This window comes from Pseudomonas sp. RIT-PI-q (assembly GCF_001297125.1).
Lineage (GTDB): Bacteria > Pseudomonadota > Gammaproteobacteria > Pseudomonadales > Pseudomonadaceae > Aquipseudomonas.
In genome coordinates this window covers 172,163-229,833 of the sequence record NZ_LHPC01000034.1, presented here as the reverse complement: position 1 = coordinate 229,833, position 57,671 = coordinate 172,163, and the positions used below count along the sequence as shown (strand labels likewise).

General features: G+C 51.7%; 49 protein-coding genes and 1 pseudogene (2 of these 50 running past the window's edge). 23 read left to right on the top strand and 27 right to left on the bottom strand.

Annotated features, from left to right (window positions below; translation table 11 throughout):
* The 4 genes from AEQ67_RS36595 to AEQ67_RS18535 all read left to right on the top strand — a co-directional run.
* Positions 1-524: the 3' portion of an amino acid ABC transporter permease/ATP-binding protein gene (locus tag AEQ67_RS36595; RefSeq protein WP_059405282.1), read on the top strand. 985 nt of this gene lie to the left of the window's left edge; only the last 524 of its 1,509 coding nucleotides appear in the window; its start codon lies off the left edge, out of view; the stop codon is at positions 522-524.
* 17 nt (positions 525-541) lie between these two features.
* Positions 542-1,207 (top strand): GntR family transcriptional regulator, encoded by a 666-nt coding sequence (locus tag AEQ67_RS18545; RefSeq protein WP_059405281.1) that lies wholly within the window; start codon positions 542-544, stop codon positions 1,205-1,207.
* Positions 1,208-1,223: 16 nt separating this feature from the next.
* Positions 1,224-2,075 carry an urea carboxylase-associated family protein gene (locus tag AEQ67_RS18540; protein WP_059405280.1) on the top strand — a complete coding sequence of 284 codons (852 nt, stop codon included), beginning with the start codon at positions 1,224-1,226 and terminating at the stop codon, positions 2,073-2,075.
* A 1,053-nt stretch (positions 2,076-3,128) separates the two neighbouring features.
* Complete coding sequence (locus AEQ67_RS18535; RefSeq protein ID WP_059405279.1) at positions 3,129-3,407, top strand: hypothetical protein; 279 nt, start codon at positions 3,129-3,131, stop codon at positions 3,405-3,407.
* A gap of 377 nt (positions 3,408-3,784) precedes the next feature.
* On the opposite strand, the gene AEQ67_RS18530 is transcribed toward AEQ67_RS18535, so the two are convergent.
* From AEQ67_RS18530 to AEQ67_RS18495, 8 genes and pseudogenes are all read right to left on the bottom strand, one after another.
* Positions 3,785-5,146 carry an OprD family porin gene (locus AEQ67_RS18530; RefSeq protein WP_059405278.1) on the bottom strand — a complete coding sequence of 454 codons (1,362 nt, stop codon included), beginning with the start codon at positions 5,144-5,146 and terminating at the stop codon, positions 3,785-3,787.
* 368 nt (positions 5,147-5,514) lie between these two features.
* Positions 5,515-6,270: a molybdate ABC transporter substrate-binding protein gene (gene modA / locus AEQ67_RS18525; protein WP_059405277.1), complete on the bottom strand. Its 756-nt coding sequence runs from the start codon at positions 6,268-6,270 to the stop codon at positions 5,515-5,517.
* Between the two features lie 401 nt (positions 6,271-6,671).
* Positions 6,672-7,589, bottom strand: coding sequence for a formate dehydrogenase accessory protein FdhE (gene fdhE, locus AEQ67_RS18520; protein WP_059405276.1), 918 nt, complete (start codon positions 7,587-7,589; stop codon positions 6,672-6,674).
* The gene (locus AEQ67_RS18515) at positions 7,586-8,233 is read right to left on the bottom strand and encodes a formate dehydrogenase subunit gamma (RefSeq protein WP_059405275.1); all 648 of its coding nucleotides are present in this window, start codon (positions 8,231-8,233) and stop codon (positions 7,586-7,588) included. Before AEQ67_RS18515 ends, fdhE begins: the two co-directional genes overlap by 4 nt.
* A gap of 245 nt (positions 8,234-8,478) precedes the next feature.
* A pseudogene (fdxH, locus tag AEQ67_RS18510) lies at positions 8,479-9,357 on the bottom strand (formate dehydrogenase subunit beta); the annotation flags it as partial.
* An 18-nt stretch (positions 9,358-9,375) separates the two neighbouring features.
* Positions 9,376-12,426 (bottom strand): formate dehydrogenase-N subunit alpha, encoded by a 3,051-nt coding sequence (gene fdnG / locus AEQ67_RS18505; RefSeq protein ID WP_082377885.1) that lies wholly within the window; start codon positions 12,424-12,426, stop codon positions 9,376-9,378.
* Between the two features lie 1,087 nt (positions 12,427-13,513).
* Entirely contained in the window at positions 13,514-13,987 is a 474-nt protein-coding gene (locus AEQ67_RS18500; RefSeq protein ID WP_152974871.1) for a hypothetical protein, read from the bottom strand.
* A gap of 380 nt (positions 13,988-14,367) precedes the next feature.
* Complete coding sequence (locus AEQ67_RS18495; protein WP_059405273.1) at positions 14,368-14,727, bottom strand: hypothetical protein; 360 nt, start codon at positions 14,725-14,727, stop codon at positions 14,368-14,370.
* Positions 14,728-15,188: 461 nt separating this feature from the next.
* Here AEQ67_RS18495 and AEQ67_RS33940 point away from each other — a divergent pair, with 461 nt between their 5' ends.
* Entirely contained in the window at positions 15,189-15,671 is a 483-nt protein-coding gene (locus AEQ67_RS33940) for a hypothetical protein (RefSeq protein WP_236710368.1), read from the top strand.
* A 292-nt stretch (positions 15,672-15,963) separates the two neighbouring features.
* Here AEQ67_RS33940 and AEQ67_RS18490 read toward each other — a convergent pair whose 3' ends face one another.
* The 4 genes from AEQ67_RS18490 to AEQ67_RS18475 form a co-directional block, all read right to left on the bottom strand.
* The gene (locus AEQ67_RS18490; protein WP_152974870.1) at positions 15,964-16,947 is read right to left on the bottom strand and encodes a hypothetical protein; all 984 of its coding nucleotides are present in this window, start codon (positions 16,945-16,947) and stop codon (positions 15,964-15,966) included.
* Positions 16,948-17,095: 148 nt separating this feature from the next.
* A complete protein-coding gene (locus AEQ67_RS18485) occupies positions 17,096-19,222 on the bottom strand; it encodes a TonB-dependent receptor family protein (RefSeq protein WP_059405271.1) in 2,127 nt (708 codons plus the stop codon).
* Between the two features lie 663 nt (positions 19,223-19,885).
* On the bottom strand, positions 19,886-21,403 hold the full coding sequence (locus AEQ67_RS18480; protein WP_059405270.1) for a phosphorylase family protein: 1,518 nt from the start codon (positions 21,401-21,403) through the stop codon (positions 19,886-19,888).
* Between the two features lie 70 nt (positions 21,404-21,473).
* Positions 21,474-22,292, bottom strand: a complete 819-nt coding sequence (locus tag AEQ67_RS18475) for a helix-turn-helix transcriptional regulator (protein WP_236710366.1) — start codon at positions 22,290-22,292, stop codon at positions 21,474-21,476.
* A 334-nt stretch (positions 22,293-22,626) separates the two neighbouring features.
* Between AEQ67_RS18475 and AEQ67_RS18470 the strand changes: the two genes are divergently transcribed.
* The 4 genes from AEQ67_RS18470 to AEQ67_RS18455 all read left to right on the top strand — a co-directional run bounded on the left by AEQ67_RS18470 (position 22,627) and on the right by AEQ67_RS18455 (position 25,632).
* Complete coding sequence (locus tag AEQ67_RS18470; RefSeq protein ID WP_059405268.1) at positions 22,627-23,571, top strand: CBASS oligonucleotide cyclase; 945 nt, start codon at positions 22,627-22,629, stop codon at positions 23,569-23,571.
* Positions 23,568-24,059: an HORMA-1 domain-containing protein gene (locus tag AEQ67_RS18465; RefSeq protein WP_059405267.1), complete on the top strand. Its 492-nt coding sequence runs from the start codon at positions 23,568-23,570 to the stop codon at positions 24,057-24,059. The genes AEQ67_RS18470 and AEQ67_RS18465 overlap by 4 nt, the downstream gene beginning before the upstream one ends.
* Positions 24,056-24,952, top strand: a complete 897-nt coding sequence (locus AEQ67_RS18460) for an AAA family ATPase (RefSeq protein WP_059405266.1) — start codon at positions 24,056-24,058, stop codon at positions 24,950-24,952. Before AEQ67_RS18465 ends, AEQ67_RS18460 begins: the two co-directional genes overlap by 4 nt.
* Before the next feature lie 128 nt (positions 24,953-25,080).
* Positions 25,081-25,632, top strand: coding sequence for a 3'-5' exonuclease (locus AEQ67_RS18455; protein WP_059405265.1), 552 nt, complete (start codon positions 25,081-25,083; stop codon positions 25,630-25,632).
* Between the two features lie 44 nt (positions 25,633-25,676).
* On the opposite strand, the gene AEQ67_RS18450 is transcribed toward AEQ67_RS18455, so the two are convergent.
* From AEQ67_RS18450 to moaA, 3 genes are all read right to left on the bottom strand, one after another.
* Positions 25,677-26,426: a DUF6710 family protein gene (locus tag AEQ67_RS18450; protein ID WP_059405264.1), complete on the bottom strand. Its 750-nt coding sequence runs from the start codon at positions 26,424-26,426 to the stop codon at positions 25,677-25,679.
* A 172-nt stretch (positions 26,427-26,598) separates the two neighbouring features.
* Positions 26,599-27,498 (bottom strand): bestrophin family protein, encoded by a 900-nt coding sequence (locus AEQ67_RS18445; RefSeq protein ID WP_059405263.1) that lies wholly within the window; start codon positions 27,496-27,498, stop codon positions 26,599-26,601.
* Between the two features lie 5 nt (positions 27,499-27,503).
* Positions 27,504-28,502, bottom strand: a complete 999-nt coding sequence (gene moaA, locus AEQ67_RS18440) for a GTP 3',8-cyclase MoaA (RefSeq protein WP_059405262.1) — start codon at positions 28,500-28,502, stop codon at positions 27,504-27,506.
* Positions 28,503-29,089: 587 nt separating this feature from the next.
* Here moaA and AEQ67_RS18435 point away from each other — a divergent pair.
* Together AEQ67_RS18435 and AEQ67_RS18430 are read left to right on the top strand one after the other, a co-directional pair.
* Positions 29,090-30,652, top strand: a complete 1,563-nt coding sequence (locus tag AEQ67_RS18435; RefSeq protein ID WP_059405261.1) for an ATP-dependent nuclease — start codon at positions 29,090-29,092, stop codon at positions 30,650-30,652.
* Positions 30,637-31,671, top strand: coding sequence for an AAA family ATPase (locus AEQ67_RS18430; protein ID WP_059405260.1), 1,035 nt, complete (start codon positions 30,637-30,639; stop codon positions 31,669-31,671). The genes AEQ67_RS18435 and AEQ67_RS18430 overlap by 16 nt, the downstream gene beginning before the upstream one ends.
* Before the next feature lie 501 nt (positions 31,672-32,172).
* Here AEQ67_RS18430 and AEQ67_RS18420 read toward each other — a convergent pair.
* On the bottom strand, positions 32,173-32,901 hold the full coding sequence (locus AEQ67_RS18420; RefSeq protein ID WP_059405258.1) for a metallophosphoesterase: 729 nt from the start codon (positions 32,899-32,901) through the stop codon (positions 32,173-32,175).
* A gap of 97 nt (positions 32,902-32,998) precedes the next feature.
* Positions 32,999-33,478 (bottom strand): DUF6957 family protein, encoded by a 480-nt coding sequence (locus AEQ67_RS18415; RefSeq protein WP_236710365.1) that lies wholly within the window; start codon positions 33,476-33,478, stop codon positions 32,999-33,001.
* Between the two features lie 196 nt (positions 33,479-33,674).
* On the opposite strand from AEQ67_RS18415, the gene AEQ67_RS18410 reads away from it, so the two are divergent.
* Positions 33,675-34,136, top strand: a complete 462-nt coding sequence (locus AEQ67_RS18410; RefSeq protein ID WP_059405257.1) for a helix-turn-helix domain-containing protein — start codon at positions 33,675-33,677, stop codon at positions 34,134-34,136.
* Positions 34,137-34,458: 322 nt separating this feature from the next.
* On the opposite strand, the gene AEQ67_RS35260 is transcribed toward AEQ67_RS18410, so the two are convergent.
* Positions 34,459-35,727: a hypothetical protein gene (locus AEQ67_RS35260; RefSeq protein ID WP_152974869.1), complete on the bottom strand. Its 1,269-nt coding sequence runs from the start codon at positions 35,725-35,727 to the stop codon at positions 34,459-34,461.
* Between the two features lie 239 nt (positions 35,728-35,966).
* On the bottom strand, positions 35,967-36,383 hold the full coding sequence (locus AEQ67_RS18400) for a hypothetical protein (RefSeq protein ID WP_059405255.1): 417 nt from the start codon (positions 36,381-36,383) through the stop codon (positions 35,967-35,969).
* 295 nt (positions 36,384-36,678) lie between these two features.
* Between AEQ67_RS18400 and AEQ67_RS36060 the strand changes: the two genes are divergently transcribed.
* The 4 genes from AEQ67_RS36060 (at position 36,679) to AEQ67_RS18385 (ending at position 38,374) form a co-directional block, all read left to right on the top strand.
* Positions 36,679-36,834, top strand: a complete 156-nt coding sequence (locus tag AEQ67_RS36060) for a hypothetical protein (protein ID WP_201782084.1) — start codon at positions 36,679-36,681, stop codon at positions 36,832-36,834.
* On the top strand, positions 36,831-37,292 hold the full coding sequence (locus tag AEQ67_RS18395) for a LysE family translocator (RefSeq protein ID WP_201782083.1): 462 nt from the start codon (positions 36,831-36,833) through the stop codon (positions 37,290-37,292). Before AEQ67_RS36060 ends, AEQ67_RS18395 begins: the two co-directional genes overlap by 4 nt.
* Positions 37,293-37,426: 134 nt before the next feature.
* Positions 37,427-37,651: a hypothetical protein gene (locus AEQ67_RS18390; RefSeq protein ID WP_059405254.1), complete on the top strand. Its 225-nt coding sequence runs from the start codon at positions 37,427-37,429 to the stop codon at positions 37,649-37,651.
* Between the two features lie 102 nt (positions 37,652-37,753).
* Positions 37,754-38,374: a hypothetical protein gene (locus AEQ67_RS18385; protein ID WP_059405253.1), complete on the top strand. Its 621-nt coding sequence runs from the start codon at positions 37,754-37,756 to the stop codon at positions 38,372-38,374.
* A gap of 394 nt (positions 38,375-38,768) precedes the next feature.
* On the opposite strand, the gene AEQ67_RS18380 is transcribed toward AEQ67_RS18385, so the two are convergent.
* Positions 38,769-39,134 carry a histone-like nucleoid-structuring protein, MvaT/MvaU family gene (locus AEQ67_RS18380; protein WP_059405252.1) on the bottom strand — a complete coding sequence of 122 codons (366 nt, stop codon included), beginning with the start codon at positions 39,132-39,134 and terminating at the stop codon, positions 38,769-38,771.
* 298 nt (positions 39,135-39,432) lie between these two features.
* Positions 39,433-39,702, bottom strand: a complete 270-nt coding sequence (locus tag AEQ67_RS35255; RefSeq protein WP_152974868.1) for a hypothetical protein — start codon at positions 39,700-39,702, stop codon at positions 39,433-39,435.
* Positions 39,703-40,088: 386 nt separating this feature from the next.
* On the opposite strand from AEQ67_RS35255, the gene AEQ67_RS18375 reads away from it, so the two are divergent.
* The 4 genes from AEQ67_RS18375 to AEQ67_RS18360 all read left to right on the top strand — a co-directional run bounded on the left by AEQ67_RS18375 (position 40,089) and on the right by AEQ67_RS18360 (position 47,385).
* On the top strand, positions 40,089-42,521 hold the full coding sequence (locus AEQ67_RS18375) for a tellurite resistance TerB family protein (protein WP_059405251.1): 2,433 nt from the start codon (positions 40,089-40,091) through the stop codon (positions 42,519-42,521).
* On the top strand, positions 42,518-43,813 hold the full coding sequence (locus AEQ67_RS18370; protein WP_059405250.1) for an ATP-binding protein: 1,296 nt from the start codon (positions 42,518-42,520) through the stop codon (positions 43,811-43,813). The genes AEQ67_RS18375 and AEQ67_RS18370 overlap by 4 nt, the downstream gene beginning before the upstream one ends.
* Before the next feature lie 43 nt (positions 43,814-43,856).
* A complete protein-coding gene (locus tag AEQ67_RS18365; protein ID WP_059405391.1) occupies positions 43,857-46,031 on the top strand; it encodes a DEAD/DEAH box helicase in 2,175 nt (724 codons plus the stop codon).
* A 130-nt stretch (positions 46,032-46,161) separates the two neighbouring features.
* Positions 46,162-47,385 carry a PD-(D/E)XK nuclease family protein gene (locus tag AEQ67_RS18360; RefSeq protein ID WP_059405249.1) on the top strand — a complete coding sequence of 408 codons (1,224 nt, stop codon included), beginning with the start codon at positions 46,162-46,164 and terminating at the stop codon, positions 47,383-47,385.
* Positions 47,386-47,510: 125 nt separating this feature from the next.
* Here AEQ67_RS18360 and AEQ67_RS36255 read toward each other — a convergent pair whose 3' ends face one another.
* From AEQ67_RS36255 to AEQ67_RS18335, 6 genes are all read right to left on the bottom strand, one after another.
* Positions 47,511-47,996, bottom strand: a complete 486-nt coding sequence (locus AEQ67_RS36255; protein ID WP_236710363.1) for a hypothetical protein — start codon at positions 47,994-47,996, stop codon at positions 47,511-47,513.
* A gap of 94 nt (positions 47,997-48,090) precedes the next feature.
* Entirely contained in the window at positions 48,091-48,798 is a 708-nt protein-coding gene (locus AEQ67_RS36250; protein ID WP_236710361.1) for a hypothetical protein, read from the bottom strand.
* A gap of 173 nt (positions 48,799-48,971) precedes the next feature.
* A complete protein-coding gene (locus AEQ67_RS18350; protein ID WP_059405248.1) occupies positions 48,972-50,135 on the bottom strand; it encodes a Wadjet anti-phage system protein JetD domain-containing protein in 1,164 nt (387 codons plus the stop codon).
* 6 nt (positions 50,136-50,141) lie between these two features.
* Positions 50,142-53,453 (bottom strand): ATP-binding protein, encoded by a 3,312-nt coding sequence (locus AEQ67_RS18345; RefSeq protein WP_082377883.1) that lies wholly within the window; start codon positions 53,451-53,453, stop codon positions 50,142-50,144.
* Positions 53,450-54,196 carry a DUF4194 domain-containing protein gene (locus AEQ67_RS18340; protein ID WP_082377882.1) on the bottom strand — a complete coding sequence of 249 codons (747 nt, stop codon included), beginning with the start codon at positions 54,194-54,196 and terminating at the stop codon, positions 53,450-53,452. Before AEQ67_RS18340 ends, AEQ67_RS18345 begins: the two co-directional genes overlap by 4 nt.
* Before the next feature lie 2 nt (positions 54,197-54,198).
* Positions 54,199-55,698, bottom strand: a complete 1,500-nt coding sequence (locus AEQ67_RS18335; RefSeq protein ID WP_082377881.1) for a DUF3375 domain-containing protein — start codon at positions 55,696-55,698, stop codon at positions 54,199-54,201.
* 261 nt (positions 55,699-55,959) lie between these two features.
* Between AEQ67_RS18335 and AEQ67_RS18330 the strand changes: the two genes are divergently transcribed.
* From AEQ67_RS18330 to AEQ67_RS18320, 3 genes are all read left to right on the top strand, one after another.
* The gene (locus AEQ67_RS18330; protein ID WP_059405247.1) at positions 55,960-56,928 is read left to right on the top strand and encodes an endonuclease; all 969 of its coding nucleotides are present in this window, start codon (positions 55,960-55,962) and stop codon (positions 56,926-56,928) included.
* A 195-nt stretch (positions 56,929-57,123) separates the two neighbouring features.
* Positions 57,124-57,402 (top strand): hypothetical protein, encoded by a 279-nt coding sequence (locus AEQ67_RS18325; protein ID WP_063854458.1) that lies wholly within the window; start codon positions 57,124-57,126, stop codon positions 57,400-57,402.
* Positions 57,403-57,481: 79 nt separating this feature from the next.
* On the top strand, positions 57,482-57,671 hold the 5' portion of the coding sequence (locus tag AEQ67_RS18320) for an AbrB/MazE/SpoVT family DNA-binding domain-containing protein (protein WP_442965647.1). 32 nt of this gene lie beyond the right edge of the window; 190 of the gene's 222 nt are visible here — the first part of the coding sequence; its start codon is at positions 57,482-57,484; the stop codon falls past the right edge of the window.

Here is a 57,671-nt window from a genome sequence, read left to right as displayed (position 1 = left end):
GTAATAAGACGCATATGCAAGGCATCGTGCATGTGGGAATGGTCTTCCAAGGTTTCAATTTATTCCCACACAAGACCGCGCTAGAGAACGTGATGCTGGCGCCCGTCTATCACGGTCATGGCGGCAACGATGAAATGCGCTTGCTGAGTCTGGCCCTGCTACGCAAGGTGGGAATGCTGGAACACGCGGGGAAATATCCACATCAGCTTTCTGGCGGACAGCAGCAACGTGTCGCGATTGCGCGGGCTTTGGCGATGCGACCATCAGTCATGTTGTTCGACGAGCCAACATCAGCCCTCGATCCGGAACTGGTTGGTGATGTGCTGGCAGTAATTGAAGAGTTGGCTCGTGAGGGAATGACGATGGTGATCGTCACCCATGAAATGAATTTCGCTTTCAAACTCTCCGACCGTGTGGTGTTTATGGAAGGTGGCGAGATTATTCAGAACGCTGCTCCGCGTGAAATGCTGGAACAGCGAAGTGAGCGCATGACCAAGTTCCTCAAAGACGTACAACTAGCCTGAGTCGAGGAAGCGCTACCGTGAATTACCCCAAGGAACAAAGCTTGTCGCTGGCAGATCAGGTCGCCGTCGAATTACGCGAGGATATCATCGGCGGGCGTCTGTTGCCGGGTATGCCTCTGGTGGAAGGAGAGCTGGTCAATACCTACAACGCATCACGCAACACCGTGCGCGAGGCACTGCATCAGCTGGGGCGAGAAGGACTTACCAGCTACGTTCGTAACAAAGGCGTGATGGTACGCAGATTGGGTGTCGATGAAGTGCGCGATATCTTCAAGGTTCGCCGCCTCTTCGAACTTCAAGCGATTTGCGCAAGTAAACCGCTGCGCGATGAGCAATCGGACTTGATGCTCGATGCCATCGAGGCCGCGCAACTGGCCCAAGACCGGGAAAATTGGCAATCCTTTGGCACCCACAGCCTGCGCTTCCATCAACATATCGTGGGTCTATTGCGCAGCCCGCTACTCGATGAATTCTTCACACATGTTGCAGCTCAGATGCGGTTGGTTTTCTCCAATGCGCCCAGCGAAGAAACCTTCCAGAAGCCATGGCTCGAACGCGACCGACATATCCATGACCTATTGGTTGACGGACACAAAAAAGAAGCCGAAGAAGCCATGGCCGCCTATCTAAACGACTCAGAAATGATCCTGCTCGAGATTATGAACGGCATACCCAAACACTGAAAACAGAGGATCCACTATGTACAAGGATTATCCAGCGGCCTATCAAGTCAACAAAGGCGCCGCATTGCTGGTGAACAAACCATTTTACGATCGTGTGCGTGAATCGAAAGAAGGGCGCACGTTGATCGAGCAATTTGAAGTGCCGATACGAACTGGTCGTGCGTGGAAGGTGCCTGCAGGTCATGTATTCCGTGTAACCACGCCGGTTGGCCCGCAAGTCGGCGACTTCAATGTCTGGAGCGCCAACGATCCTCGTGAGCGCATGTGGGCAGCTCGTACCCGTCAGCTGCAAGGCGCACACGTCACCACCTATGACCGCCTTTGGTCAAACCTACCCTTCTTGCGCCCAATGGTCACTATCACTGACGACAGTTTGGCTGGCTACGGCGTCGACGAACATGGAGGTCGTTTGCACGACTTACTGGGCACTCGATGTGATCCGTATGTGAACAAGATGCTCTCCGGGGAGGATTTCCATCATCATTGCCACTCCAACCTAACCCGCGCCGTGCTGCCCCATGGCCTGACCGAGTTCGACGTGCATGATGTACTGAACATCTTCCAATGCACCGGTCTTAATCATGATGACATGTACTTCATGAAAGCATGCCCAGCGAAAAAAGGGGACTACCTGGAATTCTTTGCTGAAATCGATCTGTTATGCGCCCTTTCCACCTGCCCGGGAGGCGACTTGTCATTGCCGATGTGGGGCCCCGATGCGCAAGATCCACTAAAGGTCTGCCGCCCTCTGGGCGTCGAAGTTTATCGACTCGATGATTCGCTGTTAAACGGCTGGAAGCAGTCCGAGCGTGCGACCTATAACGGCAACCACGGATTGCTGATCCCCAAAGCGGAGTGGGAAAAATAGTCAATTCGCCTCTTGATGTCCCGGAGCGCCATTTGCTCCGGACATCTGAACCACGTTGTTGTACAGTCTGAAGGGCTTTCGATGCATGACAAGAACAAAGTTCAGGAGCAGAAGATTTAACCTGGATGATCGTAAATCTGTACTCCCCTCCGCCGATACAGTGCACGAGACAAGCCGTCAAAGGCCAATGCTAGAGTGACGATAAGCAAAAGCATAGCCATAAGCTCTAAACGGCCAGTCCGCCATGGTTGCCCAAGGTGAAGTAATGCGACCCCTGATTTACACCGATCATTCCCAAGGGGAAAGCCAAGTAATAGGTTATCGCTCAGCAGCCGCCCCTCACATGCAACTCCCCGGGCCATGAGCCGTTAGCTCTGAGCAGGTTGATGCCTCCCGCTTCGACTGTCTCGACTCAAAGAATATCAAATTTATTTAAATTCAATAAAAGCAGAGAATTAACAACATATTGCTTTCTTTGAGTGCCACTCCACAATAGCTACAGTTAACCCAGCGGAGTCGGGAAATAAGTTTTCAAGAAAGAGATAAAGCACTACGCGAAGAGATCCTGTCGTCCTTGGCGGAGCGTCTCACAATCAACATGAACCGGGAGACTGGAGTTGCCCATCTGTCACCTGACCACGAGGATCAAGTGAATCCCTCGGTCAAGATCACTGCTCAAGAGATCACGAGGAAGATCCTGATCTGGCCGAGCCATACTTTTGATCGACGACAGCCCACTGTCGACCGAACCACTTCACCAAAATTGGCTAAAATCATTCTGCCGATACATCAGCGTTCGAACCATCACGCAGCCACCGTCGCTGACTGCGGCTTTGATTTGAAAATAAAAATGATAGAAATCAGAAAGAAAATAAAAAAGCATATCAGTTTAAGACTGCGAGTTATGTGTCAATTTATTTCTTGGCTGACAAGGAGAACACAAGGAACATCGCCTGCAGTTAGGAATAAAATTCACGCTGAATGTATTTGACTTCAAAATGCCACCGCATGAACATGGCAATGCGAGGGGCAAATAAACATCAAGGATCTACCATGACTGACTTTTACGTTTCAGGAATTCGCAAAGACAAAGCAACCGGTCACATCCAGCAAGTTCAGGTTATAAAAAACGGAAGTTCGAAAAGACTCACAACCGATCGAGAGTTTGTAGCAAATTTGATTACAATAGGTCGAACCACCTTCCAGACTATTTTCTGGGACAAAGACCAGTGGAGATATGGTGCCATGATTCATGTGATTGACGATCTGTTCATATCTACCGATGCAAATGCCCTGGTGCAAGACAACCTTGACAGCCTACCGCACTTCTAAAATTTAAATAACAAACTAGCCATTATTGCCCCTCGCGTCCATCCGTGAATCCTCTTGTCACAAAAGCTGCATCCATTTCTTATCATTCAACACGCTACTAATATGTATGTTTACTGACAACACCGAGTTTGACAAACCATGAGCACACAAATTTTTATGATGTTTCTGAAGTGAATTTTTGGGTTCTAGAACATCGAAAACAAACACAAATATTGTGTATTCATCAACAAAAATGGCCATCAATGGGCCAGTTTTAAATAAAAAAAATATCATATTTATCGTCACTCGGCTCCTTAGATCGAAAAACCAGTGACAAAGCAAAGCGTGCAGACTTATTTGCTGCCTAGCAATCTCGCAGGCAGCAAACATTACTGAAGTTACAACAGAGGGATTGAGTAGCTGAGAATCAAACGATTTTCATCCTGATCGCGCTGAGCCGGAATATCGTTACGCCAAGTAGCGTTTTTCCACAGGAAGCCAACGTTTTTGAGCGCGCCTGACTGAACGACATATCCAACTGTCAGATCACGCTCCCACTCTGAGCGGCCCGAGCCGTTTTCACGGCCATTGGCTCCGACGGTGTCGATGTTGTCGCCACTCAGGTAGACCACGCCTGCGGTCAGACCCGGCAGCCCGACTTTGGCGAAGTCATACGAGTAGCGCGCCTGCCAAGTGCGTTCGCCAGCACGACTGAATTTCTGGAGTTGCATGTCAGTGATGGTGTAGTTTGACGCGCCGTCGCCCTGGTTCAGCCACGGGAAGTCACTGGTGCCATTACTAACCTGGTAACCGCCACCGAAGGTGTGACCAGCGACGGTGTAAAGAAACAGGCCGCTGTAAAGGTTGTTGTCGACCTTGGTGCGACCGTTAGCGAATCCGGTGTCATTGCCGGAGCTGTAATACGCCGGGGTATTGCTATTGGCGCCGTCATCGGAGCTGTTGAAGTAACGTAGGTCAGACTTCAGGACACCCAGGCCGATTGCCCAGTTGTGAACGAACCCCAGAAAGTGTTGCTTGTAGAAATCTTCCAGGTTGCCGTAGTAGTACTGGGCAGTCAGGTCTTTGGTGATTTTGTAGTCACCACCTGCATAAATGAACTTGTTGCTGTCACGCCCGCTAACGGTTGGACTGTTGGCTCCACCAATCGACAGTTGTTCGTTGTTGCTGGAGTTACGGCCTTTAACCGCTTCAATCTGACCGCCAACCAGTGTCAGGTCTTTGATGTCGCCGGAAGTAACCTGGCCACCCTGCCAGGTTTGTGGCAGCAGACGACCATCGTTGGTCACGATAACCGGGTTCTTAGGTTGCAAGGTACCCAGTTTCAATTCGGTCTGGTAGATCTTGGCTTTGGCAGTGAGCCCCAAGCTAGAGAAGTTATCAACCGCCTCGCCATTGGATTTGGTTGGGAATACAGTGCCACCGTAAGACGTTGGAGTGGCGCCGTTGGTGCCGCCGCCCGAGTCCAGCTTCACGCCTAGCAAGCCGATCGCATCAATACCAAAGCCTACCGTGCCTTGGGTATAACCAGAGATGAAACGCAGATCGAAGCCTTGACCCCATTCTTCGTTCTTACTTTGAACGCCGGAAGCCGTACTGGCAGCATGATCACGATTGTCCGTATTGATATAGAAGTTACGCAACCCCAAGGTGGCTTTACTGTCATCGATAAAACCAGCGGCATTGACCTGTTGCGCGAGCACGCCTGTAGCAATTGCAAGGGCCAAAGTGGATTTGTACATCAGTAATGCTCCAATTTTTAGTTTTTGTTAGTTATTCGCCAGAGCACCACAGCCCCATTAAATATAAATCTCGGTTTACATGAGATGAATCGAATACCGGAGCATAGCTCCGCATCAGATTTTGGATCTAGATACCTTACTATTTGAACCTGAACTTAGAATTCAGACCAGCCTCATTAATAATAAGTAGAACCGTCGTCATTCAACTGCACGACAGAACAAAAGAGAGCCATTTCAACGTCATGAATCACTTCCATATTATTACATCAAGATATTTTCTAATGTGACTACGACCTGGGTTAGCGAATATCGTTAAACGACACCTACCAAAGATTCAGCGATGCCGGTTTTAAGGCAACTATCTACACTTAAAGCTGATATCCGTAAGACCGGATGAAAGGGGCAGATGTTGGGCCCTTCAAATAGGCGACCAACGCCTTTGCGACAACGTTATTTTTCTCCCTATTTAATATAACGGCGTCTTGTTTGATCGGCTCATGCATCTCTGCCGGCACAATCCACGCCGAACCGCTGGTAACTTTACCGTACTTGTAGATTTGCGATAAGGCAACGAAGCCCAGTTCCGCATTTCCGGGGGACACAAATTGATAGGCTTGAGTAATGTTCTGCCCTTCAACGATCTTGTCTTTGACGTTATCGGTTAGACCCTGCTTAACCAATACCTGAGTAGCAGCCAAACCATACAGAGCAGCTTTAGGATTGGCGATAGCCAGATGCTGGTATTGATTTTTCATTAACACCTCGCCCTTAGCATCGACGTACCCTTCTTTAACCGACCATAGGGCCAGGGTGCCGACAGCGTAAGTAAAACGCGTACCCTTTACCGTATCACCTTCTTTTTCAAGTTTTTCAGGTGTGGTGTCGTCTGCCGAAAGGAACACATCAAATGGTGCACCGTTCTTGATCTGGGTATAGAACTGACCGGTCGCACCGAAAGAAGCCACCAACTTATGTCCAGTATCTTTTTCAAAATCGGTAGCTATCGCTTGAATGGGTGCAGTGAAGTTGACCGCAACAGCAACCTGAACCTCATCTGCCATTGCGCTTAACATCGTGGTGCTGGCTAACAGTGCAACTACCAAGCGAGATAGACGATAAATCATGGACTGCCCTCTTTTTTGTGAAGCGTTGAGTACCATACATGCGCACTGACAGATGCAGCGCTGTGAGTATGCGTATGCCCGCAAACTCGGTAAGTGCGGGTAGCACATCGGCTCCTTTAATGTGGCGCCCCTAATCTCCAACACCCCAGCTGTGATAAAGCCCGTGGCGTAATTCCAAATGCCTCTCAAAAAAAAAGCGCCTTCAACATCGCCATATAATTTAGTATATAGCGATTGATGTTAAATCACCATCACGGTGGATGCGCGTCAGTATTCTGCCCACTCAATAAGGTCATTCAAAAAACTATGGATTCGTAATCGCTATCCCACCTAGAGGATCAGCTACATCAGCTACTACCCTGACGAGCTTCCCCTCTATTTATGTATTCAGACTTTGATGTTCACGCGTTACCCGGAAAAAGGAATGGACTAATGCCACTTCGCGCGAATCCTTCACGTTCCATTTCCGCATCCATCGTCAGCGATGCGATGTCATCCGCAACAAGATCCAAATCCTGATCGTATTCGGGGTATACGACCTTCAGATAGGTACTGCAATCACCACAGCTTTCAGCCTTAATGGCTACCTTAGTTTCAGCGACCGACCAATAATCAATCCGACCGGTTTCTTCGCAGTTGGTGCATTTAATCCTGACCATATGCCACTGACTTTCACACAATCCGCACTGCAAATAACGCAATCCAGATTGGGCACCGATCATTATGACACTTCCAACTGGTGTACTCGCACAGACCGGACAAAGTTGGCGCTCTTCACCCAAGCTTGCTTTGCCGCCTGCAGGCAAATTGGAGGCAAGCTGCCTGAAATACACCGACAACGCTGCCCAGATGAACAAGGATTGGCCACTGTCGATTTCTCCAAAAGTCCCAGCTAGAAGTGATCGCGCAATCGTTGCTAATTTGTCTTCGTCATAATCGCGCAACTGATCAAAGGTATTACGGATAGCGATGCTCGCGTCTGCATACAGCTTGTCGATCAATTGCGTCAGCAGATGCTGCCAATGTCGATTTGTCACAAAAATGTCATTACTCAGCGGAGCACGGCCGGTACCAACATTTTCACCCAGCATCGCAATGAGCTCATCGGTCAGCGGTGAGTCTTCATGTAGAGACTGTTGCGACTCCACGACTTGGGCAATGAACTCCAAGTACTCAGCCATTAGGTGATCAACAGCAAGCTGCCGTAAACGCACCGCACGAGACTTATAAATGCTGTCCAAACTTGGCAATATCACCGCAGGAATTTCTGAAATTCCAGATGTCCGCTCTTCGACAGGTGTTATTTGAATGCTGTTCATTTTTCACCTGTGGTCTTGGTTTGTTTTGTCGTTACCTTCTTATACCAACGATCATGGTGAGTCTTTGCCCAGAGTTTGCTGACATACCCAGTAATCATGCTATCAATAGAGCCCTTAACCCAAAAGCCCATGTACGCATGACCCATAATTAGCAGGATGAGGCAGATACCCGCAAAAGAATGGAGCAACAGACCAATACGAATCACCGGGATCGGAAAGTACTCCGCAAAATAGGCCCGCCAGACCACAAGGCCACTGATCAAAAGGAGTGAAATCAGCGACATAATCCCCCAAAACAGTAGCTTTTGCCCGGCGTTATACTTGCCAATCTGCAGGCCTTTCATGTGCTTACCCTGCAGCACACTCTTGATGTTGGCGATCCAGATAAGGTCTTCCCGTTCTGGCAGGTTATATTTCACCAATCGCACGAACAAAAACATCAATGCCAGGAAGACTACAATTCCTAAGATGGGATGAAGGATACGAGCCATCTGGGGCGTACCCAGCACACCGTTAAGCCAGTTCATGGTGGGAAAAAACCACGACAGCCCCGAAAGCGCTACAAGGAGGAAGCAAATCACCATAAACCAGTGACAGATCCTATCGGCAAAATGGGTACGTAAAATCGCGTCACGCTTTTTCACACCGACTCCTCCTCATCATTGTTTGGCTCTGGCTCTACTTTCACTACAGGTGCCTTGACCGCCGACTGAGCCTTTACTTCCACTACTACGGGTGCTTTGACCACTGACGTCGCCGCTACTTCTACAACTACAGGCGCTTTAATCGTCGCCACTGGCGTTACCTCCACCACTCCAGACGCCGTGGCCCCTGACGTTGCTTCTACTTCAACCACTACGGGTGCGTTGCTCCCCGATACCTTCACTACTTTTGATGACCCATCGTCCTCTTCGTCGTCAGTGGTCAAAGGCCCCACTCCGACATAGTGGAAAATCGTTCCCGCCAACGTGGCGAAGAACGCTGCTGCTGCAACCGGCTTCATCCAGCTCTTCCAGCCATAGACAGCCTTACTGATGCGTGGATCAGTGGGCAGTTTGTGATAGAGGTTGGGTTTGTCAGCATGCTGCAGTACATACATAACGTGCGTACCACCCACCCCTTGAGGGTCATACACGCCAGCTCCGGCGAAACCACGGCCTTGGAGTTCCACCACCCGTTCGTTAGCCAGGTGAAGCATGTCCTCTTTGCTGCCAAAGCTGATGGCACCGGTAGGGCATGTTTTTACACAGGCCGGTTCCTGACCGACCGCAATACGGTCTGCGCACAGAGTGCATTTGTAAGCCTTGTTGTCCTTTTTACTGATCCTCGGAACATCAAAAGGACATCCCGCGACACAGTACCCACAACCAATACACTGGTCAGACACGAAGTCGACGATACCGTTAGCGTATTGAATGATCGCCCCGGGCTGCGGGCAGGCGGTAAGGCATCCAGGCTCTGCACAATGCATGCAGCCATCCTTGCGGATTAGCCACTCCAGCTTGTCATCTTCAGTCTCGACCTCATCGAATCGCATAAGCGTCCAGGTATCAGGACTGAGATCTGCCGGGTTGTCGTACACGCCTACGTTGTGACCTACCTCGTCACGCAGGTCATTCCATTCATTACACGCCACCTGACAGGCTTTGCAGCCGATACAGGTGCTGACATCAATAAGTTTGGCTACTTCAGCTTTGTGGTCACGTACACGTGGAGCGGGCGTCAAGGAGCTGGTGCCCGAGCGCCAAATGATGTCTTGAGATTGCATGGACATGATGGCGCTCCGCTAGACCTTCTCTATGTTGACAAGAAACGCTTTGTACTCAGGCGTATGTGTGTTGGACTCACCGATGCCTGGAGTTAGCGTATTCGCGAGGAAACCTTTGCGTGTAGAGCCTTCATAGCCCCAATGGCAAGGTATACCGATGGTGTCGACTTCTTGTCCGTTGATGGCCAAACGCCGAATGCGCTTAGTAACAACGGCCTTGGCTTTGATGTAGCCACGCTTGGTTGTCAACTTTACTGTGTCTCCTTGAACGATGCCTTTTTCGGCGGCCAGCTTTTCACCGATTTCGATGAACTGTTCGGGCTGGACGATCGCGTTAATGCGCGAGTGCTTAGTCCAATGACGGAAAAGCTCGGTGATCGAATAGGTCGTCGCCACATAAGGAAATTCATCACGTGTACCCATCCGAATTCGGTCGCTTTCGTACAACCGTGCGGTCGGGCTATACGTAACGTTAGGGTGCAATGGATTACTCACCAAGGGACTTTCAATAGGTTCGTAATGCTCTGGAAACGGCCCGTCATTCATCTCAGCGCAGGAAAACAAGCGTCCAAGCCCTTCCGGAAGCATGATGAACGGATTGACGTTGCCGCCGGGTGGCTCGTGGATAGGGTAATCAGGTACGTCAATACCACTCCAGCGCTCACCGTCCCAACTGATTACCTTGCGCTTGGGATCCCAAGGTTTTCCTTGAGGATCTGCGGAAGCACGGTTGTAGAGAATCCGTCGATTCTGCGGCCATGACCAAGCCCAGCCAGGGGTACAGCCTAAACCAGTATCGGTGTTATCTCGGCGCGCCATTTGGTTGCCCTGTTCCGTCCAGGAACCGCAAAACACCCAGTTGAAACACGCAGTCGTACCGTCGTCCTTAAGCTGGGAAAAATCGTCTAACAATTGCCCCTTACGACGAGTCAGGTTGCCGTGCTCGTCGTGGAGGTCTGCCAACGCATAGCCATTGAACTCCTTAGCCACCTCTTCCGGCTGCGGCTCCAATGGATCACTATAGTTCCACGCCATGTTGAGAACAGGTGTTGGGTTTGCCCCACCTTCTTTCTCATAGAGTTCGCGGATTTTCATGAACAATTCACCGAGAATCCGCCCGTCTTGCCAAGCCTCGCCTGGAGGAGCGGCGCCCGCCCAGTGCCATTGCAACCATCGTCCAGAATTGACGATCGACCCATTCTCTTCAGCAAAACAAGACGATGGGAGACGGAACACTTCTGTTTGGATTGACGCGGTGTCGACGTCGTTAAACTCTCCGTGGTTCTTCCAGAAGCTCGAGGTCTCGGTCGCCAGAGGATCGATAATCACCAAGAACTTCAATTTGGCTAACGCGGCGCTGGCTTTGTTTTTGTCCGGGAAGGCGGCGATGGGGTTGAAGCCTTGAGCGATGTAACCATTGACCTTGCCTTCGAACATGCGGTTGCTGAAGTTGAGAACGTCATAGCTTTCATCCCACTTCGGCAGCCAATCAAAGCCCCAGTCGTTTTCTTTGGTTGCGTGATCGCCCCAAAGACTTTTCATTAGGCTTACAAAGAACTTTGGCATGTTCTTGTAGTAATTGACCTGGTCAGGCAACTGCGCAGCGGGCGTGATTTCTTTAAGGTACGTATGGATATCTGTCTGTGTGTCCGACGGCAGATTCATGTACCCAGGTAGACGCAGTGAAAGCAGCCCTAAGTCGGTGTAGCCCTGAATATTTGCATGGCCACGCAATGCGTTGACTCCGCCCCCTGCCATACCAATATTACCTAGTAACATTTGGATCATGCCCGACCCACGAATCATCTGCGCACCGTTTGTGTGGTGCGTCCAGCCGAGAGCATAGAGGAAGGTGGCGGTTTTATTGGGAGCGCTTGTTTCGCCGAGAATTTCGGCGATTTTAAGGAAATCGGCAGTCGGTGTGCCGCAAACGTTAGTCACCATTTCGGGCGTATAACGGCTGACATGCTTCTTGAGCAGATTCCACACGCAACGCGGATGGCTCAACGTCAAATCGCGTTTAGCAAAGCCGTGTTCATCCAGCTCATACGTCCAGGAGCTGCGGTCGTAGGCGTGTTTCGTCGCGTCGTAACCACTGAACAACCCATCATCAAAGGAGTAGCTTTCCTTCACGATTAGGCTGGCGTTCGTATAGGCTCGTACATATTCGTGCTGAATCTTGTCGTGGGTGATGAGATAATTGACTACCCCCATCAGGAAGGTCACGTCGGAGCCCGCACGAATCGGCGAGTAGATGTCTGCAACGGCAGCACTACGATTGAAACGGGGATCGACCACGATGACTTTGGCACCATTGTGGATTTTAGCTTCAATCACCCACTTGAAACCAACCGGATGGGCTTCGGCAGGATTCCCTCCCATGATGAGGACAACGTTGGCGTTTTTGATGTCCACCCAGTTGTTGGACATCGCACCTCGACCGAACGTAGGCCCGAGAGCCGCCACCGTTGGCGCATGACACACCCGCGCCTGGCTGTCAGTGCCCAGCATTCCCAAGGCACGAGTGAAGCGTTGATCGAGAGAACCTGTTTCGCTACTGGCTGCAGAAGAGCACAGCATTCCGGTGGTCAACCAGCGGTTGACCAAGGTGCCTTTCGCATTGCGTTCAATGAAGTTGGCGTCACGATCATCCTTCATTAAACGCGCGATGCGCTCAATGGCGTGTTCCCAACTGATTCGCTGCCACTGATCCGAACCGGGAGCTCGATATTCAGGGTATTGTAGACGTTGCTCGCTGTGGATGTAATCGATGAGGCCTGCGCCTTTAGGGCACAGAGAACCACGGCTTACGGGATGATCAGGATCACCTTCGATGTGGAAAATACGTGCTTTGGCATTTTTTGCGCCGTCACCGAGGCTGTACATCAATAGCCCACATCCGACCGAGCAATATGTACAGTTATTTCGAGTTTCTTTAGCTCGAAGTAACTTGTATTGCCTGGACTCGGTGGCTAATGCCACACCCGAAGCAAACCCTAAAGAAGCCGCCGCCGCTGTCGCGACCCCGACGGTGCAAATTTTGAAAAATTGTCGCCGACCAACTTGCATAATCTTTCCTCAACACCCACTAGCCTCACCGAGAAAGAAGAATCGAACACGTTTAGAAAATAAACTTATGATTCATTTTAACGGTTGTTTCTCAGTGACACGCTTTATGTGCGCGTTATTATGTTGTGCAGAGCTAAATCCGATACACGGCTAGGATCTTAGATAGGTTTTCTACCTATAAAACATGTCTTTTCGGCACCTTTGGTAGCAACAAAGACGTCTCTCCGGCCTTTATGTTTTAGGCGTCAAATCGGTTTTAGTACATCCGTTTGAATTGTGGGTACTCCGAGTACGCAAATGCTACCACCTGCTAAAAACCAACAAAAGGTGCAGTTCCTGCTAGAAACTGATCCGGTTTTTTGAATTTCGTGAAGATGAACAGCGCAGGAAGACATAAGTCTACGATTTTGATAGAAAAACACCTTAGACCTTGCGATAATTTTCATCGGCGCGAGACGAAAATTGAATAATTTTCCGTTTGTTCCGCCCAACTGAGCTCTTGTTAAAAGGAAAAGCCAATCACTTGATGGCTCCTTTCGATCAAACAATGAAACGGTTCTGGGAGGAGCCTTCAAAGTTTTCATGCCAAGTGACTGTATTTGGAGAAATTATGCCTTCCTACAAGATTCACTTACGGACTACCTAAAATCTGTTAAATCTATATCGGCCAAACTGAGCAACAAGCACTTGCAATTGCACGCAAACTCTTTAACCAATGGCCAAAATATGCCACGCCACCTGATAAGTGCATTGCCAACCTATTAAAGTTAAACCATCTAGAGTTTGACTTGACCCTCAATGCCCCATGGCCAAAGAAAAGCTTCAATCCAGAAGAACTCATAAGTCCCTATGAGTCTCTGCCAAACAAATGAGCTCATTTTGCGCCCCCCCTTAGGTGAGAGACTGATGCCGCACGTCCATCACCATGATCAATTGACGCATCCAAAACCGCACATCTATATTTGGGTGAGATATGCATCTAGGATTGCCACAATGATTAGGCGATGGACGTAAGTTACTATACAAAAAATTCTTTAATCAAGATTACAAATCCTTTCATGCATGCAACAAGCCAACGGCGCCCACCTTATAAATCAGCACCATAAGACGTTTTACTTTTTACCTTCCAATAATTTTTAGGGATTTCGCGATTCGCCAAGCGATGCTCGACTATCTTTTGTTCCCGAAGCTTAAAAAACTCCATGAAATTAAAAATAATAAATCCCTTATCCAACGCATCAAGTCGATCAACGGGTACGCGCGAACCGAATGCATACATGTCATTTAGTTCAAACGGAAAAACCACTTCGTTTCCTTTGAGAGAAACCTCTACCCGAAAAACGGATTTTCTGATCTCTTTTTCGTTGAATCGTAAATTTGCTTTGTATGCGTACCGCTTTATGTGCACCGAATTTACAAACTGCGAGAGGATCGTTTTGATATCCTCAAAAGCTGGCAGTACAACGTTTGAATAAAAGCGGTCAATCTCATCCCGTTCATAACCCTGCTCAATCATGCCCTTCTTACGATAATGCTCTTGCAACTCTCTTTCCCAACTCATTAAAATCAGCCCTAGCTCTACGTAATTTTGCGTCGAGCTTCAATCACTCGACGCTGCTTGCGCCTTTGGTCAAGCGATTTCAAGACATCTACCCACGATATTCGACCTACAGAGACATTAAAATACTCAGGTGCACCCTATTCTTGATCCGTTTTATACATCGCAGGATCTGTGGACAGAACCAACGGGCGTTACATGGCATATTCATGCCATGTTTGTCGCATTAAGGCGCTGCAGCGCTGCCCACTCCTATGCTCAGGATAAACTTTGAGCATTGCAGCTCATCGCTCATCAATTTCAAGCGAAAAGCATGAGATCACGAATTTGAATTTCAATGACTGGTTGGATCGCGCGCAATGGCCAAAAACGTGCTGTACGCGTTACAGCCCTAAATCTCTATCAAGCTGATCGGCCTGCATCTCGTCATTCGCCTTGCCGTGTTCAATGAGATACCGCTGCAACTCAAAACGAATATGGTCTTTGAGGCGGCGCCTCAGCGCTACGAGGCCGGAAACATCAGCCGTCAATTTGATATGAAAATCTCGGCGACACAGCGCATCACGCAAAACCTGGATCCCTGACAGTCCGATATCTGACTCATGCAATCGCACTAGCGGGTCGAGTCCAGGGGATCTGATGAAGCTGTCCACTGCCAACTGAACCAAGCCTTCAAACGTTTTGGCGTCACTTGACTGCTGCACCAATCGCCAGACCTGTGTTTCTAGCAGCTCATTGTGCATTCCTACTCCAGCGATCGTGTGCTTTCAGTCCTATCCAGATATTGTCCGGAACGGGTATTTCTTCAAAAACTGGTGAACAGGTTTTTGATATCAAACCGGAAAGCAGTGGCTTTCAGCCACAAAGGTGAGCGACTTTCCCATGCCCCATGGGCCGCCTTACGTCGGCGTTCATCCAGATAATTCGCAAGAAAAAGCGCAAAACAAATGCAACAGCCACGGTAAAACCTACATCGCTTCTCAAACGGGATCGCAAAAAGGAGGGTCTTCGAGATCGCTGCTTTTCTGTTGCCCTCAAATATAAAGATCCGTCGCGTCAAATTTTTTTCAAGGGGAGTCATGAAAATATATTTTCACGGGGCTGTTTCGTGGGCCTCGTTCCTTGTCGATCAGCAGATGAAAACACGCTTGGAAATGCCGCGATCTTCTGTGTCAATGCAAGTGAGTAATCCGTTTGCGTTGATATGTTCCGCGCAAACTATGCAGCTTCTAAAGATGATCAATGGAAAAAACCTAACGTGACCGGAACACTGATGGATACTCGCCTCGAAAGCCTCTGGCATCGCGAGCGCGCACGACGGGAAGCCCTATGGTGCCTGGAGAACTTACGACCCGGCGCTGAAGCAGCTCAAGCACAACTGGTTGTGCTCAAAGACATCGATGTTCAAGATCGAGAGCATCCGATTGGCGAGGCCTGTGCAATGACGATTGAGGAGCTGCGCGAACATGTGCCAGTAACTCCGTTTGAAGGAAGCGATGGTTATCCATTTGTGATCGTACTTGACCAGCACGTTCCCGAACCCTGGAGGATGCGATTTGGAGCAGCGACCGTGGGTTCGACTCGTCTACGTGAGGGCGGTTATGCCAGCGATTGGCGTCGTTTTCTAAGGCTATGGGAGCGTGAAATCCAGCACGTGATGGAACACAGGAAGGCTTGGCAAAATTGAGTTTAATTGAACAAATGATCACGTAATCTCGCCGCGACACTGTGAGTGTTTTATGCGGATGAACGATGACCCGAGTGGCACCCTCCAAGAGGCACTGATCAATCACCTCGGCGCGTCCACTCGATAAAAATCTCCACCGACCCCGAGCGACGATTTGTTGCTGCCGCTTGTAGAACAGCGTACCAAGATTTACTGCAATTCCCGCCGCTAATCAGCCGCACGAGAACCACGGGGAAAACATCTGTGCGTGCTATCAATCGTAGAAAGCTGTCCATCAAACAACGATTAAACGTTAGGAACAACGCTCGAGCAGTTCCTCTATCCGTTCGTTTATTTTTGAAAAAGACATCAAGGCATCCTTGCCCGCAAAGGCATCGGAGAGTTTGTCTTGAAGACGTCTATCCACACGGTCAAGACTAGCATAGCGTCTCATCCCCTCGTTCTCGTCGAGCAACAGCAAGGCGAGCATCAAGGAAATTCCTCGAAAAACCTCGCTGAAGTAATACGCTTGATTTTCGCAAAATGCCGCGTGAGTGCTTTGCAACATATCAATCGACATGCTGCGCAATGGCTCGGCTGCTGCTCCGGAGGCTTCATAGTGATCGAAATCTTTGGTGCCAGAAGCTTGAATGGATAACGCGTAACTCGCCGTGGTCAGTTGTCCTAATGCAATCAGTAGGTGATCCCGTGAAAGCCTTTCTACGATGTAATGGTACTGACAATAATGGGATATCAATTCCACTGTGCTGTCGGCGGTAAAGAAAAATGGGTATTCCCCATTCTGTCGTTGCTTGATGGCATGAGCCGCATGCCCAAATTCATGAACCAAGACCTCTATCGCAGAGGCAACGTATGACGGCATCACAATCAGATGCTGGTCGAGACCTGCTTTGAAGTGAATTCCCTCAGCGCCTGAATCCCCCCATTTTGAATTTGGTACGACTTCGACCATTACTGTGGAGAGGTCAACATCCATTAGCGACGAAACGTATTCTCTAGCCTCCTCGATACCTGCAGCCGTCACTGGTTGCTCAGCAAGGGCTCTTTGAGCTGCCCGCGTCCCGTATGCACTGCCGATCATTCGGTAAATTTTTGCTGAAACGGCTGCGGTTATAAACTCACCAGGAATCTCCAAGGCCCCTTCCGGCATTGGAGGCAGCGTGGGCATCGCGATCCCCTGCATAGACATTGCATCTCTTTCCCGAAGCGACCCTTTCGCGTTCAAAAAAGCTTCGCGTCGTGTCAATTCACTCTTAATCAAAACTTCAATGCCCATCTACGCGGCCCACCAAACTATAAATTCAACGACAAACCAACATGACGAACTGCCATGAAGGAGCTGGAACAACGTTACTGTGTTGATGCGTGAGAGAGCATTAGTAACGCCGCATCAACGAAACCTCTTTTGGCTATACGCCAAGGACTCAGAGCAGACTCCACGACACGCCGACATACATCGCTATTCCCTCCCCTGGCGTAGAGCGTGCCGCGTCCAATCCCTTGTCGTCGTAACCCGGCGTGACGGTGGCGGCATAGTGCTTGTTGGTCAGGTTGCGCATGTCGAGCCACGTCTGCCAGTCACCCTTGGGCGCGTTGTAGCCCAACGTTGCGCCGAACAACGCGTAAGGATAGGCGTAGTAGCTGTTGGCGTAATCGACTGCCACCTTGGACACTAACTGCGTGTTGAACGCAGCGAAGAAACCCTGAGACCAGTCATAACGCAGTTCGCCTTGGTAGTAGTGCATTGGCAGACCCGGCAGGCGGTTGTCGCCGAAGTGGTCGTCATCGCGGTAATGGAAGTCACTGAAGGTATAGCTTTGGCGCAAGCTCAATTGACCGCCGTTGGCCGGCGACCATAGGTTGGTTTCCAAGCTGGCTTCCACCCCTTGGTGGACGGTCGGGCTGGCGTTGAGTTCATACGGCGTGATGGCGTTGGCATCCGGCAACACCGACAGCAATTCGTGGCGTACCTGGGCGAAATACCAGGCCAGGCTCCAGTGCCCTATCGCGCTTTCCCCACGTCCGCCGATTTCAAGAGTGGTGGCTGTCTGGTTTTGCAGCTTGATCGGATCACTCTGAGAGCCTGTGGCTGCGCCACTGCCGGCCGGGAATCGAATGTGGGAGCTATAGCTCAGAGACCAGGGGTGTGGTGCCTCGACCGAGCGGCTGACGCTGCCGAACAGTTGCAGTTCAGGATTCACTTGATAACGCAGGGCCAGTCGAGGAGCGTAGTCCCAGTCGCTGAGGCTAGTCTTTCCACCTCCCTCTGGATAGGTCACGGCATTTTCACGACGGGTGTAAATGGCGGCGATGCCAGTCGTCAGCCACAGGTCATCGGCGATCTCCAGATCATTGCCCACATGCAGGACAGTGTCCGAACCCTGGTACGTGAAGTTGCGCATGTGTGTGCCGGGCGTGTAGCCGGCAGTGTTACCGGTAGGGATGCGCACGAGCTCGCTGGCGCCATCGTTCGGAAGATGCTTGGTCACACGAAGGCCGATGGTGCTCTGGCTTTCCAGGCCCCAAACGGTGTCGCGACGCTTGTAGTCAAATGTGCCACTGACATCGGTGTACGCAACCTTCAGACGGTTGTGCCCCTCACGTAAGTCCATGGGGTAGTCGTGATAGACAAGGCCCGTCTGGATGCTCGAATCATCATCGATGTAGTAAGTGGTCTTGTTGCCGACAAACGTGCTGCCTGGCTGTTTACGACTGTCGTCTCGCGATACGTATGCGGGGTTGGCCGCTCGTGGATGATGCTCGATGGAGTCCTTGGTTACCCGCCCAGCGAATTCGTTGTCGGTCTGGCGGTAGCGTATGTAAAAGCGTGTTTCCAGATTCGGATTAAAGCGATAACCGAAGTTAGCGATGACGCCTTGGCTTTCGCTGGCTGTGTGATCCTGATAGCCATCGGATTGTGCGTCGGTCGTGGCCACGTAATAGTCGAAGTTGCCCAGCACCTGTCCAGAGCTCACCTGACGCTGCTGATAACCGTGGCTGCCCATCCCGTAACGCACCTGCAACTTGGGTGCGTCGTATCCCGTGTGGCTGATGTAATCAATCGCCCCGCCCAACGCCAGGCCGCCCCTGTCGAAACCGTTGGCGCCGCGCAGCACTTCCACGTGGTCGAGCCACAGCGGTTCTAGCAATTCGTAGGGCGTGCCGCCAGGGCCAGTCAGAGGCAGACCGTCGAGCATGGCGTAAAGCCCCGAAGCATGCGCGCCCGGCGCACGGTTGATCCCTGAGCCTCGGATCGAAATCTTCACACCTTCATTCCCCGCAGACTGGGCATAGATGCCCGGCTGATAGGCCAGCACATCCTGGTTGCTGGCTACACGGCCCTGTAGGGGACGACGCATATCAACCACATTGGTACCGCCAGGTACCTGGCCAAGCCGGGCCTCAGCATCTTCGATCGACGCGTCTTCACCGCTCTGATCCTCAGCGCCGATCAGCACCAGCCCCAGCTCCATACTCTGGGCCTCTACAACGGCCGGGCAAGCAAGGGCCAGGCTCAGCAATGCAGTGGGCAGGGATTTGGACAAAGGCATCGATAAAACTCCAGACGTAAAAAAGAACTCGCAGCGCAAGGTGCGACGTATGAAAGAACGAATGAACGATATGGCAAATTGGCTTTTAGCCCGTTGAGCGGGTATCGCTTACCGCCAGAGCGTCAACGATAGAGCTGGAGGTAGTTGTCTGTTGGTCACGCCTCCCACTGAGATTCCAGGCGGCGGCTTGGGCTAGCTTTTGCGTGGGGGAAGACCCATTGCGCAACCGATGGCTATTGTCTTAAGCGCAATGACACGACAAGGTACGAGCGTCGCTTAGCCTGACAATCTCTGCAGGAAACTAGTCGTTGACCAAACATAAAACGTTGCGTGAATGATGACCGTAAACATCCATGCCCTGGTCTTGATGGCGGGTATTCTTGCTCAATGTTGAGAAGGCGTTCTGGCTGCTAGAGCAGCTGTGTATCGCGGGATATCTTGCGGCTCAAATTAAGAAAGCGGCCGAGTATAGTTCAACGGACAGGGGGAAAAAATGAGAAAGGTCAGCTTATTTTGAACTGAGATGAAAGGCTGGGTTTTGCCCACCCAAGATTGAACATGTGAGACGGACTGCTACGCGTATTCAATTGCATCGATCACGCCCTGGTGGATCATCAGGGCGCTTACGGCGTCAGCGGTGCAGAGCAAATTTTCTATCTCGTTTTACGTGCGACTCCACCCATGAGTTATGTAGTCAATGGCAACGATGGCAGCGGCCTCCGAAGCCACTTTGTGAAAGGTGTTGTCTTTGGAGCTGTCTCCAAAGTCGCTGATGCCACGGATGACCAAGGCGGGCACATTTTGCTTTTCGCAGGCATCGACCACGCCATAGGCTTCCATCTCAGCAACGCAGACCTTGTCATGTTGCGACCTGAGGCTAGCAAATAGTTCAGGGTCACGAATGAGCTTCTCGCCGGATGCAATCGTCGCGGGTGAAACTTTAAGCTTGGAAGCTACTTCGCCGGCAGGAGACTCGACCGGCATGGTAAATCCGAGAGTCGTCGCTCGCTCCTGAAGGCGCTCGGACAATAACCCTCCCGAGAAGTAGGTGCTGAGATCCTGTTGTATGGACATCCCGGGCTTTTGCATCTCCGGGCGTGCAGCTAAAACGCCATCCGCCAGTGCGGCAGCACCTTCGTAGTAGACAACGCGCTCAGAAATAACGACCTCCCCCAACACCGTCTTTGTCCGCATGCCGGCCGCGATGCCCATCATCAACACCATTTTTGGCTTCAACTCTGACAGGAGCTGGGTGGTGATTGATGCGGCGTTCACATTACCGGCGCTGCCGAGTGAAGCGACAGCACAAGAAACAGGGCCACCCGGCTTTTCAACGACCGTAGTCCAGAAGTGAATGCTGTTTGCGGAGCGACGGTGCGGGGTTCCATCCTGAATGCCGAATGCGAGTCTGGCGGCAGCGAGTTCAACGGATAGTGCTGTGAGGATCAACACATCAGGCGTACGCGAAGCCTGCTCGGCCTCCCGCTCCGCCTGGAAGAGACTGACAGACCGCTCCGCCAGTTCGTTCAACCCAAATATGGGTTCCTGCAGCGACAGGACATCCAGCTCTCTTTTCACCTGCTCACCTGTGACGGGGAACATTGATAGAGGATCCCTCAGAAAGTTTCCACGCAAGCCAAGGGCACCTTGGCCGTCGTCGCTGAAACCGCCTAACTGCAGATCAAACGGCAGAATAGGAAGCTTTCTTTTGGACATCTTGCGTGCGCGATCTGAGACGCCCTTACCCCCACCCAGAGCGATCATGGCGGTGGCGACTTCTACTTGCTCATCCCCAATGTTGCCACCGGTGATGAGGTCATCCTCCACATAGATGATTTCCGCAAACTTCAGCGCCCCAAGGCGGCGGATCAGCTTTCGTTTCTCCTCGGTCATTTTCTCTCGCATAGCAAGATCAGAGGTGATGATCTTCAGCTGGCGAGCCGGTACGTAGTTTGCCGACAGTTTTTCGGCCTCATACACAACTGTCCAGTCGAAGGTCAGCGGGTCTCCGCTTTCATTGAGAGGCTCTCCAGCAAGGTAGACAACCAATCCACCCTCAGCATCCAGGATGCTCTTGGTTAGTGCGCGAGTGAAGTTGTGCGCTCGATCAACGAAGGCCTTTTCTGTCTTTTTGTAGATGCTGCCTGCAATCAGAATGAATTCATTTTCGAGATTTGCCATCGTGACAATTCCAGTTGCTGAGTGGTGAATGGTGGGTGGTGGGTGGTGGGTGGTGGCTGATGTGGAACCGTTATGGCTGAAGCAGGGAAAGAATCTCATCCCGATTTTTTAACGCTAGCTGCAAGGCCTCGGGCCGTTGCCCAGCCTGAGCATCTGTCAGATTCAGCTGGAAAAGCATGTAATGCAGCAACGCCTGCCGGCACGCCACGTGTATCTCTCCATTCATCATTGCGTAGTCACTTTCAATGAGACGACGCTGAGCGGGACGCAGATCCGGGTGGGCGATGATGACGACCTCGACCGTTCTGTTCCATGCAATATCCATAGAGCTACGCTCTTGATCTGGGCCAGCATTTTGAGCGTTTCTAATACGCGATAAAGAGAAGTCCCTGAAATCCTCGCGTTTGTGGCAGTACGCTCTCACGTGCCAACGATAGCCGTCGTGCACCAAGGCATGAGGGGTCAGTTTGCGCTCACCGCCTTCGGGATCACTCATGGATTGATAGGTGACTTCAACTGATCCGCACTCGCGAATGGCTCGCAGTATCTCTCCCACAATGTTTGCATCAAGCCGACGCCCAAGCCTCGGAACGCCAGCGACGGGAGAATGCCATCCCAGGAAACTTCCGTACGGTACTTCTGGTTGAACGGCGACGCGTAAAAGGTCTTCGAGATAGCGCTCCAACGAGCTGGCCTCAAAGACTGAATGGAATGAACCTGTCGCCCGGTACACCCGCGCTCGCATGTCGTATTCCAAGTTGCCAGGAGCCAGCTGCGCGTACTCGGTCAGATCCAGCGAAGCCTGCGGCACCGAAATACCGAAGAAGTCAGTGAGACTGCTGCGGTTGATTTGCCCATCCCACCGCAACCGATAGTCGATGAATTCCAAGCGGCGCTCCTGCCCCCAACGTGCTCCCTGCCGTCCCTTGCTAGCGGGTTGGTCGTCCGTGGGTTTGGAGTCGTTTGTCATGTCGAACCTCGATAGCGTATAAAAACTAGACTACATATAAAAACTATGCGTATATTAATAATACGCTAGCCAGCTGTTTGGCGCAATTTCACCCTGTCACCCGTTGCGGTGCCTTGTAAGGAGTGCGGAAGGATCCGTTGAATGATGCGTACCAGGGGGTACGAATTGTTCGCCCTCTATCCGTCGGCACGGGTTTAGCTGCTGGTAAGAAGGCTGTTGCATTTATCTCAACTATTTCTAGGGGGAGCGGCAGATGCCACTTACCAATACGCAGGTCAGGTATTACGACAGCAACGTTCTGCGGCTGCCGAAGGATAAACGTGAAACTTACAACGCTCAGGTCAACCGTCTCATCGCCGCTTTGCGTGAAAAGCTGAAGGAGCAGGACAAGATCAGCATCAAGCGCGTGGTGAAGGCTGGTTCTTTCGCCAAGCATACGATCCTTCGCAAGACGTCAGAGGATTCTGTTGATGTCGATGTAGTGTTCTACATCAGCGGTAAAAAGGTGGACGAAGAATCCTTCTCAAGCCTGAGTGAAAAGATCCACGAGGCCCTGATCAAGCTGTATCCGACCAAGGCGGTCGAGGACTTCAAGATTCAGCGCAAGGCTGCGACCGTGACCTTCGTGGGTACCGGTTTGGACGTCGACATCGTGCCAGTCATTGAGAACCCAGATAAACCCAATTACGGCTGGCAGTTCGACCGTTTTGACGGCTCGAAAACCGAGACCTGCGCACCGTGCCAGGTCAATTTCGTGAAGGATCGCAAGAATATCGATCCCGACTTCCGCACCTTGGTGCGCCTGGCCAAACGTTGGCGTACCAAGGTCGAGTGCCCGCTCAAGTCCTTCCACATCGAACTGATCATGGCCCATGTGCTGGAGGTGAATGGGAAAGAGGGTTCGCTGGAAAAACGGTTTCGCGATTTCCTGCTGTATATCGTCGAGTCCGGGCTGAAGGAAGTCATCACGTTTGCGGAGAACGGAAAGGTATCCGCTTTCACAGATCCTGTTGTGATCCTTGACCCAGTCTGCGACACGAACAACGTGGCAAGCCGCATTACTGAGGACGAGCGCAAGGAAATCGTACGGCTCGCGGAGGAGTCTTGGGAGACCGCGCATTTCGCGTCTGTTGAGGACGACTTCGAGATCTGGAAGGAGTTGTTTGGCCGTTCCTTCAAGGTGGAGGATGCAGCATGAGCCAGACCGTCACGCAAACCTCAACCTACACCACCACGGACGTCGAGGCAGTCGTGCGGCGCCTCACTGCCGACCTTGTAATGATCGCTTCCAGCAGCGGCGCCGAAACCGAAGCTCGCGCCCTGGAGTGGGCCCATGACATCGAGCTGTTAGCCAAGCATGGCTACCTGGACTGCGTCGATCTGACCCTCATCAGCAACGGCATCGAGCAGAAGGCAACGCGGTTTTATGTCAATGAGTCAGGGTCGCTAGCCAATGATCGCCCGGGCAATGCACGGTGGCCAAAAATCGAGGGAGCTCACCTTCGCATCGTACTCACGCCTCAAAAGGCCTACGACCAAACGGCGCGAGAGAAGATGGCTGGCAAAATGAAAGCTTCGTGGTCTCCATCCAACGACGATATCAGTCACCCCACCCTGAATCAGAGCGGTGGTCGTGAATACTCCAGTAACGGTTACGGTATGCAGCGCAAGGACTACAACCCATGAGCAAAGACAGCGTATTCGATGCAGCGATCGACCTGCCTCAACGCCAGCTGACCGAGCGCGAGCAGGTCTTGCTGGGCTTTGAGGGTCGATATGAACGCATCCACAATCAACTCCGTTTACTGCTGAACCAAGGCCAACTGTCGGAGTGGAGCAACACTCATCACAACACCGTTTTGCCGATCTGCAACCTCGTCGGCGATCAGTATCCGCTCGTGATTTTTCATGGTGATGTGGGTACAGGCAAGACGGCGACAGCAGAGTGCATTGCTAACCGCATCGTTCGTGAATCGCGCACCGAAGACTCCGTCCTGTTCAAGCTGAGCAACCGTGTTCGCGGCTCCGGCAAGGTCGGTGAAATGGGTACATTGCTGACCCAGGCGTGGGAAGAAGTGACAGCGGCTGCCGGAAAAAATCGTCGCGCAATCCTGATCATCGATGAGGGGGATTCGATCGCAGCTTCCCGTTCGCAAAGTCAAAGTCACCACGAAGACAAAGTGGCTGTGAATACCCTGATCCAAGGGGTGGATGAGCTTCGCAAGTACGGCGGCCGAGTCGTGGTCATCCTCTGCACCAACCGGCTCTCTGTTCTGGATCCTGCCTTGCGCCGGCGTGCAGCAATTGTGGAGGAGTTCACCCGCCCCGATGCCGCCGAGCGTAAAACACTTTTCAACATGGATCTTGCGGGATTGGGCCTTTCGGATAAGCAGCTCACTGAGCTTGCTGCTGCCACTGGGGAGCGCAATGGTCAACCGGCCTGGACATACTCCGACATTCGAACCCGTCTCTATCCTGCTGCAATGGCTAAGGCTTTCCCTGATCGTGCGCTGAGCTTCAGGGATTTAACAGAGTCACTGCTGGCGATGCGGCCGTCTCCCGTCATGGAAGATAAATGACATCGCAACCGCTGGTTTAGTCTCGCAGGGCGGTGAGTGGAGGTCTCTGCTCACCGTTTTCCTATTGAGCGTTTCTGACTCATGCGCTGTCTGCTATCTACGAAAGCCTTAGTTCAATTGGAGAGTGTATGAAAATCGATAAAGAAATTTTCGTTTCGGTCGACGTGGAGGCGTCAGGCCCGATTCCTGGCAAATACAGCATGCTGTCTATAGGCGCCTGCGTCGTATCTGCCCCCTCCCAACAGTTTTCTTGCTACCTGAAACCCATTTCCGATGAGTTTGTCCCCGCAGCAATGGAGGTCACCGGCTTATCCTTAGAGAAGCTACGCGAAGAGGGACTTGAGCCGGTAAAGGCGATGACCCAGTTTAAAGCTTGGGTTGATTCGTTGACGGGCGAAGGTGAAACGGTCGTGTTCGTAGGGCTCAACGCGTCTTTCGACTGGGGGTTCGTCAATTACTACTTCCATCAATTCCTGCAAGAGAATCCATTCGGCATCGCCGCGCTGGATATCAAGTCGATGTACTTGGGTGCTTCTGATTGCTCCTGGAAAATGACTCGCTCAAGTGAGATTGCAAAGGTCGTTCATCCAAAGAACGCCGGGGATCACGACGCCCTGCACGATGCAATTTATCAGGCTGAGCTGTTCGACCTTATTCGCAAGAAGGTGATGGCCAAATAAAACGCTTCATCATCCATGCTTCTTCTGAGATTCGTATTTGCTAATCATCTCCACTTGTGGGGGTGATTGTAAGGCTGGGCCTGCTCACGTTCAGACCTGAACGCCGGGAAATTGATATCCCGCATCATTCTACCAATCTCGAAGACTGCCGCCCTACGTACATCCTTGACGGGTTCCACCCTTTCACCCGTGACATTCTCCAGATAGTAGCGTCCATCACAGCGAAGGTCGTCAAACAAAAAACTCATGTCGAAAACGTAATCAGGGGTAACTTCACCCTCCCCGCCTAGTATTCCAGCGGTGATGGAGTGATTGCCTCCATTCACAAAACCGATGCCCCACGGCAACCAAAGTTCTATCTGATGGTTTTCGTCTTGGCACCAAGGCCCCTGATCCACCTGACTCCACGGGTTTCCATTGTCTACCGCTTTGCTCGAGCCGATGGTCGCCAAAGCATTAACATAACGGCCAACATCCCAAGCCCAAGGAAGCACGGCATCACGCGACAGCTTCACACTAAATGCTTTGCCCTCCAATCTAGTGCCACGCAGACTCATGCCATCTGGGGTGAACATTCGATCGCGTATAGCTTCGCCGAAGAATTTTCCAGGCTCAATGGTGGACATAGCATCTTGTCCGCGCTCTGCCACACCAAGCAGACATTCAGATTGAAGTGGACGCAGAATGGCGCGCACCAGATCAACCAATCCACGCGGATTGGTTTCAGCGATCAGCGTTGCCGTTTTCAGCAAACGCTCGAAGCGAGCCAGTGATCGCAATTCAAATCCTTCCATTTATTTTCCTTAATTCTCGAGCACAAAATAGCATGCGAGCAGCTCCTCAGCGGGGCGTAACTGCTCGCGAAGAAGCCGGCACATCCTAATTCGATGCTGAATGACCTGATGCTTTCACCGGCAAGCCACGCGTTCTAAGATTGATCCGAAAAGAACTCGGGTTGGTCGCCGTTTAATTCAAAACAAAATCTACCGGCTCCAGGAGTGGTGGCAGATGTGTCGCACCTTGGGCCGCTAAAACATCACGCTCGATGATTCGCACGAGCGCATCCGTAGGTAGCTGGTGTTCATCGCGGCCAAATGGGTCTTCCAGTTCATCGGCAATCGCGTCCAGACCGAAAAAGGTATAGCTGACAATGGCGGTGAAAATCGGTGTCAGCCAGCCTAGCGGTTGGGCCATAGCGAACGGCAACAGGATGCAGAACAGGTAGATCGTGCGATGCAACAACAAGGTATATGGGAACGGCAGCGGAGTGTTTTTAATACGCTCACAGGTCGCCTGGATATGGGTCATGCCTGTCAAATGATTCGCCATCAGCGTATAGCGCCATTCATTGATGGCGCCCGATTCGGCGAGTGTCGAACACTGTTGGCCAACCTGCATGAGAATCCCGCCACAGAGGTCGCCGGCGTTGTCCTTAGGCAACGGGTTGAGCCAGGCGCCGCTGGCTGCCAGTTCATTTTCTTTACGCAGTTTGGCGTTGAGGGCGTGGGCGAACCCGCACAGGTTGCTAAGGATGCTATGGCGCTCATCCTCATCCTTGATGACCTGGGTTTCGCGGGTCATGCAGCGAATCTCTGTTAGCAAGTCACCCCACGCTTTGCGCGCTTCATACCAGCGGTCATAACAGGCATTGTTGCGAAAGCTCATGAAGATCGAGAGCGACAAACCCAGCAAGGTGAACGGTGTAGCGCTGACCTTAGAAAAATAACTCGGGTGGGACATTTCGACGAGCACAATGACCGAAGCAAGTAGCGTGACCATCAGGGCGCGCCAGGCAATTGTTTTGGCGATTGAGCCCTTAAGCGAAGTCAGAATTCCGATCAAATTGGGTTTGGATCTGACAATCATGGTCTTCAGCCGCCTGTCATGTTCATGAAGCGTACAACCTGAATGTCATCGCTCACGTCAAAATTGTGCCGATAAGGCTTTAGTTTCATCGCATCGATAATGGCGTTCTCCAAGTGTTCGGGGTGTCCGGGTTGGCTGCGTAATACAGCTTTGAGATCGACGGAATGCTCATTACCCAAACACAGAATCAGACGACCTTCCACGGTCAGTCGAACCCGATTGCAGGTGCCGCAGAAGTTGTGGCTGTGGGGTGAAATGAATCCAAGGCGGATCTGCGGTGCTTCGGCCAAACGCCAATAGCGCGAAGGGCCCTGGGTCGACTCGGTTGACTCGATCAGAGTGTAGCGTTCCGCAATCCGTTCTCGTACCTGGGCGCTGGAATAAAACGACTCCGCGCGGCTGTGTTCATCGATTGCGCCCAAGGGCATTTCTTCGATAAACGAGATGTCCAATTGCCGATCAATAGCGAAGCTCACCAGGTCGTTAATCTCGTGATCGTTGCGCCCCTTCATCACTACGCAGTTGAGCTTGGTATTGCGAAAGCCTGCCTTGTTGGCTGCGTCGATGCCTTTGATCACCTGCTCAAGATCGCCGGTGCGGGTCAGCTCGCGAAAGCGTTGCGGGTTCAAGCAATCAAGGCTGATATTGAGGCGACTAACCCCCGCCTCAAACAGCGGAGCGGCCAGTTTGGTCAGCTGTGAGCCGTTGGTGGTCATACACAGTTCTCGCAGACCACTCAGGGCTGCGATTTTCTGGCACAACTGCACCACGCCTGGGCGGATCAACGGCTCTCCCCCAGTCAGGCGAATCTTGCGGGTGCCCAGCGCGACGAAGCGTTCAGCCAGTTGGTACAGCTCTTCCAGGGTCAGTACCCGTTGCCGGGGAAGGAACTGCATGTCTTCGGCCATGCAATACACACAACGGAAATCGCAGCGATCGGTGACCGATATCCTTAAATAGTCCACGCGCCTGTCGAACCCATCTATCAAGACTCGCTCCGACATTGCATCCTCATCTACACCGCGCGCCTCGAATGAATATTCGTGGTCAACGGAATTGTTGAATGCAGGCTATGTGCGGCGGGACGGGACGTCCAATCACTATTACTAACCGGTTGATCGACGGGCTCTATGATGGATCTATTTATTATAGATCCGACCGGGCGAGAATAATGAAAACCAGAAGCTTGTGTGAGCAAATAGTGACGAAGATCTTGGGGATAACCTCTTCAGTGAGCTCGAAAACTTCAAAGGCTCCTGAAAGCCCAAGTCAGCCAGCGAGGCAGGTGAGTTCACCGTGCATCGCAGGTTTAATTTTGCAGAAATCCCCTCGCACAGATCGAATACTGTTCACTGCTCTTCGTAAGAGCTCGCACACCCAGCCCCCTTTCAAGTCGATGTGAGATGCCTAAAAATTGCTGTCATTGCCATCTACTGTACCTGCTCGACGAGCATCCGAAACTGCTAGACGCAGCCATTTGGCCAAGCTAGTTTCCATTGAGAACACTCAGCCTAGGCGTACGCGATCATACCGGTCAGCTACAACTGAGGTGCTCCCCCTCATTTTTGAATTTTCCAACTCAGGGCGCGACATGCACACCATCAGGAAAGTGGTCATTCAAAACTTCAAAAAATTCAAAAGTCTCACCCTCGATTTTGAGTCTTGGAAGAATGTGCTGATTGGCGGTAACGAGGCGGGAAAAAGCAGCGTTTTGCTTGCCTTAGATCTCGCCCTCGGTGGAAGTCGCAACCGCATCGAAGCTCTAGGGGTAGAAACACTGCTCAACAAGGAAGCGGTGGACAACTTCCTTGCAGGCGACAAAAGCCTCGATAAACTACCCGAGCTGGTAGTCGACGTTTTCGTCGAGGAAGGTGATGATGAAAACTTGTATGGAACCAACAATGCCCATCAACGCAAGACTGACGGTCTGCGCATGATCGTGGCGGTCATGGGTGAATACGGCGAAGCAGTACAAGCCATCTTGGCAGACGCTCATCCGAATTTCCCTTTCGAATACTACGCGGTGCGATTTGAGACGTTCGCCGGCAGGCCTTATGCGGCTTTCAATCGCCCTTTCAAGCACCTGATGCTGGACAGCTCACGAATCGATGGCGACTACGCCTCCCGTGAATACACCAGAGCCGTATACGCTTTCAACGCGCCGGTAGAAAATCGCTACAAACTTGAAAACTTGTATCGACAAGGAAAGCAAGCGTTTACAGGCCAACACCTGGCCGATCTCAACGCTAACCTGCCGGCCTACCAATTCGACGTACGCAGCAACACCCGATCGAATCTAGAAACTGACTTGATCATCACCGAAGACGACATACCGCTTGAGAATCATGGCAAGGGAAGACAGTGCTTCATTAAAACTGAATTCGCCCTGAGCAAGCATAAACAGGGAGGTCTGGATGTATTGCTCCTGGAGGAACCTGAAAACCACCTCAGCCATTCGTCCATGAAAGCACTCGTCGCCAAGCTGGCGCAGAACAAGAGCACACAGCTTTTCATTGCCACCCATAGCAGCCATATCTGCTCAAGGCTTGATCTTCGGCACGCCCTTCTGATCGGCCCAAATGCAGTTGCTGGCTCCCTTAAGGAGCTGTCCGAGGAGACCGCTGAGTTCTTCATGAAAGCGCCAGACAACAATGTTTTGGAGTTCGCGCTTTCGAAGAAGGTGATCCTGGTTGAAGGTGATGCCGAATTCATTCTGGTCGAGGAGTTCTACAGGCAATGCACACAAGGGCGTCTGCCAGAGGCCGACGACGTTCACATAATCTCCATCGGTGGTACCAGTTTCAAACGATACATGGAGCTCGCAAACCTGCTGGGAATTCGGGTCGCAGCGATACGGGACAACGATAAGAATTTTCAGAAGAACTGCGTGGAAAACTACGTCGACTTCGTGTCGTTCAATGCCAAAGTCTTTGCTGACCCGGACAATGACCGCTCCACCTTCGAAATTGGGCTTCACAACGACAACGTGGAAACTTGCAAGACCGTTTTCGGGCCAAGACGAAAAACTCTTTCACCCTTGGAGTACATGCTGGCCAACAAGGCCGAGGCAGCATTTGAGCTGCTCAAGGGCAAGCCTGGCGACCTCACTGTTCCGGCCTATATCGTCGAGGCCATCCAATGGATAAACGAGTAATGTTCGCTGTCGCAGGGTCAGGAAAAACGACCCTGCTGGTGAAGCGCCTGAGCCTCGAAAAACGTGCGTTGATAGTGACATACACGGAGAACAACTATCGCCATCTGCGCGACAGCATTATCAAGCGGTTCGGTCACGTCCCGAAGAACATCAACCTCCTGAGCTTTTTCACATTCCTTCACAGCTTCTGCTATCGCCCTCAGCTACAAGTGCACCTTGAGACTGAAGGAATGAGCTTTCGTATACCCCCCGCCCATACGTTGAGACTCAAGCGGGACGATATGGACTACTACATCAATCCAAACGGCTACCTCTATCACAATCGACTCGCTAAATTGATTGAGGTTGCCGAGGCGATCCCTGACGTCATAGCGCGTATGGAGCGCTTCTACGATGAGTTTTACGTCGATGAGGTTCAAGACCTTGCGGGTCATGACTTCAACCTGCTGATGGCATTGTCGAAGGCCAAGGTCGAAATGCTGTTCGTCGGTGATTTCTACCAACACACCTTTGACACCAGTCGTGATGGAAACGTGAACAGCTCACTGCACAACGACATCAGCAAATACGAAAAACACTTTCGAAAAGCAGGCGTCACCGTCGACAAGGAAACATTGAGCCGGAGCTGGCGGTGTGGGCAGACCATATGCGACTTCATCCGTACACACCTGCAAATTGATATGCACTCACAGCACACCTATGAGACCGCCATCATCCCGCTTTCCACCCAGGCGGAGGCTAACGCTCTGCACGCGGATTTAAACGTCGTAAAGCTGTTCTACCAAGAGCATTACAAGTACGGCTGTGTCTCTAACAATTGGGGGGCGAGCAAGGGGCTAGACCACTACAACGACGTGTGCGTGATACTGGGCGCCACCCACTGGAAGAGTTACGAAAAACTCTCCCTTGACGCGCTCAATCCGCAGACAAGAAACAAGCTTTACGTTGCTTTCTCACGGACACGCGGAAAGCTATACATCGCACCTGACAAGCTTTTTAAGCCCTTCAAGATAGGATAGAGCGGGCTCTCGCAAGCGTCTTTTGTGATCAAAACACGTCATCTAAAAACGATCTCAGTGGACTCGATCGAATCGATCTAAGGCACCGTTCTCATGCAACCAATGGGCGACGACGTATGAGCCGCCATCAATTGTCACCACGATGTCGTAATACTCGACACGGTATCGATGAGCAATGGAGGGAGTATGAATGGGTAACCCCTCAGGGAAGTTTCTCACGGAGTCACAAAGCAAAGGCCCAGTCATTCGTGGAGGTCGCTCCAATGCGCACAGCAGGTAACCCACGATGTCCGGATCAGCGATCGCGGCACGCGCACGCAAGATAACGGTAGGTAACTTATGCAGCCTGAAGGCTAACATGTCGGCGCCAAACGTCTTGATCCAATACATCCCTCCCCCCAAATATCAGTATTCAGATTCAAAGGATGAAAGCGAACGCAAAGCCATCCACCAGGTTTGCGAGGATGACTGTGCGCCATTCGATATCGAATGGTTAAACCCTCAAATCTCAACGATAAAGTCGGCGTTGAAACCAGTCTCTTCCCCTGGATAACCTCTTGGGTTCGAGATCAATCGACAGCCATTTTCAATGTAATCATTCGCTAAATGGGTATGGCCATACACCCATACGTCTGCCTTCCTCATCAGATCAGACCAATCGTTCGCATAAGCCGCATTTAGATACCCGCCCAGCCTTTCCGATAGCGCTGAAGGCGTTGGCGCATGGTGAGTGACAACTACCGTCCTACCCTCAAACGGCACGTCCAGTTTCTCCGACAGCCATGCATACGTTTTTCTTGATTCGTACGCCAGATCATCAGGTCTCAAGCGTCGAAAATCACCTCCAGTTCGGATGACTACAAAGTCATTCATGCACGACCAAGCCTCCTTTTTTGCGGCGATTACATCACCGTCCAGCGAATAATCTGTCCAGGCAGTGGCACACAGAAATCGCGTCTGATTGAACAAAAACGCCTCGTTGTTCAGCACATGAACGTGGGGTAAGGCGCCGTCTTTCATATTGATTAGCGTGAGTTCCAAATGCCCCTTATAGAACTCGTGATTCCCGCATACGTACAGCACAGGGCAGTCGAACGTCTTGTTGGCCCACTCTACGCCTCGACCTTTTATGTGAATATCGCCCGCAAGGATGACCAGGTCAGCATCAGTCGACACAGGATCGAATGACGCAAACTCGAGGTGTAAATCCGAGTAGATTTTAACTTTCATCACGAGGCCATTTCGTTGAGAAAGGTGGGTGAAAAGGTAGGACTCGCCTCACGAAAATTTCGTTCTGACGCACTTCGCTGCAGGCAAGAGCCGAGCATCAAGCTGCCTTAACGCTGGCTCTTAGAGCCGCAATTGCGCGCAGGTTGGTGTGTTTGCGAGAACCACGGCCAGCGAGGATATAAAGCGTTTCGTCGCTTTCGAAAAAACCGTCATCGAAAAAATCCTGGAACGATGTACAAACGCTTTGTCCCGGCGCCTTCGTGCCACTGCTATGGCTGATTACAGACTGGGCATAAAGCACTACGGGCTGCTGTCCTCTGGCTTTTAGCTCTTTACGCAGGGGCTCACTGAGAATCACATCCAACAGCATCCAATTTCTTACAATGCAGTAAGGCTTACTCGGAAAGACCTCCCGACTTAGTCGAATTAACTCATCATCGTTGAGCCACGAACCATGCAAAGGCCGAGCAAAACCGTAAAAAAGATCGCCTAGTAAATCTGAATCTGAAACCACCGTAACAACCTCACGCACAGCTATACCGTTGGCAGGTTTGCCTGGAGCGGTTGTTCTGTCCAAACGACATTCCCTAGAAAACCGCCTCTCAAGAATCGCTCAGCTCGCCACCCTCGATTTAGATCTATATTGATGATCCTACCGATCACCTCTTCCAAACGAGACCAAGTATGCGACCTTTGATCCTCTCATATCAATATCTAGATTTGAGTAGATCCTCTCGATCGCGGCATATCCATTCGTTTTAACGATTCGGAAAATGTCCGTGCGTAATGCTTTGGCCACGATACTCAGGCTGCTTCGAAAAAAACGCGGCCTGACGCAGCACGATTTTTCAGGTGCAGTCGCGCAATCTCACGTCAGCCATATTGAGAACGGGAAGACCTCCCCGACGCTCGATTTACTCGACGACCTGTGCGGTACGCTGGGTATCCATCCCGTTGCCTTCATCACACTTGTTCATGCAGCACAATCGGGCAGCACCTCTAGAGATGTGATGGAAAAAGCCAGCGCGGATCTGGAAGCTTTGGCTCTTTTTGATGATCGTCTCAGTGAGCAGGAGGAACTCTCCCCCCACCCTCGGATCACGCAAGCCGTTGAGGTTTGGCGCTCTGTCCAGCAGATGAAGGCCCAAGGTCATTCTCGAGCCGAAACCATGAAGGCGTTAGGTGTTGCGAAAACTACCGTCCAGCGGTATTGGAATCGCCCACTGGATAGCTGATTTCAGAAGCAATGCTCTCTCTCACCTCACCTTCACACAGCTGCCGCTGGTACACGCTCACCTCATCTTATCAGTTGAATACCGATCAACACCCTCATGCCTTGCCCCTCAGACATAGAGCTTGTCGCTGGGTCAGTTTTGATAGCGCTTGTATGGGTTGATTTTTTTCATGCAGATCAGCCATAGCTAGCGAATACTCTATAGCGGATCTATTGATGACCTGCACTCAGTGCACAGTTGAAGATGTACTCTGTCGCTGGCGATGACTGACTGGAGAATTCATGCCCCGCCATCTTGAATCCTGGAGATCAACGCAGAGTGATCATTGCTCGAAAAAAGCTTTCGCAGCTTTAGCCGTAGTGATCCCTTCAAGGGTCGGCCGCATAACTTCACTGATATATCGCGGCAGGGGAATTTTAAAAGCGCCGTCCTTATCGCCTAAAATCAATTTGTATATTGTATTTGATATCTGACTTGGCTTTATGTGGCTAAGTCTGAAAAACTCTCGATGCCCTTGTTTCGGTGGACGAGCTTCGAACGCTTCAGCGGCCTGAATAATGTTTGAAGGGATTAGATTTCCCGCATGTGCGGCGCCATTGATATTTTTGCGACCTATCGCTTTTTCAGCGCCTTTCACAGCCCCCCAAATGAAACCGAAAATCTCACTGATGGATTTCGACGGCAACAGGGATTTCAAAGCAGAACGAGCTGCAGCCCATGCCTTGAAATTGACACTGGACAAACTGACCATATGAGCAAGATATTCCATGAGTTCTTCGATAGCCAACTCATACATCAGCTCGATCAACGCAGCACCGTAATCAGTTTTGATCTCGGAAAACTCGTTCCAAAGACATATTCGCAATAAATCAATTTCAAGGGGCTTACCCGTTTCGTCACTGGCTGAGACGTTAGGACGCCAGAGAAGAAAATCAGTAAACTCATGCATCCTGCACAACTCCAGGCTACTGTGAGTCGTTTCCTCAGATATAAGAATTATTTTCCGAGCAAAGAGTTCATTTTGGCAATGCGCATGAAAAGCAGGTGTAGGTGCGAACTTTGGATCATGTTTCTGAAGCTGATAGATAGAAAAACTTGTTCGCCCCAGATCGTTTTCCATCGTGAGTGCAGAAAGGAGAATTATTTTTTCTCGAATTGTAAGATCTGCATAGGGGATCCGACCTTTTAGACCCTCGCCATTGGATTTATTGATAAAAGCGTGTCTGCAACCCTCGCATCCGCATCGTCCATCGAAAGTTTCATAGACATGCGCACATCCCGTGCACGCTGGAAGAGGAATCTGGCCCAACTTTGCTCGTCTGCGCTGTGTCGCTGGAGATGAGCAATAAGGGCATGTCAGATCAGCGCGAGAAACCAGAGGAAACAGCTTAAGCAGAGAGCTTAGGTTTGTTTTGATATCAAACTCCCGTATGAGATCTCCTGTCCTTTCCCCCGAAAAATATCGTTTATAGATCTCTTCAATCTGCGCTGGAGAGAGATGAGCCATGGGTTCAATCAATGGTTCCACAGTCGGTGAAACCTGCGCTAATGATTGCTCTAGGGATCCTGGCTCAAATTCGGATGTGGACATCTGTCTCCTCAATGCTTGATTGATTTAATGAAATAAGAATTGCTGGTGAGCTATTCGAGGTGGCACAGCGCGACAATTGCTGCCTGAGTAAAGTTCGCAGGTCTGCCAGGATAGGTAGTTTCACGCCTCAAACCGGCCTCACCGAAGTTTATTGAACACTCCAGACCTTAATCCTGAAGACTCATAGCTATTAATATCAAGTATAAGCTTTATTTTTCCGCGCAACCTATACCCAGAGATTATTGCTTGGCCAACTTTAAATCAGCGATATGCCGTTCTCTAATTTTAAAAAACTCTATAAATTGAAAGATAATGAAATCTTTGTCCAGTGCATCCAGCCGATCAGCTTTTACGCGCGCACCAAAAACGTAGGTATCATTTAGTTGGAATGGAAAGGCGACACCACTCCCCCGCAATGAAACTTCTACTCGAAAAACAGACTTATACATTTCACTTTCTTCAAATCGAAAAGTGGCCTTATAAGTATACTTCTTGATACTTACATTGCTTACAAATTGCGAGAGTAATTTTTTTATTTCTTCAAATGCAGGCAGCACAGCATCCGCGTAAAAACTATCAATCTGATCTCGTGTATAACCTTGCTCTTTAATTTCCTTCTTACGGTAGTGCTCTTGTATCTGGTCTTTCCAGTTCATTAAATTCAGCCCCAGAAAACCGTATAATATTAATCATTCTGCGTTGCCCGCTCCCCTAGGATGACGAGGCAATCAATGAGTTGCTCGGGACGATAGTCCATCCATAGCTGTATTAAAATGCTCAGTTTGTAGCGATATTTGATCCGTTTTCTCCGTTCATCTCTAGTAAGAGGCAAACGCTTTCGCATGAGTGCCTTTCACAAAATGACGTTCATCTCCCATACTTACCCGCGCCTCAGCAGCGCCAGTTCGGGCTCCCCGCCTTGCCCGCACGCATGCCTATCAGGAAGCTAGAATGGACTACACGCAGTCACTGATCATTTTGGTCAGCGTTTACATGATGTCGCTTATCAGCCCGGGCCCCAATTTCATCATCGTGACGAAGACGAGCATGTCCGTCTCACGCTCGGCGGGATTGTTCGCAGGTTTAGGGTTGCAACGGCATCGTTGACCTGGGCTCTCCTGGCGATGGCAGGCATTGGGTTACTGGTCAATCACTTCCAATGGCTGCACCTTAGCCTGCAGCTTGTTGGTGCACTCTATTTGATCTGGATAGGGACGAAGATGATCGGCGGTGCGGCCAAGCCTTTACTGATGGAAGAACCCACTGCGATGTCTTGGCAGGCCGCGATGTGCCGGGCCTACCTGATCAGCATGACCAATCCGAAATCCATCGTTTTCTTTTGCAGTATCTTTGGGCTTGTCATGCCTGCCCATGCACCAATCTGGTTCTATGGCGTGGTGGCCGCACTATGCTTCCTGCTGTCAGCCCTGTGGCATTGCAGCTTGGCGTTTTGCTTCTCCAACCAGGGGGTCGCAAACTATTTTCTTCGCTTTAAATGCCGAATCGAACGGGTGATGGGCGCAGCCTTGGTTATCCTTGGCGGTCTGCTGCTGTGGGTTCGTTAAGGGCATGGCGGGGAGCTTTGCAGGTTCACCCTCGTCGAGGGTGCCTCGATCGCGCAGGACTGCTCTGAGCTAATACCCAGCTGACCTGCTGCTTCACTGCTACGCTTTAGTCTCCTTTCGAACGGAGTCGGAACATGCCCGAGCAATATTCCCTTCCTGACATTCTGGCAAGAATGTATGAAAACCAACTCGCAATCGAAGCAGCGTTGATGGAGCTTGTCTTGCTGGAAGAGGAGCGCGGGTCATCAGAGGCTTGCGACAACGCTCGTGGTGCCCTTCTAAGGATTGGCGAAAACGCGGGGCACATCAAGCAAGGCATAGCGCGCTTAGGTGGTGCGGTGGGTACCTCAGAGTACTAAGTGATCTCTGGCAAAAGAGTCACCAAGGGCTAAGCTTTGTCGCATGCGGCCCCCCATGCCAACGCCAGCGCCCACGCCCACACCAGTGGGAGGTGAAAATATATGTTTGAAAAAATTTCCACCTTCTTGAACAACGCCACGATGGCCTCATGCATTGCAATAGCTTCGTTTCTCTTCGCCGGGGCTACATTTTACTACTCATACATCCGTGCCGAATCAAATCTACGAGTGGTGATAACTGACATAGACCCCAGCATGAACAATACAAAGATGGAGGGAGAGGATCAGATATCCGACATGAGTGTCAAAATCAAACTCCTCTTGACCAATTCAGGCAATACACCCTCCGTTCTAGCCAAGGTACTCTGGATCATCCCGGATGAATTCGATTCAGATTGCAAGTTCAAAAAAAAGCTTGAAGACACATACGTAGATTCTAAAAACTTTTCGAAAGATAATTTTCGCGCGCTAGCGTTCTCCATGGAACCTACCATAGTGCCAAGCCACGGAATAATAATCGCAGAGGGAAATTTCATTTTTGAAAATGCAAGAAGAGTCAAAGAAAACATAGGAAAATCAAAAAAATATTGCCTTGCTTTTGTAGCAAATGGTGAGGACGGCGAGCGCAAGATAAAGGTTATTCCCGCTCTAACGTTATTTCTAAGGGACAGCCTAGGATACTCAGAGTCAGACGAGTTAAAATCATTGATCGACTTGTTGTAGGTCATTGTGCATTATCTAAAACTTACGCCACAGATATAATGAAAGAACTCTCATCATTTTCCCTACGATCATCCTCGTGATCGACCTGCCCTCCCTACGCTCTCCTTTTTTGCCCACAGTCTTCAAGAACCGCGATTGGACGGCGCTAACGACAGAAACAAGCCGCCTGAACTGCATGGCATCAGGAAAGGCAAAAATACCCCTATACCTGATACGTGTAGAAAATATCGGGGCTCTCAGCGCACGTGAGCTTTTCCTCGCCACGGTTTTTTATTACGAGACCTGGACGCGGGGGGTCAGAATGGTGCGTGGCCCGGACGCTTACCCAACTCCATGCTTGCGCGCATCACAGCAAAAGGGCCGCAATGGCCCTTAATTTGTACGCAAGCTAACGTCACTTAGCGAGCCAGGATTCCACGGTGTCCGCACCGTAAGTGGCTTTCCATTCTTTCAGCGTCTTGTGGTTGCCGCCTTTGGTTTGGACAATTTCGCCGGTGTTAGGGTTTTTGAAGACCTTAACCTGCCGCGCCTTACGCGTGATCGGCTTGGGTTGTGTACCTGAGGCGCGACGACCAACCTGTGGGTCAAGCAGGTTCACTACGTCTCTCAGGCTGTAGCTATATTCACCCAGCAGCGCACGCAGCTTGCTTTCAAACTCAATTTCTTTCTTCAAACCCGAATCACTTTTCATGGATTCAAGCTCTGCGAGCTGCGCGGTTAGCTGTTGTTCAAGCTTGCGAAATTCGGCCAGACGAGACATGGACTGTTTCCTTCATAGTGTGTGGCGTGGAATGCATACTGATGCATGCTAGGCGATGGTTTGAGCTTAGTCACCGCACCTACTTAATGGGTAATAAAATGACTACAAATAAAACGGGAATTTCAAACGGCCGCTGATACGTTTACTTAGGTTGGCTGAAGGATGAACTACTGCCAGTGATGCCTTGCGCGTGGATTCTCAGCGACCGGCGTGAGGCTCGAGTTCGACGAGCCCCCTCCTGCACGAAAGATCACTCTCTCAGGGCTCTCAGGCTTTGTGCAGTGGGCCATCTTCCCAGTTACCAGCCTTCTTGCTGCTCAAGCGAAATCTTTGTTGGCAGTGTTTGCTCGCGAACACCCTCCCGGCTCGCCTGCTCCGCCCCCCCCAAAAATGTGTTTTTACACCAGGTATATTTTTTTCGAAAAAATGCGCCGTTGTTTGAAATCAAACCTGAAAGCAGCGGCTTACGCCGCAAAGGGTAACGATTTTGCCTGGCCAAATCGGCCGGCATGACTTGTGCGCCACCCATCAGCTCGCAGGAAAAGCAGAAGCACAACAGCAGCAACATCTAACGCAAAACCAACCCCGTTTTACCGAACAAATCCGAGAAACGCAGGGGTTCCGAGATCGTTGCTTTTCTGTTGTCCTCAAATATAAAGATCCGTCGCGTGAAATTTTTTTCAAGGGGGCAATTGAAAATATATTTTTGTTGACAAGGCTGATTGAAGGTCAGCCAGACGCACGAAAAGGCTGAAAAACCTTCATTGCCCATTCATTCATCCACGCACGCGAACTAGCAATGGTTCGTGGGGGCTTCAAAGTGTTCACCACCTTGGCCCCCTATAGATTGATGAGTTTTTCGACAAGAGGGCTCGCGCGGCCCATGGCTCTCACAATGTAATTGTCGGATACTGTCACTGCGCCAGCCCCCACTTTTCAAGGTTGAATCGACTCATGGCAAGGACGAAGGCAAAAAAAAAATTCAGCGGCATCGGCACTCTGATTGTTTTTGCACTGGCTTTCGTTGCAATCGCATCAGTGCCCAGAAAGGCTCGGTTCATCGTAGGCTTAATTGCTTGCGTCGGCGCAATCATGTGGCTGTTGGCTCGACGCGCAAAGCGCCAGAGCGAACAAATTCTAATGTCCGCTTCAGAGGCGACACGGCAGCAGGGAGTAAAAAATACACACCTGACTTTCTCCGTCCATGAGGTTTCGACTAATCATATGGGTGCTGACCAAAACTCCGATTTCTATACCGTTCAACTCGGTTCGCCCCCCACCCCCTCTTTCAAAATACCAAGTGAAAGCTCTCAGAAATCTGATGCTCGCTGGGTGCCCGCAGGCGAATCCGTCAATGTTTCCGGTTTTTCTCTTCCTGGCGGTATGTTCTACGTAGGCAGCGTACTGGGTAGGCACGACACGCCAGAGCCCTCCCTGATCAATCCCAAACTGCGGATCTCCAAGGCCTCAGTCGATATCGAAGAGCGGTTGATGTCCTACTGGCCGAGTTTTCATTCCATCTCGCCAGAAGCCCGGCGCGCATACCTTCAATGGTTGGAGGGTGGCCGCAATGATCCATTGGCAGACACTGGGTATGTTTTTTTGTTCTTCTACGGCCTTGAGCGCCGAGCCCTCGCGGATGCAGTGCAGGATCGACAGGTGCTTGCTGAGATTCCTTTAATCGTCAAAGAAGTCCAACGCCTGTTGAGTGTTTATGGAGAAAATCGGTCGTTCAGGGGATACGCGGAAGGTTTCCTGGGTTATCTGAGCAACGCCACGCTTGATCCGAACCTCTACCTCGGGCCACCACCCGACGTTTCGGCTTTTTCGGTTTATAGCTACGAAATGCCTCTGCCACTGCGCATTGGTTTGGGACAGCATGCCGCCAATAAGCGACCAGTCGATGCAAATTGGGCGCTGGCGTGGGCAATGGCAGATCCCAACATCAGTAAACGCACCCCGGTGACTCGCTGCAGAGAAGTTTTCTCGACGCTGTTCAAGCTCAAATATCAGAGCGTCCACCCCTCTGGTCTTATGCTGGCGCAAAATAAAACCCGGCTAAAGACCAGCTATCGTCCGGCTTCCGCAGTGTTGATGGCGCCTGCGCTTAATCTGGGTGATCTTCCTGATGTCATGGCAACTTCAGGAACACGTAAAAACCTGCAACTGATCGTTGAGCAATGCACCAGCGAGCTTGAACCCTATAGTCGGTATTTGGGCCGAAACCCCGAAAGCGCAGAAGCCCTTGAGGGACTGCTGCAGCTTCCCGTCGCCCTCTGGCCAGCGACAGCTCGAACAGAATTGGACGAGCTCCAAACCAGGATCGGCGACGATCTGATCGTCATGAGCTTTGGTGAGCTCGCGGGTCGTTTCAAAAGTGCCGGGGCGTTGTCTCGTGAAAAGGTTCTTGCACTCGCCCGCGCATTGGAATCCCTTAATATCGGCATGGAACCTGACGTGCTCGCGGGTAGCAGAACTCCAAAAGCTGAAGACCGAATCGCGCTGTTCGTAACCCAGCCGGAAGACGGTTCATTGCGAGCCTCTGCGGCTTATAACGCTGCATCAGTCACTCTTGACCTGGCAAGTGCAGTCGCATCCGCCGATGGTGATACCTCCCATGAGGAAGTCACACTGCTAGCCCAACACATTGACTCGTGGAGTCACTTGAGCGTTGCCCATCGCAAACGTCTCAAGGCGCATTTGCGTATCCAGATCCAGCAGCCACCTACACTCGCAAGCCTGAAGAAAAAACTCGATCCATTAACAATCGAAGCAAAGCGTACGATTGCCTGCTTCCTGGCTCACTTGGCACAAGCCGATGGCACCGTCAGCCCCTCAGAGGTAAAACTCCTTGAGCGCGTTTATAAGGTGTTGCAACTGGACAGCCAGCTGCTTTACAGCGACCTTCACGGTGCCGCATCCGGAGCAAGTATTGCTAACGTCAATCCGTTAACCCGCGCCCCTCAATCCTCCCCTGGCACACCTATATCGACCTCAGCTACGCAGGGGTTCGTGCTCAATCACGAGCGAATTGCCGAGCTGCAACGAGAAACAGCTGCGGTATCCGCCCTCCTTGCTCAGGTGTTCACTGATGATCAAGTCGAGGAACCTGAGCAACACGTCGAAATTGCCGAATTGGCTTCACAGCCGAGCGCCGACGTTGCGGGACTAGATTTGGAACACTCAGCGTTTCTACGTCTGTTGGTCTCACGACCAGAGTGGAGTCGCTTGGAACTTGAAGCCGCCGCGAGCGACATGGAGTTGATGCTCGACGGTGCGTTAGAGCAAATCAACGACATGGCTTTTGAGCGCTTCGACATGCCCGTCACCGAAGGTGATGATCCCATCGAGATCAATAAAGACATTCTGGAAGAGTTAGCCCTATGAGCACTATCAGAGCCAAGGATCGCGACGCGGTCATCCAATCGCTGCGCGCCGGCGTCGTTCCTCGCATCGGCCAACACTTGATTCAGGTCGGCCGAGTGGGTGAACTCGATGCACTGATCAAAGACGTCAACCGTCTGGTTGAAAGTGGGTCGGCATTTCGAGTGGTGATTGGCGAATACGGTGCCGGCAAAACGTTCTTTCTGAACTTGGTACGAGCCATAGCCATGGAGCGCAAACTCGTGACCATGCACGCTGACCTGAACCCTGATCGCAGGCTGCATGCCACTGGAGGACAGGCACGCTCGCTTTACGCCGAACTTGCCAAAAACATGTCGACGCGCACAAAGCCCGACGGCGGGGCCCTTCAAGGCATCGTCGAAAAATTCATCTCGCAAGCCAAATCCGAAGCCAAGGCAGTCGGCACTGACAGTGAGACTGTCATCCGTGCACATCTGAGTGAACTGACCGAGATGGTCAACGGGTACGATTTCGCCGAGGTGATCGCAGCATATTGCCGAGGCTTCGAAGAAGGCAACGAGCAACTCAAGGCTGACGCCATTCGTTGGTTGCGTGGCGAGTTCACCACCAAGACCGATGCTCGCGCAGCGTTAGGCGTAAGAACCATCATTGATGATGCCAGTGTCTACGATCAGCTGAAATTGCTATCGCGATTCGTCAAACTCGCTGGGTTCGGAGGGCTGATGATCTGCCTCGACGAGCTAGTAAACCTGTACAAGCTGGCGAACACGCAAGCTCGTAACGCCAACTACGAACAGATCCTGCGCATTCTCAATGACTCCTTACAAGGATCCTCCGAGGGACTTGGTTTTGTCTTGGGTGGCACTCCAGAGTTCTTGATGGACACCCGCCGAGGACTCTTCAGCTACCCTGCCCTACAATCGCGACTGGCTGAGAACTCCTTCGCCAAGACCGGGCTGGTGGATCTCTCCGGGCCTGTCATCCGCCTGACCAGCCTCACCCCAGAAGACTTCTATGTATTGCTTCAGAAGCTACGTCACGTCTACGCCGGCGGTGACGCAGAAAAATATCTTCTGCCAGACGAAGCACTTCCACTGTTCATGGCGCACTGCAACCAACGCTTGGGTGAGGCCTATTTCCGCACGCCGCGCACCACGATTACCGCTTTCATCAACCTGCTGGCCATCCTGGAACAAAATCCCGGTGCAGACTGGCGCACCCTGCTTGGAGCTATCGAGGTGACGAAGGATTTGGGCGGCGAAGAGGACACGAAAGTCGACGCGGACGACGAACTTGCCACCTTCACACTCTGAATCATCGGGCTTCGATCAGCTTGAGTCCCGAATCCAACGATGGATTTGGGCTGAAGGCTGGACGTCCTTGCGCGACGCCCAGGAATGGGCTGTCCCCGTACTGATAGATGCCGACCAGGACGTCATCATTGCGGCAGCTACAGCGGCGGGTAAAACTGAGGCAGCATTCCTACCCATTCTCACCCATTTGCTCAATCGCAATGACCCGCCTGGGTCGGTGCTTTACATCAGTCCTCTCAAGGCCTTGATCAATGACCAATGGGACAGATTAAGCCGTCTTTGTGAGCAACTTGAGATTCCCGTAGTAGGTTGGCATGGGGATATTTCATCGAGCAAAAAACATCGCTTCCTGAAGTCATCGGAGGGGGTGCTGCTGATCACCCCAGAGTCCCTTGAGGCGCTGTTCGTCAACAGAGGCTCCAGTGTTGCCGGGGTGTTCCAAAACCTTCGCTACATCGTCGTAGACGAGCTTCACGCATTCATTGGTAGCGAACGTGGCAAGCAGCTTCAGTCCCTCATGCATCGAGTGGAGCTTGTCGCCGGCCATCGACTCCCTCGGGTCGGGCTGTCGGCGACGCTGGGCGACATGAGATTAGCGTCAGATTTTCTGCGACCTGGGGATGCCGACAGGGTGACAGTGATTGAGTCGAAAAACTCAAACCAGACACTTCAGGTACAAGTTCGCGGTTACATCCAACCGCCCATGAGCGAGCTCAAAAAGATTCCCGTCCCTTCCTCTGATGAGGAAGGCGATGAAGACGAAACGGAAAACAAAGCAAGCCCTGACTTCGCGATCGCTGACCACCTCTACAAGGTGTTACGCGGTAGCAATAATCTGATTTTCCCAAACAGCCGGCAACAGGTTGAATGGTATGCAGACCAACTGCGCCGGCGCTGTGAACAAGACGGCGTACCCAACGAGTTCTGGCCTCATCACGGCAGCCTTTCGAAGGATTTACGTGAGCAAGCCGAGCAAGCCCTCAAGACAGGAAACCAGGCAGCCTCTGCGATTTGCACCACAACCCTTGAACTCGGGATCGACATCGGCAGCATCAAGACGGTGGCGCAGATTGGAGCCCCACCCTCGGTGGCGAGTCTGCGCCAGCGATTAGGTCGCTCGGGTAGGCGCCCAGGCGAAAATGCGACTTTGCGCGTTTACTGCAAAGAGTCACCACTCACGGATGCGTCGAGCCTTTCTGATCAATTACGACAAGGCCTGGTGCAGACCATTGCCATGGTTCGCCTTCTCGTTAGGGGATGGTTCGAACCACCGAGGGCTCAGGGCATTCATGCGTCCACTCTCGTTCAGCAAAGCCTTTCGATCATTGCCCAGTGTGGAGGTGCATCAGCTGCAGATCTCTGGAAAAACTTGATCGCTGAGGGGGCATTTCCAAACGTCGAGAAATCAGACTTCGTGAAGCTGCTTAAGTCCCTGGGTGAGCATGAACTCATTGTGCAGGACAGTTCTGGATTATTGCTTCCCGGGACGGTTGGAGAGCGCCTGATCAATCACTACGAGTTTTACAGTGCATTCACCAGCGACGAAGAATTCCGCCTTGTGTGTGATGGTAAAGCGCTGGGATCAGTACCTGTAAGCCGACCACTCACCAAGGATCAACGCATCATCTTTGGTGGGCGTAGGTGGCAGGTACGTGATGTTGACCTTCAAGCCAAGGTCATCATTGTTGCGGCCGCGCGCGGAGGTGCCCCTCCTCAGTTCGATGGCTTGGGTGCGATGGTACATGACAACGTTCGCGCAGAAATGCGGGCAGTCCTCGCAGACACCACCCCCTGCCCGTTTATTGATCGCGGCGCCCAAGAACTACTCGAAGAGGCTCGAAAGACATTTACCGCGTTGAGCCTTGGTGAACGCTACATCATCGAGTCGGGTGGTAAATGCTACCTGATCAGCTGGTTAGGTGATTACGCCAACGATGCCCTACGTCTGCTACTCAATCATGTCGGCCTTTCCTGTGATAACTCAGGCCTCGCCATTGAAATCGACGCTGGAATCAACCGGACACACGAGGCACTCGCGAAAGTAGGCCACTTGGACGCAAGCGATCTCGAATCGATTCTTGCCAATGTGGAGAACATGCTGCGTGAGAAATGGGACTGGGCGTTGCCGGAATCCTTGCTGATGAAATCGTTTTCTTCCATATCGCTGGATATCTCCACCGCCATCGTTTTCGCGAAAAGTCAGACGTTGGTCAAGTAAATTGTGAGCCTTAAAAATGTGGAGACGACTAGGCACCGACACCTGATAGCCACTGTTTCGTAAAGCGTTCTGGCTTCGCGAAAAGCATTTGCTCGAAGCTACCCCACCCCGTCATACGCATGAGGCCAGAATGGAAGCATCCGTCATTGAGGACTTGTTGATCGAATTTCAGATCTGGTACGACCTGGATCTCAAAGCGAAGCAAAAGTACCAAGCACTGCTAGCACCGGACTTTCGACTAATAGACTTTCTTCAACGTGACGAAAATGCGCTTTCTGCATATCTCAGCCTCCTGCTCGATCCGGTAGGCCGACATGGACAGGGCGATTTATACCTAGCCAAGTTTCTCGCCTTACTTCCAGAGTCCAGCTTTCAGCCAACCGCGGCGGATCATTTAACCAGCCACACCGAGTTCAGGTTACCAAGCAATAGACGCCTGGATCTCTACCTAAGGTTTCGCACAGGCGGTCTAGCCATTGAAAACAAGCCTTGGGCGAATGATCAGAAGAAACAGGTCTATGACTACGCAACATATCTGAATGGACAGCACCTGGACGGACGCTGGACGCTGATTTATCTCTCTAACGGAGAAATATCCGAGCATAGCCTGCCCAAGCACGCGCCCGCTCACCTAGCCGATCGAATTGTAAGTTTGGATTTTTTCCGGCTAGTTGGATGGCTGGACGAATGCGCGTTGCTCACCCGTGCAGCATCCGTGCGCCTGTTTGTTGAGACAGTCGCGCAATTCATTCGTGAACAAATCAATGGAGAAGTGCAGTTGAACAACGGTCAAGAACTTACCGAGTTGATGCTGCGAAATGAAAAAAACCTAAGGGGAGCTTTTTATATCTCTCAGCATCTGCACGAGGTCAAGCGCCAGCTATGGCGGGACTTTGCTGATCACTTGCGTGGCGAACTCAACGTATTGGGCGCCGAGTTGGTTTTTGACGAGGAGTTGATCAATGGTGTTGCTCACTCGAAGATTGGAGCTCGTTTAAATCCAGATGACCGATGTGGGCCTAGCTGGGCGTTCAACAAACGAAACCATGAAGAGCTTTATTTCGGTATCTGTGCCTTTAGCGAAGCGGACACCAAGAAGATCGACTCCGGCAGAATCAAACGAGCGATGGACAAGCTATGCGATCACCCTGGACGCACTACCGTTTGGTGGCCATGGTGGACATTTGACTCCAAGGTTTTCACTTCCCATCCCGTCCCATCGTACTGGGCCAACAACCCGGACGCTTGGGTGTGCCTACAAGACAGAAGCCACGAAGGATTCGCAGCCATAATTATCGGAACGGTCAAGCGTATGCAGAGCGATTTCGATATTAGCTTGCTGCAGGGCCGTTAAGATTCGGGCAACTCATGCTGCCCCAGAATCAATGGAGATCACACGTGAGAAAGTCACCTAAAAGTCGTTGCAGGTGAAGATTTATGCATGACGCGGCTCTACGTCGGCAACACAGTCGGGTTGGCTTAAAGTACAGGCGGCGCCCAGGCATTGAAGTGCTTTAACACGTCCAAATCTCCGATCAACTCCTTCGCATAAGCCAACCGCTCCATGATCATCTTCCGTTCCTCATCACCCACCCTTTGTGCGGATCGCTCAATGTCGTCAAAGAATGCCTGAATGCTGTTTACCTTTGCCCAAGTCTGAATCACAGCCTCTAACTGATCACGGCTATCCTGGATCACCTTGAGTCGACGTTTCTCCTCTTCTTTTCTTTTCCATTCAGCCATCTGCAACTGGTGATTCTGCCATTCGAGCTCCGCCCTCTCTCGCTCAGCTTCAACTTTTTTGGCGAGCCCGGGAGCTTCACCGATCAAGAGTTTTACGATGCTGGGGATTTTGCTGACCAAGTCGCCAGGCTTGTCCTCGCTCCACCGGTGAATCCACTCCGCTCGGTAGTAAGGGGAATAAACCTGAAGGCAAAGGCGACCGCTTGGCATGTCCTCACTCATTATCCATCCATCGTGATAGGGAGAACGACGTTGACTGGCAGGAAGCGAACGTAGCCGAACGTACCCCTTATCCAGACGTTTGACTTCGACGTACTCACTGATCTCGAATGGACAAACCAAAAACGATGCTACCAATGTAAACCACCGTGGGACGTTGTGGCTGCCAAAGTGAGGGGTGTATGTACCTCGTTGAGGCCTTCTCTCTATGGTCTACGGATTCACGATTCATGTGTTTGGCTGGATCGCTCAGCGCTACCGCAAGCCCTTCTTTCATCAGAGCCAAATACAACTGGTTTGCAAAGCTGACCGCATGGGCGATCCCTGTATGGCTCACAATTAAATCTGCCATTGAACGCTTTGTAGGCCGTAGATATCCGTTTTCGCTTTCCCGAACCTTCTTAAAGTGCTCCTCAATTCCCAGTAAAAGTGGGTGTCTGCGAGGCAGAGTAGTCGGCGCTAAAGACGCCTTTCGGCTCGTTTTCTGACCTTCCTTAGGCAAAGATCTGGAAATCTGAATAGGCGCGCCATTTCGACTCCAGGCAGTCAAATCTCCGGGCCGCGACTCAGGCAAAGGTGGGCGAGCTTTACCTTTTCCCGCTGCGACTTGAGCCCAATATCCCACCGGGGGGCGAGGAATGTTCAAGCTGGTGAAAACTCTGGCCAGGTAGCTTGAAGAGACGCCATATCGCTCGCCAATTTTGGTCATAGGAATCGACCAAGCCTGTTCGTAAAGCGAAGCTCTTGTAACGACATCTTCGGACAAATCATCGGCTGATTCTTGAGCCTTTGGTGTGTCTTCCATGGTAAGCACTTTGGTAAATGATTGATGAGTAGATGATCCTAGCTCATGGGCTATGACTGCTGCCGCCGGAGACAAGTAAACTCGCGCAACACACCCATGCCCCCTCCGCCCACGTCGACCACGTCGCCGTGCACTTTGGCACGACCTCCTTCCTTGCCACTGCATCCTACTTATCAGAGCTTTGCTTCTCCTTGAGACGATACCCATCGCTCCAATACCGCCCGTACTTCCTGTCGAGGTATGAATTCTTGCTCCAGCCGGCCCTTGCGACTCGCCACTAGCCGCACAAACAATGCAGCCTCAGCTGACGTTAAGCCAGCTGGCGGCGTGTCTTGGGCCCGTACGGGCTCCCTGACAGCTGACCTGGACTTGTGCGCGTCATACACGTCTTCGGACATCAGCAATGAGGTCACTTTTCCATGCTTCACTCGCGCACGAGCGAGCATCCTTAGCCCCCAGGTATCTATGTCTCCCCAATAAGCAACTGACTTGTCACGTAGCTGACCAGAACACAGCCACTCCAAATCTAGCCCACACCCTAAAACCGCAATGGTCTCAGGTAGCTCAAGCAGTTGATGAAGACATTTTTGATTCTCCACGATTAAGAGGCGCGTCCCAGGCAGCGCAACTTGAGCGAGCTCGGAGGTCGTGACCTGCTGTCGATTGAATGGCAAGAGACCTGATTCGAGTGGTGTAACCAGCACCCAATGGCTCGTATCGTCGTACGCATCCAAAAAACCACAGAGTCCCTGCACTGATGCTTCCCCCTCGAACATGACGTCGAGCATCTTTCTTAAGAGCAATTCGTTGCGCTCAAAGAATTTAGTGTCTACGCCGTATCCGGACAGCAACCTGAGCGGTAGTCCCTGCGCACATCCTGGAGACAATTGCGATGCCAATACTGCGGCCTGAATGACTTCTTCTTTTGGCTTGTCCCTCCAGAGATTACGCCGCGAGATCAGCAACTGTCGAAAATGAGCAGGTACTCGCTCTACCAGGTATCCCAGCGCAGCATACTCGTCGCTTACCGAACGACGGGATGCCGCTGCAACCCACTCGGATGGGTTGCGCAGGCACCACTTCATAGGGACGCTGACCGTTTCGGCGCCGCAGCGATACGCAATGTCAGCCCATTCAATCGTTCCGACTTTCACCTCACGCCAAGCTTCAACATGTCTTTGAACCTTTGAGGTATGTGAGTTGAAGCACTGGGCTGAAGGCTTGCCAATATTCAGCACCATGGGCCACGCCAAAGGATTGAGTAGCTGATTGAGACGTACGCTTGGCAGATCCCATTGGCGGGCTAGCTTCTGGCGCAGCTCCTCCGGCGATTTCATAGTTGCTTACTGCGGCTCGCTGGGGGTGCTGTCCACAGCTGTATCACCTTTCCCCTTACGGGCCCTGTAGTAATTTTCGAGAGCCTCCCAGCTCATGGATACCATCGTTGATAGACCGTCTTTCTTGTGTACAACAATCGCAGAGCGGGTATGGAGCCGCAACAGGCGCAACTCTTTGTTTGGGGTAATGAAGATCGCATGAAGCCCGAACTCCTTAAGGGCCGCTATGATCCGCGCCGCAACACTTGGTGAGCTCTTCGAGAACGCTTCGTCCAACACGATGGTACCGAACAGGGGTCGGCTTTCACCGGTAGGACACAACGCATAACCCAAGGACGCAGTCAGGACGTACGAAGCGACAATTTCCTTTTCACCACCGCTGTCGCCTTGGGAGCCTTTCCTCCCTTCTGTGGCCATGCCACTGGCCGAGTCGACTACAAACACTGAAAAAGCCAACCGGAATCTGGGGTCTAGCATTGCCCTTGCCGAGACGTTCCGGCTTTTCTCACACGCCTCTTTTAGCACCTCTATCAAGCTCTTCAACGCTCGATAATGAGTCTCACCGGTGTCATTAACGAACCGGGCAGAAGTCAGCTTGCGCTGCGAGGCATGCAGGGAACGCAGGCTTTCGTGTACGACCTTGCTGGTAACCAAGCGAAGGTACTTACCGGACTGGAACTCAACCCGACGTAACGTGCTGTTCAGCTCGTCTATACGTTCCTCGATAAGTAACACTTCCTGGTCGATGTAGCTGAGCAGTTGGGTGACACCGTCGTCAGATGAGCGATTGAGGTAGGTGAGAAAACGCTCGACCTTTTGTGGCAGGGCTTCTTCAGTGAGCACCCTCAAACGTTCGATGTAAGCAGGTACATCGATCAGGTCGCGTCCCACGTCTGCTAATGCCCCAGTATCCCGGCTTTTGGCATCGGACATTTTTCTGACCAGATCACTCTGTAGCTCAACAAGCTGATCGTTATTGTTATTAATGCGTTTACTGAGGGTTTCGTAGCTTTGCCGCTCAATGTCATTAAGATCCTGCAGCTCATGGGTATCGAGCCTGCGAAGGTACTTGTTGGCAGCGGAGCGCTCTGCATTCGTCATCCCAAGCTCGGCGCGACTGAACGTTTTCTCGACCATCACGGCTGCGTTGTCACGCCCTTTTACACACAGCGCGTAAGTGACATTCGCGTTCACATGCGCATCTTCGACCGCATCTCTCTTGGCCATAGCCTCATCCAGAAGCCTTTTCGCCAAAGCAACGTCAGTGTCCGGGCGTGTCAGGTAATCAAGCTGCCCCTTCAGGTCAATGAGTTGATTATCCGCACCAGGAAGATCGATGAGGTTGAACTCGACGTCCCTGAGCAGCAGGCAAGCAGTATTAGCGTCCTCAAGACTTCCTAAACGATCTTGAGCTGCGCGTACCGCATTCACGGCAGCAGCAAGCTTCAGGTCGACGGTGGCAACCTCTTGGCTCAGATACGCCAAACGGTCTTGGTTATCAAACCCGGTGAACCAGTGAGCGTTGAGCAGACTTTGATCCCGCTTCTCGTACAAGTGCGGCTTCCCTGACATCAGCCCCTCTTTGGTCATTGCATGAGGAGTTGAGAGCAGAACAGCCGGATCAGCAACACAATGGCGATCATTGTCAGCGATCAATGATTCCACGGCCTTGCGAAAAGGGTGTGATTTGAACTCGAGCTTGCGGGCATAACCATCTTCGAAAAATCTACGCGGCTCGACGTCAAGGGCAACTTCGAGAACTCTCACGTGCAGGTGATTGTCACGAGAGTTAATCCATTGCAAAGCAGCCCTAACCTTCTCGGGTGAAACCAAGACACGAAGGCGGTGCCAACCAATTGCTCGCTCGATAGCGCCCCGCCATATGTGTTCGTCAGGTTTGACCTGTACAAGCTCTGCCACAAATGGAAGCTCTGCTTCATTCACCTCAAGGTATGCCGCCAGTTGGCCGCGAAACTGATGATACTCGCCTGGTATATTCGACCCAGGCCGGCGTTTTATCTCATCGATTTCCTGATTCAAGGTCAGAAGCTGGGTGCGAACGTCCGACTCGACAATCCCACGCTGGAAAGTCTCGCTACGCTGCCCTTTCATTTCATTTGCCAGGGCAACACCCTGCTTGGCTGCATGCGCCTTGTTCAAAGTCAGAGCGTCGGAGGACAGCTCCTCTGGCAGACCTAGTTTCCGCACAAGGCGCTGGTATTGTGCGGAGTAATTGACTCTGGTTTCCCGAACGTTTTCCCACTCCTCAACCCGTTTGCGCAGTTGATCAATGCTGGCACCACCTTTCTGAAGATAGGCTTGGAGATGCATATCACACTGCTGTTTCCACTCAATTCGCTGATCTGCGAGTTGCTTCAGAAGCAACGCCGAATCCTCAGCTGCAACGTCCAGCCTGCTTTTTTCGGCCAACCAGAGTTGATGGGACTGTTCTGCGAACCAGACCGGGGCTATCGCTTCGACCGCCTTCAGCTCCTGAAGGCTCTCTGCCTGTTTCTTGAAGGCCTCCCAACATTCCGCAATCGGCTTCAGTGATTTCTGCTGCGCACGTGCGATCTCAAGCTCCTGGTGAATCTCACTCAAATCTTCGAAACTCTTAACCACTTCCGCCGCACGGCCGAACGCAGAGCGGTCATCCAATACCAGCTCGCGGAAAATTGAATCAATATCGGTTAATTGCTTGATGCCCGCAGCGCGGTTCAGCAGCGAGAACGCGTTGTCGCCGACTTGAAACAAAGCCCGCACCCGAGCCAGGTATTCCTTTCGAGTTCCGTGTAGCCAAAAGTTTTGAACATTCTTCTCGATTCGACCTAAGCCGCGTTTACCTTCATCGTGATAAGCGAGGAGACAGGACTCCAAGGTCTGCTCAGGATGATGTGTGAGTATCCAGCACTTTTCCATCTCTGTAGCAGCTGAGCTTGTGCCCTCGAACGAGAAGAGCGCGGCCAAACGAACCATTTCGTCTCCACGGCGAAAAGTCGCACAGATCCCAGAAATGGTTCGTCCTGGGCGAGCACTTTGCTGCTTAGGGCCCCTGCTCTCTCCTGGCCCTGATGCACCGCGCACGTAAGACACCAAATCCCTATCGCTCTCAACGCCTCCCGTCGACGCCAGGTTATAGCGCGGGTTGGCACAGATGAGCGTCATGAAGGCATCGATGAGCGTCGTTTTTCCGCTGCCAGTTGTTCCGATCAGCGATGTCCCTGCAGGATCAATTGGGGCGTGGTGCAAGCCGTTATAGCTGCCCCAGTTGTACAGCTCCATTGCGGTCAACACGTAACTGCCAGTCGCACTTTTCATGATAGATCCTCCCCGTCGTCACCTGCTGGGGTCAAACGATCCAGGCTCACACCGTAGGTTTCCAGCCATTGGATCAATGCAGAGAGATTCTCAGGGTTCGCGACATGAGCAATTAACGGGCGAATGGTGAAGCGGTCACTGCCGTCAATCGTCGTTACGAGATGATGGTTTTTCAATTGCTCAAGAAGGTTGACTGCACGCGCTCGGTCTTTGAGGTCGCTGCCCGGATCGCCTAGATAGGCATGGAGCTGCGTGATGACGTCATCAACGGTCATTTGAGCGATGCCGGCTCCTACACCGCTTTCCATTTCGATAGCGATGAGATGCTGGCGTAGCAGCGCGATCAGCAGAGTTTGTTCGAGGCTGAACGTATGTCGGCGGACTAAGGGATGTGTCCAGCCATCTGCGGTATCGTCTGGTTGCTGCCGTACGACGACAAATGCCAAGCCCCTGATTTCGTCAAAACGCACGTTGAGATCAAAGGGCTCCAGGATCCGCTCAATCAGCTCTGCATTCGCAACGGCGGCCCTGTAGAGACGCGGATCCTCCGACTCCTCAATATCTCCATTTTTGTATAATTGCTGGACAGCCTCTCGTACAACGCGAGTGGTACGTAAGTCATCGTCTTGTGCTTCGAAAGGCTCTATTTGAGACTCCTCCGAATCTGATTCTTGCTCGCTGTCTTCATTGAGCCCTTCCTGGATAATGGGTGTACCTGTCAATTCATCAAAAACGCTCGGCATGATCAAAGCTCCCATTTGATATCGCGCAGCTTCTGCGACTCAAGTTGGGTGAAAGGCAGATGGAACCGCCACCGACAATCCTCTGCATCCGCCAAATCAAACGCTTCGATTTCCTTGTCATTGATGGCGATGCCGGCCTCCCGGGCCATCGTGATCCACAACGTGAAACACTCCAGGTCATGCGTTGGAGGAAGCAAAGCCCCTAGCTCAGCCAAAGAAAGGGGCCGCCCTTGCTCTTCCAAAATTCGCAGTGTCTCCGTCACGAAGGCTTCGCGATCCAAGCCATCGAACGACTGCCAAAACTCTTCCTCTATCTGATCCAAAGCTGTCGCATGTCGACTCAGATCAAGATCAGGTGCGCTCTCGTCAGCGATACCCTTGAATCGAAGGCGCTCAATTGCGGGCACCTTTGCTAACGCCATGCCGACGGCAGGAATGGGTACTGGCAGTCGCCTGACTGCTTGGCGCTGCCAGTTAATGTTCACTGCCAAGCTCAAGAATTCATTCAGCAAGTGACCAACACGGTGATGTTCAGCAATGAGCCCGGTTTTCAAGAAACCTTTGACGTCGCGTTCGCTTCGAGCCCTCGCCCGCAACACGGCCTCTGACTCCTGTAGCAATCGCGGCACCAAGCGTAACAGTTCGTTTTGCTGTGGCCGTAGCAGCGCTAAGGGGACGGCTGGGTGGTGCATGATATTTCGCAGGCGAGTCCTCATCCTGTCGAGCTCTATGGGCGCCCTCAACTGTTGCTGGAAACTGTCAAATACCCGTCCCTCCGGCGTATTCAGCAGAGCATCCTGACCATCAAGGAGATTGTCGACTATCTCTCCTCTGTGGCATTGCTCACTAATGATCGATTGCCGAAGCAACCGGTCGGCATTGCTCCAGGAGTCTTCAACACGCCTGAAGTCCGCCCGCAGACTAATGGCTAGCGCATAGACTTCTCGGATCCCTTCAATCGCTTTTTCCTCGTCAAAAATTGGGATATGCCCTGCTTTAGCCTGGTCGAGTTCGATCTGCAGCTCGCGAATACGCCGCTTCAGGCTGAGTGCCCTGCTTTTCGGGTCAGAGTTAAGATGCGTTTCGAGATTTTCGATTTCACGCTGAACGACTGACAGTCGTGAAGCCGTCGAGGTCATGACTCGGTTATCGAGCGACTCGGTAAACCGGATCGCCGATTCCAAAGCATCGGTCGCGTACAGTCGCCCATTGCGCTCGACGATGAGCCGACGCTTGATCCACTCTCCGAGCTCTCGGTTTGCCTGCTGAAGCTCAGTACCTGCCTCGACTTGATACAGCTCTTCATCTGCGTAGTTGGCCAAGGTGTCGGCCAGCGAATGCAGAGCATCGTCCAGCTCTATACCGTCATGGCCGGGTTCGAAAAGCGTTCGTAAGCTGCCAAGAACCAAAGGAGCGTATCGCGACGCCAACAGCAACCACGCAGGATGATGGGCACGAAGCGCTATGAAACGCTCCGCCCTCTGGTGCAGATTTTCTTCCATGGGAGAGTTACCCCATAGGTGGAACGCGGCGAAATCGTTGTGCCGCTCGCGATATAGGCCACCGCTACGCTATACGCCCCATCAAGCTTAGCTGCTCCCGGTCAGCTGGCAAGCAGTAGCTAAATTTTCCAAAGGCGGTTTCGTTGTTCAAAGCCCGTCAGTTGATGTCCGAACTCGCCTCGCTCACCTTAGAAATACTGCGGTCGGTGTGTGGCCGTCGTGCGTACAATGCACTCCTCCCTAGATTGCTAATGTTTTCCAATGAAAAAGCTGTTGTCCGTAGTCGCGCTGACCCTCTCTGTAATTAACCCCGCCTTTTCAAGTCCTCCATCGACCTTTTCGGAAGCCAAGGTCATAGCCAAGCAGAAAATCTACCTCGACCAGGCGAACAGCTCCATGGGCGAGTTGTATTGCGGCTGCAAATGGACGTGGGTGGGTAAATCAGGTGGCCGTATCGACGCTGAGTCATGCGGCCTTAAGGCCAGAAAGCAAGAGAATCGTGCGGAGCGGACTGAGTGGGAACACATCGTTCCCGCCTGGACATTCGGCAACCAGCGTCAATGCTGGAAAAATGGCGGTCGAGAGCACTGCGTGGATGATGATCCCGTTTTCCGAGCAATGGAGGCCGATCTGTTCAACCTCTACCCATCAGTAGGGGAAGTGAACGGCGACCGTAGTAATTTCAACTACGGCATTGCCTCCGGGGTAGCGCCTCAATATGGTCAATGCAAGACCCGGGTTGATTTTGATCAACGAGCTGCCGAACCACGTGATGAGGTCAAAGGGTTAGTCGCCAGGACAACCTTTTACATGTTCGACAGATACAACCTCAGCATGTCTCGTCAACAGCAACAACTGCTGATGGCCTGGGATAAGCAATACCCGGTTTCGTCCTGGGAGAAAGAGCGCGATCGACGCATTGCAGAAATCATGGGGCACTCCAATCCATTCGTAACTGGCGAACGTCAATGGTCGCAAGGATACAGAGCCGTTGGTGATGGGGTCGTTAGCGCGATTCCTGTTAATTCTCCTGCGCCAATAGCAACCCAACACACCCTTGCGAACGCATCCGGCTTAAGCTTGATTATTGGGAACCGCAAGAGCCAGGTGTATCACCTTTCAATGGGGTGCCCTGGTTATGGTCAGGTGTCTGAAAAAAATCAGGTCTCCTTCACCTCAGAAACTGAGGCCCAGGCGGCTGGATATCGAAAGGCAGGTAACTGCAAATAGTTGTTGCTTGTTGAAAACCGATCTCGCGAAACCTTGGCCAAAGCCCGACATTAGGCTGAGACTTGCGTCCTGAATTTGCTATTTTCATACTGAGTATCGTTATTTACCGTAGGCGGTTGGTGTGTAGACTGGGGTGCCCTATTCACACCTCCCAGCCAATGGGCCAATCGCTGCTCACCAACCTGGAGTAACAAATTGCTTAACCGCCCCGACAAAGATGCGCTCCGAGCGATGCTGGAATCGCAAGTCCAAGAAAAACTACAGCACAACCCTGACGCGGTTACGACGTATGCAGCCAAGCCTGAACCAGAGCGCAAACCGTACACGAGCAAGCCTACGGTACAGGACAAGGCATTTCATAAAGAGCTCGATCAGATGCGTGCCGATGCTGAAGCTGGAGTGGTACATACGCCCAAGCATGAGCCGCAAGCAGGTGCTCCTAGCCTTAGGCTTGACGACTATCCGGATCTTTAAAAAATGCCATCGTGAGTCCATCGGTAATTAACAGCATGCAGAAAAGAACCAGTGGAGACCACACGTGAGAAAGCAACCTATGAAAATCATCATCGAAGAATGGGATGGTGATGGTGCGATTCGAATTCCAGATGAGGCATTGCAAGAGCTGGAGCTTGATGTGGGTGACGCGCTTTATTTGATAGAAGAATTTGTCGGCAGTACGCGCTGCCTAGTCCTCTCGAAAAAACCTCAAATTGCGGATCGAACAGACGAGCTGACTGAGACCT

Excerpts from the sequence above, each read along its gene's own strand:
- AEQ67_RS18430 (WP_059405260.1), top strand. The coding sequence starts at position 30,637 with ATGGATAAACGAGTAATGTTCGCTGTCGCAGGGTCAGGAAAAACGACC.
- AEQ67_RS18445 (WP_059405263.1), bottom strand. The coding sequence starts at position 27,498 with ATGATTGTCAGATCCAAACCCAATTTGATCGGAATTCTGACTTCGCTT.
- AEQ67_RS18390 (WP_059405254.1), top strand. The coding sequence starts at position 37,427 with ATGCCCGAGCAATATTCCCTTCCTGACATTCTGGCAAGAATGTATGAA.
- AEQ67_RS18455 (WP_059405265.1), top strand. The coding sequence starts at position 25,081 with ATGAAAATCGATAAAGAAATTTTCGTTTCGGTCGACGTGGAGGCGTCA.
- AEQ67_RS18460 (WP_059405266.1), top strand. The coding sequence starts at position 24,056 with ATGAGCAAAGACAGCGTATTCGATGCAGCGATCGACCTGCCTCAACGC.
- AEQ67_RS18465 (WP_059405267.1), top strand. The coding sequence starts at position 23,568 with ATGAGCCAGACCGTCACGCAAACCTCAACCTACACCACCACGGACGTC.
- AEQ67_RS18330 (WP_059405247.1), top strand. The coding sequence starts at position 55,960 with ATGAAAAAGCTGTTGTCCGTAGTCGCGCTGACCCTCTCTGTAATTAAC.
- AEQ67_RS18370 (WP_059405250.1), top strand. The coding sequence starts at position 42,518 with ATGAGCACTATCAGAGCCAAGGATCGCGACGCGGTCATCCAATCGCTG.
- AEQ67_RS18530 (WP_059405278.1), bottom strand. The coding sequence starts at position 5,146 with ATGTACAAATCCACTTTGGCCCTTGCAATTGCTACAGGCGTGCTCGCG.
- AEQ67_RS18490 (WP_152974870.1), bottom strand. The coding sequence starts at position 16,947 with ATGGGCATTGAAGTTTTGATTAAGAGTGAATTGACACGACGCGAAGCT.
- fdnG (WP_082377885.1), bottom strand. The coding sequence starts at position 12,426 with ATGCAAGTTGGTCGGCGACAATTTTTCAAAATTTGCACCGTCGGGGTC.
- AEQ67_RS33940 (WP_236710368.1), top strand. The coding sequence starts at position 15,189 with ATGTTCCGCGCAAACTATGCAGCTTCTAAAGATGATCAATGGAAAAAA.
- AEQ67_RS18385 (WP_059405253.1), top strand. The coding sequence starts at position 37,754 with ATGTTTGAAAAAATTTCCACCTTCTTGAACAACGCCACGATGGCCTCA.
- AEQ67_RS18470 (WP_059405268.1), top strand. The coding sequence starts at position 22,627 with ATGCCACTTACCAATACGCAGGTCAGGTATTACGACAGCAACGTTCTG.
- AEQ67_RS18540 (WP_059405280.1), top strand. The coding sequence starts at position 1,224 with ATGTACAAGGATTATCCAGCGGCCTATCAAGTCAACAAAGGCGCCGCA.
- AEQ67_RS18410 (WP_059405257.1), top strand. The coding sequence starts at position 33,675 with ATGTCCGTGCGTAATGCTTTGGCCACGATACTCAGGCTGCTTCGAAAA.
- AEQ67_RS35255 (WP_152974868.1), bottom strand. The coding sequence starts at position 39,702 with ATGTTGCTGCTGTTGTGCTTCTGCTTTTCCTGCGAGCTGATGGGTGGC.
- AEQ67_RS18450 (WP_059405264.1), bottom strand. The coding sequence starts at position 26,426 with ATGGAAGGATTTGAATTGCGATCACTGGCTCGCTTCGAGCGTTTGCTG.
- AEQ67_RS18400 (WP_059405255.1), bottom strand. The coding sequence starts at position 36,383 with ATGAACTGGAAAGACCAGATACAAGAGCACTACCGTAAGAAGGAAATT.
- AEQ67_RS18535 (WP_059405279.1), top strand. The coding sequence starts at position 3,129 with ATGACTGACTTTTACGTTTCAGGAATTCGCAAAGACAAAGCAACCGGT.
- AEQ67_RS18480 (WP_059405270.1), bottom strand. The coding sequence starts at position 21,403 with ATGGCAAATCTCGAAAATGAATTCATTCTGATTGCAGGCAGCATCTAC.
- AEQ67_RS18380 (WP_059405252.1), bottom strand. The coding sequence starts at position 39,134 with ATGTCTCGTCTGGCCGAATTTCGCAAGCTTGAACAACAGCTAACCGCG.
- AEQ67_RS18485 (WP_059405271.1), bottom strand. The coding sequence starts at position 19,222 with ATGCCTTTGTCCAAATCCCTGCCCACTGCATTGCTGAGCCTGGCCCTT.
- AEQ67_RS18335 (WP_082377881.1), bottom strand. The coding sequence starts at position 55,698 with ATGGAAGAAAATCTGCACCAGAGGGCGGAGCGTTTCATAGCGCTTCGT.
- AEQ67_RS18340 (WP_082377882.1), bottom strand. The coding sequence starts at position 54,196 with ATGCCGAGCGTTTTTGATGAATTGACAGGTACACCCATTATCCAGGAA.
- AEQ67_RS36060 (WP_201782084.1), top strand. The coding sequence starts at position 36,679 with ATGGACTACACGCAGTCACTGATCATTTTGGTCAGCGTTTACATGATG.
- AEQ67_RS36255 (WP_236710363.1), bottom strand. The coding sequence starts at position 47,996 with ATGAGTGAGGACATGCCAAGCGGTCGCCTTTGCCTTCAGGTTTATTCC.
- moaA (WP_059405262.1), bottom strand. The coding sequence starts at position 28,502 with ATGTCGGAGCGAGTCTTGATAGATGGGTTCGACAGGCGCGTGGACTAT.
- AEQ67_RS18435 (WP_059405261.1), top strand. The coding sequence starts at position 29,090 with ATGCACACCATCAGGAAAGTGGTCATTCAAAACTTCAAAAAATTCAAA.
- AEQ67_RS18500 (WP_152974871.1), bottom strand. The coding sequence starts at position 13,987 with ATGAGTTGGGAAAGAGAGTTGCAAGAGCATTATCGTAAGAAGGGCATG.
- AEQ67_RS35260 (WP_152974869.1), bottom strand. The coding sequence starts at position 35,727 with ATGTCCACATCCGAATTTGAGCCAGGATCCCTAGAGCAATCATTAGCG.
- AEQ67_RS36250 (WP_236710361.1), bottom strand. The coding sequence starts at position 48,798 with ATGGAAGACACACCAAAGGCTCAAGAATCAGCCGATGATTTGTCCGAA.
- AEQ67_RS18495 (WP_059405273.1), bottom strand. The coding sequence starts at position 14,727 with ATGCACAATGAGCTGCTAGAAACACAGGTCTGGCGATTGGTGCAGCAG.
- AEQ67_RS18375 (WP_059405251.1), top strand. The coding sequence starts at position 40,089 with ATGGCAAGGACGAAGGCAAAAAAAAAATTCAGCGGCATCGGCACTCTG.
- AEQ67_RS18360 (WP_059405249.1), top strand. The coding sequence starts at position 46,162 with ATGGAAGCATCCGTCATTGAGGACTTGTTGATCGAATTTCAGATCTGG.
- fdhE (WP_059405276.1), bottom strand. The coding sequence starts at position 7,589 with ATGAACAGCATTCAAATAACACCTGTCGAAGAGCGGACATCTGGAATT.
- AEQ67_RS18345 (WP_082377883.1), bottom strand. The coding sequence starts at position 53,453 with ATGAAAAGTGCGACTGGCAGTTACGTGTTGACCGCAATGGAGCTGTAC.
- AEQ67_RS18350 (WP_059405248.1), bottom strand. The coding sequence starts at position 50,135 with ATGAAATCGCCGGAGGAGCTGCGCCAGAAGCTAGCCCGCCAATGGGAT.
- AEQ67_RS18420 (WP_059405258.1), bottom strand. The coding sequence starts at position 32,901 with ATGAAAGTTAAAATCTACTCGGATTTACACCTCGAGTTTGCGTCATTC.
- modA (WP_059405277.1), bottom strand. The coding sequence starts at position 6,270 with ATGATTTATCGTCTATCTCGCTTGGTAGTTGCACTGTTAGCCAGCACC.